This is a genomic window from Paenibacillus camerounensis (assembly GCF_000723885.1).
In the GTDB taxonomy this organism is placed as follows: Bacteria; Bacillota; Bacilli; order Paenibacillales; family Paenibacillaceae; genus Paenibacillus_AQ; species Paenibacillus_AQ camerounensis.
In genome coordinates this window covers 1-57,671 of sequence record NZ_CCDG010000061.1, presented here as the reverse complement: position 1 = coordinate 57,671, position 57,671 = coordinate 1, and the positions used below count along the sequence as shown (strand labels likewise).

The following is a 57,671-nucleotide window of genomic DNA, read 5'->3' as shown; positions in this document are numbered from 1 at the left end:
GGGTAGATATATTGCAGGCTGCCGGGGAGCTGGAAAAATACATCAACAGCGACAAGGTGCGCATTTTTCCAAAAACGATTGTAACGGAGCGGCCTGACCGTGTGGTCTTTAATCTGGCAGAGGGAAAAATTGCCGTCATGCTGGATACAACAGGCTTCGCCATCGTGCTGCCGGTAATCTTTAATGATTTCTTTGTGGCGATGGACGATAAAATTCAGCTGCCCTTCGTCGGCCGCTTTCTGAAGCTGCTGCGTATTCTGGGCGTAGCCATGACGCTGTGGCTGCCGGCACTGTATGTGGCCTTCACCTCCTACAATCCGGAGATTGTGCGTGTGCAAATTGCACTGCTGATTGCCGGCAGCCGGGCTACCGTGCCCTATCCCTCCTTTGTAGAGGTGCTGATCATGCTGGTCATGATGGAATTTCTGACGGAGGCGAGCCTGCGGCTGCCGCGGGCCATCGGGCCGACGGCAACGACGGTCGGCGGCCTCATTCTGGGCCAGGCGGCAACAGCGGCAGGACTGGTCGGCAATATTATGATTATTCTCGTATCCGTTGTAGCTATCTCTAATTTTATGATTCCGCTTAATATGATGAGCTTTTCGATCCGTGTCCTAAAATATCTGTTTGTTATAGCCGCCGCAGCAGTTGGGCTGGTCGGTGTCGTAGTTTGCCTGGTCGGGTTCACCATGTATCTATGCAGCCAGCGCAGCTTCGGCCAGCCGTATTTCAAAATGTTCGCTTTGGACAGACTGGGATCATCCGGCACGCAGAAGGGCGGCAGAAGCTGATGAATCAGAGCCGTTACGTGTATTGGATGTTTTTGATGAACAGCCTGCTGAATATATTGAATTTTGTCCCGCGGGAGCTGCTGGATGCCCGTTTCAGGGGGGCGCAGACATCGATCCTGGTTGCTGCTGTTCTCGGAACCGCCTTTCTGTCCGTCTTCACTATTCTGATTGCAAAGTTTCCCGGCAAAAGTATTCAGGATATTCTCGAAACCGCTCTGCCGAAAGGGCTGATTATTCCGCTTATCATTATGTTTGCCTCCCTCTGGTGTGTTGCCGGGCTGATCACGATCCTGTCATTCGTGGATATAACAATGCGTTTTGTCAGTCCGGATACCGGCCCGGGGATTGTGATTATCAGCTTTCTTGTCCTTGTATGCTTCTGTGCGCGCATGGATTCCCTATCCGTACTGTACGGAATGGAGATGCTGCTGGCCATCATCCTGCCGCTCATTCTGTACGCGATTATCAAAGCGCTGGTTAATCCGGATTTCAGCTGGGATTCCGTGCTGCAGATCATGACTTATTCTGCTCATGCACCCGATCTGAAAAGCATTGCTGCCGCCACCTTCTCGTTCAGCGGCTATTTCAATCTGGCTATCTTTAACCGGGTGCTGCCCAAGATGAAAATGAAGCATAGCTGGGTCTATGCCGTTAACGGGCTGGCTGTACTGCTGCTGACCTTTTATGTGCCTATAGGTTATTTCGGGACGATCGGTGTGGAGAAGCATGTCTATACCTGGTTTTCAACAGCAGACAGTATCCGGATCGATACCTTTTTAATAGAACGGATGCTGTTTATTTTTTATTTTGCCTATCTCACGCTTTCTCTGGTCAGCGTAACGGTTCACTGGCATGTCGGCAAGGAGCTGCTTACCGGCCTGTTCCCGCGCAAGCAGGCGAAGAACCGGAGTACAGGCTGGCAGGAGCTGGCTATTCTCGGCATGTTCAGCGGAATAACCCTGATCCTAATGCGGCTTGACCAATACCAGCTCAATGAGTTCGGCGTTGTGTTTCTGTATGCCCGCTGGTTCGGGGAACTGTTAATGATTATGCTGCTGTGTTATTGCTATGCGGTGGCTTACAGGAGGCGGAATCCGTGAGAAAGCTGCTGCTTTACATAGGCGTTGTACTGTTGTGTCTTACAACAGGCTGCGAATACAAGGATATTGACCGGCGGATCTTTGTGGTTGCTATCGGTATTGACTCCGGCGAAGCAGAGGATTTCAAGGTCAGCCTGAAGCTGGCCATCCCGCAGGGGGAAGTAACGAAGATCGATGAGAAGATGCAGATTATTACGGAAGAATCAAATAGCATTTCTGAAGCGCTGCGCCTGATGAAATCAAGGGTTGAGAAGGAGCTGGACTATGTGCACTGCAAATCGCTCATCATAGGTGAGGGGCTGGCCGGCCGCGATATCAGGCATGTGCTGGACTGGGCGGTCCGGCGCAGGGATATCCAGCTGATTCTTAACTTTGCCGTCGGGCGTCCGGAAGCGCTGGATGTGCTTAAGGTCAAGCCCCCGTCAGAGCGGATTCCCTCCAATTCGCTGATTATGGCTATGAGCGGGCAGGGAACGGAGTCGCCTTTTATCGCAAGCGTCTATTCCTACCAGCTGATGAGGGATGTTTACGAGCAGGGCAAGGACCCGATATTGCCGGTTATTGAAGCTGAAGGTGAGACCCAGTTCCGGATAGACAAAATAGCCCTCTTGGACAAACAAAAGGTGCAGCTGGTTCTGAATCCGGAGGAATCACGGCTGTTTAATCTGCTGACCCGGCCTGATCTGCGGACCAATTTTCCGGCAAGGGTGGATGACAGTGAATTCCAGTACTATACAGAAAGCAGCAAGTCCGCATACAAAATTATATCGTCCGAACCGGGCGCGCCTGTTGTCCGCTATAAGATCAAGATTAACGGCATTGTGGAGGAGAACAGTACCCAGGAGCTGATTACCCATAATCTGCTGGAGCAAATATCGGATGCCGGCGAGGAGGCGCTGGAACAGTCGGTAGAAGCGCTGCTTGAAAAAATAAAGAAGAAGCGGCTTGATCCCTTCGGGTGGGGGCTGCGTTACGGGACCAGACACTGGAACAACGAAACGGAAGCAGAGGAATGGGCGGCGCTGTTTCCGGTCCTGAAACTAGAGGTTGCTGCTGATGTCAGGATTAAGTACTCAGGGCTGATCAAGTAAAATGGACGGGCGGATTGATTGACGCTGAAGGCAGCAGGATTTATACTTGATCTAAAAATAAGTTAAAGGATGATAAAGATGAGAAACCTGAATTTAACCTCACAGCGGCAAGCCGTTTATGATATCGTCCGTAATTCGCATGACCATCCGACTGCAGCAGAAGTGATGAACCGGCTGGTAGAACAGGGGCATAACCTGGCCTACGGTACGGTCTACAATTCGCTGCGCTATCTTGCTGATAAACAGATGATCCGTGAGCTGAAGCTGGGGGAGGCTGCCAGCAGATATGATGCCAAGATGGATGATCACCAGCATATCCTGTGCGAGGTCTGCGGTGCGGTGGACGAAGTGATGACCCATGTGCCGCAGGAGTGGATGAGCAGCGTTGCTGCCGAGACCGGATATAAAATCTCGCATGCCCATGTCGTGTTTGGCGGCGTGTGCCCGGCATGCAGCAATAAAAAGCTGAATTAGGACCGGGGACACGTATAAACGGCGAATAGAAGCAGGACGGACTAATAGCAATATAATAAAAGACCGCTTTCATTAAGGCGGTCTTTTTTGCTGCGTTTATATAAAAATTATAAGATGTTCTAGTAGAATAACAATAATTACCGCTGAAAAAAAGGGTTTTAAGCAGCGGTATATAATTATATAACATGGACAAGTCACTCATACTTAAGACCTAAACGAAAGAGAGCGTGAACCCCCTTGGGCAAAAAATTCCGCGTTAATATCCGTATGAAGCTTACCCTTACATACCTGCTCGTCCTTCTGGCACCAAGCCTGATTATCGGCTGGCAGACCTACGAATCAGCCAGCGGCAAAGTGGAAGAGCAGCTGGTGACCAGCGCTGCTGAAAGTGTAGATGCGGCCAACGCGATTATCAATGCCAACATAGAGTCCAGAATACACGATATTGAATATTTCGCGGCTCAGCTGACCGCAGATGCAGTCAATGCGGAGGCTGCCGGGACTGCGGCGTCTATTACAGCCCGGCTGAGGGAGTATGCGGCACTGCATCCGGATGTGCTGGATATTTACGTGGGAACCAGCCGGGCAGCGGTACTGCATGCCTCAGAGGCTGAACGGCCCGAGGGCTATGATCCGCGCAAAGAGAATTCCTATGTAAATGCACTGAAGAACGGCGGCGGCACTGTGCTTTCCCCTGCATTTCAGACTGTTAACAATGAGATGGCGATTGCTATTTCGGCTGTGCTGGGGAGCGGTAACGGGGTAGTGGCCCTGGATTTGGATCTGTCGGCTCTGGCTGAGCTTACTGGTATTAAAGTCGGCAAGCAGGGCTACATTTTCATTCTGGACAGCAGCAAGAAATTTCTGGTCCACCCGGTAGAGACAATCGGCCGGGAATCCTCTGAGCCGTTTGTGAAGAGGATGTTTGAGGCAGGGTCCGGCTCCTTTGACTATACCTATAAGGATTCGGACAAAAAAATGACCTTTATGCAAAATGAGCTGACCGGCTGGAGAATCGGCGGAACAATTGATAAGAATGAGGTGTCGGCCGCAACCGCCGATATCCGCCGGACAGCCTTTATAGTCATCGGAGTTTCGGTTGTACTGGCCCTTATTCTGATCTACTTCAACGTACAATCCATTCTGCGGCCGCTCGGCAGACTCCGTAAGGCTACGGCAGTCATTGCGCAGGGGGATTTATCCCAGGATATCGGAGCGTTCCGCCGGGATGAGATCGGCATGCTTGCCGACAATTTCGGGGTAATGGTTGCCAGTCTGCGCGGGATGATTATCAGTGTGCAGGAGATGACGGAAGATGTATCCTCATCTGCCGAGGAGCTGGCTGCCGGGGCGGATCAGACGACTAAGGCGATTGAGCATGTGACTGTAGCCATCCAGGAGGTTGCCGCAGGTACAGAGCGCCAGGTGGACAGCATCGAAAAGGGCACAGAGAGCACCGCGGCAACTGCGCATGAGGTCCAGCATATTTCCGGCTTCATGGAGCAGGTATCGGCGATGATGGACAAGACGTCGCTGTCTGCAGCGGAAGGCAATGAATCGGTCATCAGCGTGGTTGACAAAATCAACGGCATTCATGAAACGGTAGAGGAACTGAGTGGTGTCATTGATTCGCTGAATGTGCGTATGGAGCAGATTCAGGGAATTGCCGGCGTCATTACCGGCATTTCCCGCCAGACCAATCTGCTGGCGCTGAACGCCTCCATTGAGGCCGCACGTGCGGGCGAACAGGGACGCGGCTTTGCAGTGGTTGCTTCAGAGGTGCGCAAGCTTGCTGAAGAGTCTGAGAAATCAGCGCGGATGATTTCGGAGCAGGTCTCTTCAATTAACGGTGAGATGAAGCAGGCTACAGCAACCATGGAGGATGCCAGAAGCCGGGTGTCGGACGGCATTATGGCAGTGGATACCACCGGCCGCTCCTTCTCGCGGATCCGCAGGGCTGTAAAGGGTGCTGCGGAGAAAATCGAAGCGATGAACGGTGCGGTGCATACCCTATCAGCCGAAGCGGCCAGCATGGAGCGGGCGATTGGCGAAATCGGAGGCATCTCGAGGGAGGCGGCGGCCAATACAGAGACGATCTCTGCCGCCGCCCAGGAGCAGCTTGCGGCGGTGGAAGAGATTTCATCCTCGACGGCTAACTTGAGCCATCTGGCTGAGGAGCTGCAGAAGCTGGTCAGCCGCTTCAAGCTGCATGCCTAGGACCGGAGGCTGCTTCGTGCTTTTCTTTTTAGACCCTTTGCAAGTATACTGGTAGACAATAATGCAGGGTTAACGAGGGGGAGCTAAGTTTATGGCAGAGCAGTTAAAAGGAATGACCGTTGCCCTTGCAGGGCCGCGCAAATCGGAGGAAATGGCCAAGCTGGTTGCGAATATGGGCGGTATCCCGCTGCTCCGGCCTGCGCAGGGGACGGTGTTTCTGGATGACGAGGCACTCCGCCAGGGTCTGGACACATGGATCAAGCAGCCGCCCGGCTGGTCGGTTCTTACTACCGGTATGGGTCTGGATGCGCTGTTTAATATGGCGGAGACCATGGGGAACGCCGGACGTTTTCTGGAAATTCTGGGTGCTGCGCCTATTGCGGCACGGGGCTATAAGACGGTCAATGCCCTTAAGAAGCGCGGGCTGGCTCCGGCCGTGCGTGATGATGACGGAAGCACCAGTGGTCTGATCCGCGGGCTGCAGGACCATGACCTGCAGGGAAAGGAAATTGTACTGCAGCTGCACGGTGAATCTGCGCCCCGGCTGACCGCCTGGCTGGAAGGCGCGGGCGCGACGGTCCGGGAGGTGCAGCCCTACCGTCATACTCCCCCTGAGCCGGGCGCACTTGCGCTGCTGCTCGGTGAGATCCTTGAGGCAAAGGTGGATGCTGTAGCCTTCACCAGTGCACCGCAGTTCCGCTTCCTGTCGGAATATGCACGGGAGAACGGGAAGCTTGAGCAGCTGCTGCATGCGTTTGAGCAGGAGGTGCTGGCCGTTTCTGTAGGCAAGATTACCTCCCAGGCGCTGAAGGAGGAAGGTGTGGAGCGGATTGTAATGCCTGAGCATGAGCGGATGGGCAGTATGTTCGTTGAGCTGGGGCGTTATGCGGCTGCCCGCCGCTAGGGCAAGATGTGGCTGCCTTTTCCCGCTCCCGGTGAGCGGGAATTGTTTTTTGAAATATAAGAATTTACATTCCATGATCATGGACATCCAAGGCAGTTTTCCTTAAAATAATAGCAACGTATATGACAAAATCTGCTGCAAGAATCATGAAGGAGGATCCTATGGACAAGAGAAAATGCCTGCTCCTGGGCGACTACACCCATCCCCGTTTTCACCCTCTTCAGGGTGTGGACCAACAAATTGGCGAAATACTGAACGATCTGCTGACCGTTCAGTGTTCAGAGAATAAAAAGCTGCTGCTCGGCGAGCATCTGGCGGGATACGATTTATGCATAGCTTATAACGAGCTGTGGAACGAGACGGTCTCCCCCCAGCAGACTGCGGGTCTGCTCAGTTACGTTAGCGGAGGAGGCGGGCTGATCGTGCTGCATACCGGTATTTCGCTGGCGAAACGGTACGAGCTGGCCGGCCTGATCGGAGCCAGGTTTACGACCCATCCGCCGTACGCTCCGCTGAACTTCAAAGTGCGTGAGCATGATATTACAGAGGGCATTGAAGATTTCCAGCTCGATGAGGAGCCTTACCGCTTTGAGTTCGATCCGTTCACGGAAAAAACAGTGCTGCTGGAATACGAGGCTGACGGAGAGACCTACCCGGCAGCCTGGTGCCACCGCTACGGGCAGGGACGGGTTGTATTCCTGATGCCCGGCCATCATGAGCCGACTTTCCGCCACCCTGCCATCCGCGGGCTGATCCTGCAGGCAGCTACCTGGGCGGCGCGCATTCCAAGATAATCTTATTGTTCTGCTTAACATTTGCCCCTTGCCGCCTGGATTTTGTGAAATAGGCCGTCAAGGGGTATACTTTATCCATAACTGGAATCTTTGGGAGGAAAAAGCTATGAGCGATCTGTTCAAAAAAGCAATCTCACTAGGAGTAGGCCTCACCATTGTCAGCAAAGAAAAGGTTGAAAAGGCAGTAGATGAGCTAGTCAAACGGGGGGAACTGGCTCCCTCGGAATCCAAAGCGCTGGTGGACCGGCTTGTGGAGCGCGGAGAAGAAGAGCGCGGTGCATTCAAAACCACCGTGCAGGAGCAGGTACAGAAGGTGCTAAAGGAACTGAAGGTGCCCGTGCAGAGTGATATTGCAGAACTTGAGGCCCGGATTGCTGTCCTGGAGCGGCGTGTAGCCGAGCTGGAAGGCGGCACCGCTGCAGCCCCTGCCTCAGATTCTGTCTCTGCCGATGATACCCGGGAAGACATTCTGACGGATACGCGTACGGATTAAATGGCAGTAAAAATCAGACATGCCGGACGGTACCGGACCATTGCCATGGCGCTTATGCGTCATGGCTTCGGTTATATGGTGGAGGAGCTGGGCCTCAATCATCTGTTGTCCCTGCCGCGCCGGATGATGACCCATGAGACGCATGCCGCCCTGACGATCGGAGAGCGTATCCGGCGGGTACTCGAGGATCTGGGGCCGACCTTCGTGAAGCTGGGACAGCTTGCCAGCACCCGCTCAGACCTGCTGCCCGAGCCGATTATCGCTGAACTGGTTAAGCTGCAGGACAGCGTACCGCCGTTCCCGGCGGAGACTGCACGCAGCATTGTAGAGCAGGAATTGGACCAGCCGCTGCATGATGTTTTTGAATCCTTTGAGAATACGCCTATCGCCGCGGCTTCGATCGGCCAGGTACACCGGGCTGTGCTGCACGGCGGAGTGAGCGTGGCGGTTAAGATACAGCGTCCGGGTGTTACACGCACGATGCACCGGGATCTTGAGATACTGCAGGACTTAAGCCTTTTGGCTGAGAAAAAGCTGGACTGGGCGAAGCAGTACGGGCTGGCAAGGATGACCGAGGAATTCTCGCGCTCCCTGCTGGCCGAGCTGGACTATGCCCAGGAGGGCCGTAACGCCGAGCGTATCGCCGCTCAGCAGCCGGATCAGGCCAAAGGCAAGGTGGCCATTCCGGCCATTTACTGGGACTTCAGCTCGGCCCGGGTCCTGACCATGGAATACGTCAGCGGTATTACGCTGAACCGCCGGGAGGAGCTGCTTGCGCGCGGGCTGAAGCTTAAGACCGTGGCACAGCAGCTGGTCGAGATGATGCTGGACCAGATTTTTATCCATGGCTTCTTCCATGCCGATCCGCATCCCGGCAATGTGATGCTGCTGGATAACGGCAAGCTGGCGCTGATTGATTTCGGGATGGTCGGACGGCTCAGCGAAGAGATGAAGGATAGCTTGTCTGCGCTCATTATCGCGCTGATGCGCAGAAATACCGATTCGATGGTACGCGCTATTCTGCGATTGGGGGTTATTCCCGAGGATGCCGACCGTGCGGCCCTGCGCGATGATATGGACCGGCTGCGCGAGTCTTATTACGATATTCCGTTCAATCAGGTCAGCATCGGCAAGGCGCTGAATGATCTTTTTGGCATCGCGCGCAAGCACCGGCTGGTCATCCCGCCGGATCTGGCTATGCTCGGCAAGACGATGCTTACCCTGGAGGGCGTAGTGGCCAATTTGGACCCGTCGTTCAGTATTGTGCAGATGGCTGAGCCGTTCGGCAGGCAGCTGCTCAAGCAGCGGTTCAGCGGCAGCCGGGTGCAGCGCAAGCTGCTCGGCGGAATAGCCGACCTGGCCGAAAGCCTGGTGGAGCTGCCGTCGCAGGCCCGCCAGCTGTCGGCGCTGATCAGCAGCGGCAAGCTGAAGGTTGAGGTCGGCCTGCCGGAGCTGAAGAACCTGGAGCACAAGTTCAGCCGGGTGGGCAACCGCCTGTCGTTCAGCATTGTGCTGCTGGCCTTCAGCATTATTATGGCCGGCCTGATCATCGGCACCTCCCTGCGCGGCGCTCCGTCGCTGCTGTGGGATTTTCCGACCGTTGAGATCGGCTCGGTTATTGCGCTGCTGATGGTGATCTGGCTGCTGCTGTCGATCTTTAAGTCGGGGCGGTTCTAGCCGGTACCATTATTATTTTCAAGCTATTTACACAAAGACCCCAAGATCAAGTACAATAAGAAGGATAACTTTCTAAGAATATAAGAATGTATATGTTCTACGCTATAGATCATCCTTATATTTTGCGCAGAAACGGATACCGTCCTGTTCAGGACGGCAAAGCCGTTTCTTCTTGGCTTACTGTTTCCGGATGACTGAGACCGGACAGACTATTGTATAGAGTGTAATGGAACGCAAAAGGAGTGCCGTCATGAATGTCCGGTGGATCGCTGCTGCCCTACAAACCGTACTTTGACCGCACTTTTACAGGGTGAGAGGCGGCAAATGGGACGGAAGAATCCGGGTGGACGGGTTCTTCCGCTTTTGTATGCCTCCTTAATGAGGGAATTGAATCGTACATTACTCCGTAAATGGATGCCTATAAGTTATGTATATTTGTAAATTTAAGAATTTAGTGAGGTGGAGCCATTGTCAGGTTTCAAAGGTTTAGGAGTTTCAGAAGTATTAACCGATCTGTTAAAGGGACAAGGTATCGTCAAGCCGACGCCGGTCCAGGAAGAATCCATTCCGCCGCTGGTGCAGGGACTGGACGTTATTGCCAGAGCAAAGACCGGGACAGGGAAGACGCTGGCTTTTCTGCTGCCGATTATGGACAAGATCCGCGTGGAGGCACCGTATCCGCAGGCGCTGATCCTTGCTCCGACTCGTGAGCTGGCGCTGCAGATCACCGAAGAGGCGCGCAAGCTGGCGCGTCATACCGGCGTGAAGATCCTGGCCGTCTACGGCGGACAGGATGTCGAGAAGCAGCTGCGCAAGCTGGAGGGCGGACGCCACCTGATTATCGGGACTCCGGGACGGCTGCTTGACCATCTGCGCCGTGAAACACTGGACCTCGGCGGCGTCAAAATGCTCGTGCTGGATGAAGCGGACCAGATGCTGCATATGGGCTTCCTGGAGGATGTAGAGACCATTATTACAGCGGTTCCTTACCGCCGCCAGACGATGCTGTTCTCGGCGACGATGCCGGACGCGATCAAGCGCCTGGCTGCGAATTATATGAAAGAGCCGCTGGATATCATTATCAAGAGCGGATCTTCGATTCCGCTGGAGAATATCCGCCAGCAGGTTGTAGAGGTCTCGGACCGTAATAAGGAGGACGCGCTGCAGGCGCTGATCGAGCGGGACCGCCCTTATCTGGCGATTATATTCTGCCGGACCAAGCGCCGGGTGTCGAAGCTGAATGAAGCGCTGCAGGCTGCAGGCTATGAATGCGACGAACTGCACGGCGATCTGTCCCAGGCCAAACGTGAAGCCGTCATGAAGCGGTTCCGCGATGCGAAGCTGCAGCTGCTGGTTGCTACGGACGTTGCCGCCCGCGGTCTTGACGTTGAAGGGGTTACCCATATCTTCAATTATGATCTGCCGCTGGATGCGGATAGCTATATCCACCGGATCGGCCGCACCGGCCGGGCCGGCGGCAAAGGCCTGGCGATTACCCTCGCCTCGCCGCGTGAAGCCAACCTGCTCGATCTGATCGAGCACGGCACCTCCCAGCGGCTGGACCGCCGCCGCTACGAGAAGGATGAATTCGGCGTCGGCGAATTCAGCTCTGTGCAGGGCGGCTCCCCGCGGGGCGGCCGCCGCAGTGCGCCGGAGCCCGCCCGTGCCGGGCGCAGCCAGGGACGCAGCGGCGGAGCGCCGCGTGCGGAAGCCGGTGCGCGCCAGGGCGGGCGCGCACGCGGTAAAGAGGCAGGCGGCTGGGACGCGCCTGCAGAGAGCCGCGGACGCAGCGAAGCGTCCGCGGGCAAGCGCAGCGCCTATGACGCAGCTGCGCGCAGAGGCGGGGACTCCGCCGGCCGCAGCGCGGCGAAGCCAAGACCGGGCGGCGGCTATGGCAGCTTCGACGCCCGCAGCAATGCGGCGGCTGCGGATTCTGCAGCCGGAGCGAACGCCGCCGGCAAGCGCGGCGGCAGAGGGGCCGCCGGTTCCAAGGGCGGCCCGAGCAGCGGCTACAGCACCAATGTATCCAGAGGTGCGGAAGCCGGGGGCTTCAGCTACGGCGCCTCCAAGGGCGCCGGCTCCGGTGAGGGCTATAACCCGGGCGGGGCTAAGGCCAGCCCGAAACATAGAGCCAATGTGGCGCGCAGCAATGAAGCAGGCGCGTGGAGTGCATCTCCGCCGGCTAAGGGCGGCAGTTCCCGCGGCGGAAGAAGCGCAGGCGGCGCATCCAAGGGTGCCGGCCAGGGCGGCAAAGGCAGCTATGGCAGCTACGGTACCGGCGGCGCCAAAGGCGGTAAAGGAGGCTCCGGCGCTGGCGGACGGAATAGCGGCGGCGGCTCGCGTGGCGGACGCAACGGCGGTTCAGGCGGCTCACGCGGCGGACGCGGCTCATCCAGATAAAGGCGCTTTAATGTATAGATAAATCCTGTTACCATAGGACGGCCTGCTTAACCGGGGCCGCACCTGTGGTAACATTTTTTTTGGGATTGAATCCGGCCGGCGCGCCGAATCAAAGGCCTTTCTGCCTTTGATTTCGCCCTTGATTTCCGCTCTTGATTCCACTCAAAACCCCGGCTCCCCTGAGGGGAGCTGTCACAATAGCTGCACTACATTATTCCTGTCCATATTGTTCCAGCGGGCACTCATTACATTAAATTTAACTTTTTGAAACATTTTTGACGTAATGCTTGTCTATAATGAAAATTGTAACTAATGTTTCACCGCAGAGCAGCAGGTTAAGCATTGATAAACCAACTTGAGAGGAAGCAGCAGCATATGTCCAGAACCGCCAAAGTCATTATTTTATTTATAGCCGTTATCGCCGTCGGCTGGGGAATCGGCAAATATACATCACCGTCGCCCTCGGCTTCGCAGGAAGAAGGGGCGTCTGCCGGTACCGGCGACGGGGTCCTGGCTCCGCCGGTTGCCGATCCGGAGGCATCCGCTGAGCCATCGGCTGTACCGGTTGCTACTCCGCAGGCCACTGCTGCACCGCAGCAGACAGGCTCCGGTACAGAGGACGAGCCGTCCGCAGCACCAACAGCCAAGCCGGAGCCGACTGAGAAGCCGGCCGCAACGTCCAGACCGGCTGCAACAGCCAAGCCTTCCGGCGGCAGCGGGTCAGAAGGTGCCGAGCTTACCGCCGCAGAGCCGGATAGCGTAACGGTAATGGTCAATAAGCAGTACAAGCTGCCGGACGGATACAAGCCGGCCGATCTGGTGTATCCGGAGGTGCCGTTTCTTTTCTCCGAGAAGATTGAGAAGCGGATGATGCGCAAGACGGCGGCTTCCGCGCTCGAGAAGATGTTTGCAGGCGCGAAGAGTGACGGTATCCATCTTGCCGGCGTGTCCGCCTACCGCTCCGAAAAGACCCAGACCACGCTGTTTAACAACTATGTAAAAAGAGACGGCGAGGACAAGGCCCGCACCTACAGTGCTGTTCCCGGACACAGCGAGCATCAGACAGGCCTGGCGATCGACATCTCAGGCAGTGACGGCAAGTGCGCCGCTGAGAGCTGCTTCGGCGGGACGAAGGAAGCCGAATGGCTGGCCGCCCATGCTGCAGAATACGGCTTTATTATCCGCTACCCTGAAGGCAAGCAGGCGATTACCGGCTATAAATACGAGCCATGGCATGTGCGCTATGTGGGGCAGGAGATTGCCGGAGATATTGCTGAAAGAGGCATTACCCTGGAGGAATATTACGACGCCGTTCCGGTGTCTAACTAGCACGCAGGCGGTCCCGGTAACGGGGCCGTTTTTGTGTTCGCACAGCGGTATAAGGTATGATGACATTGACCCATAGCAGCTGAAAGGATGATGAGCCAATGTCGATCTACAGTTTTGCCGCAGTTACACCTTCGGGTAAGGAAGTGCCGCTTAAGGATTATGAAGGCAAGGTGCTGCTGATAGCCAATACGGCCAGTAAGTGCGGGCTTACCCCGCAGTACGGGGACCTTCAGAAGCTGTATGAGCAATACGGGGATAAAGGGCTGGTAGTGCTTGGTTTTCCCTGCAATCAGTTTGCCGGCCAGGAGCCGGGTACAAGTGAAGAGGCTGAGGAGTTCTGCCAGATTAACTACGGAGTGAAGTTTCCTGTATTCGCCAAAACGGAGGTTAACGGTCCGGATGCCAGCCCGCTGTTCGAATATTTGAAGGATCGGCAGCCGGGAACAGGGGACAGCAGTGACATCCAGTGGAACTTCACCAAATTCCTGGTAGACCGCGGCGGTAATGTAACAGCCCGGGTTGAGCCGAAGGAGTCACCGGAGACGATGAAGGGGCTTATCGAGTCCCTGCTCTAATCAGGCAGCGCTGCTGCGATCCATTATGTTAGTTCAGCCAGCCTTTTCCGCACCGGCAGCAGCCGGCGGCGGGAGGGCTTTTTACATTATTAATCGTATAGGCCGGCGGGCATGCTATGAAAATAATCCTTGACGCTTTTCACGGACAATGTATTCTTTGAAGAGGAAACATCAACGTGCGTTATTACATACAGACATACAGAGCATCTCTCAGGATGGAGTCACCGGCAAGTTGAGCAGGATAATACGGCAGGAGGGTTTTATACAGTTATGAGGTTAATTACAGAGGTAGCAGCGGCAGCGGGAATAGACGGGGAGCATCTGGAACTGTACGGCAAATACAAAAGCAAGCTGGCCCCTTCCCTGTGGGAAGAGGTAAAGCATAAGCCGGACGGCAAGCTGGTGCTGGTTACCGCAGTCAATCCTACCCCGGCCGGAGAGGGCAAGACACTGACGACAATCGGGCTGTCACAGGCGCTGAATGCAGCGGGAGTCCGGGCGGTAGCAGCACTCCGGGAGCCGTCCCTCGGCCCCTGCCTGGGCATGAAGGGCGGAGCAACAGGCGGCGGCAAAGCGCAGATAGTTCCTTCCGACGAGATCAATCTTCATTTTACAGGCGATATTCACGCCGTAACTTCTGCGCATAACCTGTTGTCAGCGATGATTGACAATCATATCTTTCAGGGGAATGCCCTCGGGCTTGATCCGCAGCGTATTGTCTGGAAACGTGTTATGGATATGAATGACCGGAGCCTGCGGAGCATTGTGACCGGGCTGGGTGACGGTAACGGGACTGTGCGGGAGAGCGGATTCCAGATTACGACAGCGTCCGAAATTATGGCCGTACTATGCCTGTGCGATGATCTTGCCGATCTGAAAAAGCGGCTGAGCCGCATGCTGGTCGGTTATGATGTGCTGGGCCAGCCGGTTACAGCCAAGGATATCGGGGCTGTCGAGGCGATGACTGCACTGCTGAAAGAAGCGGTGAAGCCCAATCTTGTGCAGACGCTGGAGGGAACACCGGTCATTATTCACGGGGGGCCTTTTGCTAATATTGCCCATGGCTGCAGCAGTGTAATCGGAACCCGCTATGCGCTCAAGCTGGGCGAAGTGGTGGTTACAGAGGCCGGCTTCGGGGCTGACCTCGGTGCAGAGAAGTTCATGGATATTAAGTGCCGCCAGGCCGGGCTTACCCCGGATGCAGCGGTGCTTGTCGTTACTGTTAAATCGCTGAAATATAACGGCGGTGTACGTAAAGAGGAGCTGTATGAAGGCAACCGCGCCGCCCTGCTGTCAGGACTGGCGAACATGGAGCGCCATATTGAGAATCTGGGTAAATTCGGAGTTCCTGTGCTGGTAGCGCTGAACCACTTTGAGGGCGATGCGCCTGATGAGGTGAATGATGTGCTGGAGGCCTGCCGCCGCCTGGGTGTGCCAGCAGCAATCTCAAAGGTATGGGCTGAGGGGGGAGCCGGCGGCCTGGAGCTGGCAGCGGAGCTGAAAAAGCTGCTGGACCGCGAGCCTTCCGGGACGTTTGCTCCGCTTTATGAGGATCAGCTTGATATTCCGTCGAAGATCAGCACAATCGTTACTGAAATCTACCGCGGTGCCGGAGTATCCTACTCCCCGGCGGCCAAACGCAGCCTGGCTGTTATTGAGAAGCTTGGTCTGCAGCAGCTCCAGGTATGTATGGCCAAAACGCCGTACTCCTTCTCCGACCAGCCGAGGCTGCTGGGTGCGCCGGAAGGCTTCACGATAGGGGTACGGGATATTACCCTGTCACTTGGTGCCGGATTTGCTGTTGTCATTACCGGCAGTATTGTTACCATGCCGGGTCTTCCCGCTAAACCGGCTGCCGAAGGGCTGCTGGTCGATGAAGACGGCGTACTGCACGGCCTGGTATAGGTTCATTTAAATGAAAAAAAATTAATGCTTCTCCCTGAGCCAGGCGGCTTGCCGCTATGGTATCAGGGATTTTTTTGGGGTAAAAATAAACAGGCGCCTATCGCATATACCCGGATTCCTTACACCGCTGCTTCCTGCCGCCGGCAGACATAAACTCCGTCTGCTTGGGGAAAATAACATAACCGGAGCAGCATGCTGCTGCAGGTAACAAATCAGAAGGTAATCCAAATTGTGAACAATGTGAGAAAAATCACAATTATACTTGTAATGTGACAAAAATCACAATATAATCAGTGTATAAAGTGAAATTAATCACATGCGCAAACAAATAATAAATAAATATGCTTGCCAATTTGGAGGAGGAAGAAATCATGAAAGTAGCAGTCATTGGATGTACCCATGCCGGAACCGCCGCAATTGTTAATACCGCACAGCTTTACCCGGACGCCGAGATTACGGTGTACGAGCGCAATGATAACATCTCATTCCTGTCGTGCGGTATTGCCCTATATGTAGGCGGAGTAGTCAAGGACCCGCAAGGCCTGTTCTATTCGTCACCGGAAAAGCTGGCTGAACTCGGTGTCACCACCAAGATGCGCCATGAAGTCATTAAGGTAGATACCGCCGCCAAAACACTGCGTGCCCGCAACCTCGCAACCGGAGAAGAATTTAATGATACCTACGATAAGCTGATTATGACCACCGGCTCCTGGCCGATTATCCCTAAGCTTGAGGGAATGGATCTGGACGGCATCCTGCTCTCCAAGAACTATAACCACTCGAACACCATTATCGAGCGGGCTGAGCAGGTAAAGAGAATTACTGTAGTCGGCGCAGGATACATCGGGGTCGAGCTTGTTGAGGCCTTCCAGATGAACGGCAAGCAGGTAACCCTGATTGACGGTGAGGAGCGCATTCTCAGCAAATACCTGGACGAGGAATTCACAGCTCCGATTCAAAAATCACTTGAGGACCACGGCATTAAGCTGGCTCTTGGTGAAAAGGTAAGCTCCTTTGCCGGAGAGAACGGTAAGGTAACCAAGGTTATTACCAGCAAAGGCGAGCACGAGACGGATCTGGTCATTCTCTGCATCGGCTTCCGCCCGAATACAGAGCTGCTTAAGGGCCAGGTGGATATGCTGCCGAACGGGGCGATTATGGTCAATGATTATATGCAGACCAGCCTGCCGGATGTATTTGCTGCCGGAGACAGCTGTGCGATTCATTACAATCCGACCGGACAGCATGCTTACATTCCTCTTGCGACCAATGCGGTCCGCATGGGTACACTGGTTGCCCGGAATCTGGTTGAGAGCACTATCCCTTATATGGGCACACAGGGAACGTCAGGCATCAAAATTTATGAAGATAATATTGCCGGTACCGGCCTGACTGAAGAAGCGGCCAAGGCAGAAGGTATGGAGGTAGAGAGTGTTATGATTACCGACAACTACCGTCCGGAATTTATGCCGACTGTCGAGGAAGTTCAGCTGAAGGTAGTCTATGCCCGCGGCACACGCCGGATTCTCGGAGCACAGATTATGTCCAAAATGGACCTGACCCAGTCAATCAATACGGTGTCGGTCTGCATCCAGAACCGGATGACGGTAGACCAGCTGGCCTTTATCGACTTCTTCTTCCAGCCGCACTACAACAAGCCGTGGAACTTCCTGAACACTGCCGGCCTGCAGGCTCTTCCCAAGAAGGTAGAACGCAAAGAGCCAGTGAACGTATAAAAAATATTAATGTGATCAGGACCGGAGCCGCTGGGGCTCCGGTTTTTTACTCTGTATACATACCTGCGCATGAACTGTTACTGTGTTTTTTTTAACATTCATCTCATTTGTGCATGTGCTAAATTTGTCATGTCAGTGAAAACTTTCACGAAGCGTTTCTTGTGGTGATATTTATCACGTTAATGTGATTAGGATCACGCTACAATGAGATAAAGGAACAAATTTTAAGTAATTTTCAAAGGAGATAGGAATCATGGCATACAACAAACCGCAACAGATTGCCGAGGTAACGGTAGAGAACGGAATCAAGAAGGCCCATAACCCGCTTGCAGCCGTACTAATTCTCGGTTTTCTGGGAGGGGCATTTATTTCACTCGGATTTTTACTTGATATTCGCGTTATAGCGAATACTCCGGCAGAATGGGGCTCCATCGCTAATTTTATCGGGGCTGCTGTTTTCCCGGTCGGACTGATTTTGGTGCTGCTGGCCGGCGGAGAGCTGCTGACCGGTAATATGATGGCTGTGCCGCTTGCTTTTATAGCGAAGAAGATTTCGTTCTGGGACGTCATTAAGAATCTGGTGCTGATTACGCTCAGCAACCTGGCAGGCGCCCTGTTTGTTGCTTATTTCTTCGGTCATGTGGTCGGTCTGACGGCTGATGGTGTATATCTAGAGAAGCTAGTTAGCATGGCTGAGCATAAGATTGATGTAACTTTCGTACAGGCCTTTGTGTCCGGGATCGGCTGTAACTGGCTGGTAGCCCTTGCGGTATGGCTCTCTTACGGAGCAGATAATTTCAGCGGTAAAATCCTCGGTATCTGGTTCCCGACTATGGCGTTCGTAGCCATCGGCTTCCAGCACGTTGTAGCCAACATGTTCCTGATCCCCGCTGCTATATTTGAGGGACACTTCACCTGGCTTGATTATTTCAATAACTTCGTTCCGGTATGGCTCGGTAATCTTACCGGGGGGGCGGTCTTTGTAGCAGCGGCTTATTATATGACTTACCTGCGCAAAGCGCCGGCGGCAGTTCAACCGGTAGAAGGGGTATCAAGCTCCAGCGTGAAGAAGCATGCCTAGACCGCAATATTAAGATAAGAGAATATAAGAAAGACACTGCTAGTGTGTCCGTCACCTCCTGCTTATTACGCAGACAGGAGAGCGGAACCGCCGGCAGTGTCTTTTTGTATCTGAACCTTATGATTGGAGCAGAAGATAGCACAAAATTCGCCGTGCTGATCCGGCTCGGGGGAACGAAACCGGATATCACGGCGAATAAATAGGGAGTGTTTCATATGCACTATTACCCGGACATACTAAGATCGAATCAGGCTGGTTCGGGTGATTTTCTTTACGCTGGGGTGCAGCCAATATACAATGGACAGATGAGCAGTCTGGTCGAAATAGAACGTGAATTCACCTGAAATCTAAAGGAGGACATCAGCCTTGAAGCATAGCAAAGACGGTATATTTCCGGCGGTATGTCCGCTGGACTGCCCTGATACCTGCGGCCTGCTGCTGCACAAGCAGGATGGCCGGATCGTAAAGGTTGAGGGGAACCCTGCACATCCCGTTACCAAAGGGGCGATCTGCAACAAGGTGCGGAACATGGCCGGCCGGGTGCATCATCCGGAGCGGCTGATGCACCCGCTGCGCCGCACAGGCCCCAAGGGCAGCGGTGCCTTTGAACAGATCAGCTGGGAAGCGGCAATCGCTGAGATTGCCGGACGGTATAAGCAGCTGTCTGCCGAATACGGGCCGGAGAGCATCCTGCCGTATTACTTTTATGGGAATATGGGATTGCTCAGCGTGGGCGGGATGGACCGCCGGTTCTTTAACCGGCTTGGCGCAAGCCGGCTGAACGCTAAAATCTGCAGCGCAGCCGGAACGGCCGGCTGGGTCTATACAATGGGTATGGACGGAGGGGCCAGTCCGGAGGATACGGTGAACGCCGATCTGATTATCGTCTGGGGCGGCAACATTGTGAGCACCAACATGCATCAGGTTGTGTTTGCGGAGCAGGCCCGCAAACGCGGCGCGAAGATTGTTGTCATTGATGTGCACCGCAACCGGACCGCCCAGTGGGGCGACTGGTTCCTGCCGCTGTATCCGGGGACGGATGCTGCACTGGCGCTTGGCCTGATGCACATTCTGTTCCGCGACGGGCTGACGGATGAAGCTTTTCTGCAAAAGTATACTGTAGGACATGAGGAGCTGCGCCAGCAGGCGCTGGGCTATCCGCCGGAGCTGGTGTCAGAGATAACCGGTGTGCCTGCAGCGGACATCGAGCAGCTGGCAAGGCTGTACGGTGAAGCTAAAGTGCCCTATATCCATATCGGCAACGGGCTGCAGCATCATGACAACGGCGGGATGAATGTCCGCAGTATTGCCTGCCTGCCGGCGCTGGTCGGTGCCTGGCTGAAGCCGGGAGGCGGAGCGATTAAGTCCAACGGCGACTACAGCTCTGTTAATTCGCAGGCTCTGGCCCGGCCGGAGCTGCGGAGTAACCCGCAGGCACGCAGCATTAACATGAACCGGATCGGAGAGGTACTGGCGCAGCAGGAGCAGCCGGTTAAGAGCTTGTTCGTCTACGGCACTAATCCGCTGGTTGTGGCGCCGAGTGCCGACAAGGTAAAGGCGGGTTTCGCCCGGGAGGACCTGTTCACGGTCGTGCATGATCTGTTCATGACCGATACGGCGATGTATGCCGATATTGTGCTGCCGGCAACTTCAACCTTTGAAAATACTGACTTGTACTGCTCGTATTGGCATCATTATATACAGCTGCAGGAGCCGTTGCTGGAGCGGCAGGGTGAGTGCAAGAGCAATGTGGAGCTTTTCTCGCTGCTGGGACAGGCTATGGGCTTTGAACCTGAGATCTTCGGCCAGTCTGAGGAGGAGATGATTGCTGAGGCGCTTGATTATCCGGACAATCCGTATTTGAACGGGGTAACGCCGGAGCGGCTGAAGGCCGAGCGGTTCGTCAAGCTGGATATGTCGCCTAAGGCGCATTTTCCGGAGTCGCTGCCGACCCCTTCCGGCCGGATCGAGCTTTACTCTGCAGCCATGGAGGAAGCCGGCCTGCCGCCGCTGCCTGTCTATACACCGCTGAAGGAAGGCTACGACGGAGTACGGCGTCCGGAGCAGGGGGCCGATTATCCGCTGATGTTCATTTCGCCGCCGAACCATAATTTCCTCAATTCAACCTTTGGCAATGTGGAGAAGCATCAGAAGATGGAAAAAGCTCCTGTCCTGCAGATTCATCCTGTGGATGCAGCAGCCCGTGAAATTGCGGATGGTGATGAGATCACTGTGTACAATGGCAGAGGTGTTGTGGAGATTACCGCAATGGTAACGGATAAAATGCTGCCGGGTACCGTAATCAGCCAGGGGCTGTGGTGGGGCGGCAAGGGAAAGAAGCAGCGTGTCAATGTGCTTACACCGGACCGGCTGAGCGATATGGACGGCGGGGCAACCTTTTTCTCGGCTACGGTGGAAGTGAAAAAGCGGGAACACGCCTTGGCTGTAACGGATTCTGTCTAGACCTTAGTTCTACACCCTACTGATGAATGAATATTTCTGCGTTTGGATGACGCGATAAAGCGTTGATGCACGAGCTTGCCCATCACCCTGTTTTGGTAAGATACTGGATGGATTGATCACATATAAGTAACAGGGGATGAAAGACAAGCCATGAAGTTTTTGCAGGACTATCCTAGAGAAATAAAAGTATTTCTGATCGCAAGCCTCGTTAATGCAACCGGCAGTGCACTCATGTGGCCGCTGGTAACGATGTATGTATTCGAGGAGCTTGGACGCAGCATGCAGGAGGCGGGGATCGTTATTGCGATCCAGTCGCTCGGAGGAATTGCCGGACAGCTGCTGGGCGGCTCGCTGTATCATAAGCTGGGGGTTAAACGGCTGATTGTCGGTGCTCTGGCCATGAATGCACTTGCCTTGTTCGCACTGCCTGTATCCAGCTCCAACTGGTATTTGTTCATGGTCGTTATGGGGCTGGTCGGTTTGTTCAATTCTATGGCACAGCCTGCCATTCAGGCTTTTGTCGGCTTCCGGTTCTCGGAGCGGCGCGGTGAGCTGTTCAACATTATTTATGTCGCGAATAATATCGGAGTTGCACTCGGCACGATACTCAGCGGTTTTTTGGCCGATATCTCCTATATGCTGAGCTTTGTAATGAACGGGTTAACTTCAGCTATTTTTGCTGTGTTTTTCTTGATTTATCTGCGGACAATTACCAGTGCGCCGGTGCAAGAGCACATGCCGAACAGAGCACGGACCCGGGAACAGTCAGGCTGGCGGCTGGCCGGCAATGCCCGGCTCTACCTGTACATGTCGCTGGGTACCATGTTTCTGCTAATCGGCAACTCAGTCTGGAATACGGGTGTTTCCCCGTTTATTATTTCGGAAGGCTGGTCCAAAAGTCTCTACAGCTTTCTCTGGACGCTTAACGGTATTCTGATCTTTGCCGCCCAGCCGCTGGTCAGTCTGATCAAACGCTGGTTTGCCGGTACGTCAACCTCACAGATGACAGCTAGCGCCGTATTCTATTTAAGCGGCTATGCGGTTATTCTGCTGATGCCGAGCTATACCGGTATGGTGCTGGCAATGACGCTCGCTACGCTGGGTGAGATGCTGATCTCACCGGCAACTCCGGCCTTTATTGCGGATGCCGCCGGACGTAACGCCCCGTTCTATATGGGACTCAGCGGGGGAATCGGAGCGGCCGGCAGAGTAATCGGCCCGGCCCTGATGGGCGGCCTGTTTGACCGGGGCGGGCTGGCGCCTACAGGCTGGCTTGCCTGCGCAATGGCGGTGCTGGCGGTGGGCTTCTTTATTATCCACGCTTACGCTAACCGCTCCGCCCGTAATCCGGTGCAAAATGCGGTATAATGGATGAAGCCGGCAACCGGCACAGCGGGATATGTAGAGAAAAAGGTAAGGCAAGGGGTGGAGGAGCTATGCAACAAATTAATGAAGGCTCGCTCACGATCCGGCCCTCGGAAATCAGGGATGTCCGTGAGCTTATTCTGCTTGATAATATGATCTGGACGGAAGATACGACACCGGGACCGTTAATGTGGCGTTCCCGGGAGGACTACCTGCTGCATGCGCCGCCGGGCTCACAGCTTGTCGCACTGCACAGCGGAGAGCTGTGCGGCTACGTCGGCTTTGGGTGTCCGAGCGGCATGGAGAGCAACCGGCATGTATGCGAGGTGAACATCGCCGTGTACCCGCAGTTTCAGCGCCAAGGAATCGGCAGACGGCTGATGGGAGCGATCAGGCAGCATGCTGCGGCGAACGGTATACGCAAGCTGCGGCTGCGCGTGCTGTCAAGCAATGAGCCGGCGCTCGCCTTTTACCGCAAATGCGGATTTCAGGAGGAGGGCCGGCTGAAGGAAGAGTTTTACCTGAACGGGCATTATGTTGATGAGGTCTTTATGAGCTGTATGCTGACTGGAGGGAATCAGAATGGAAGTCATTTCGCTTAATGTAGGCAAGCCGGTTACGGTAGATTACCGCGGCAAGCCGCTGGAGACAGGGATTTACAAGCTGCCTGCGGAAGGGCCAGTACGGCTTCACGCTGAAGGCTTCGACGGTGACGGGCAGGCAGATCTCGTAAATCACGGGGGAGTAAACAAGGCAGTCTGTGTCTACCCGATTGAGCATTATACATTTTGGGAGGAGCACCTCGGCAAACAGCTGGCTTACTCCGCCTTTGGGGAGAATATTACGGTGAGCGGGCTGCTTGAGACAGAGGTCTGCATCGGCGATATATACGAGATTGGTACAGCCCTGCTGCAGGTCAGCCAGCCCCGCTTCCCGTGCTTCAAGCTTTCACAGAAGCATGGCGCGAATGACATGCCGGCCAAGGTGCTGTCCACAGGATACAGCGGCTTTTATTTCCGCGTACTGCGTGAAGGCGCGGTTGGTACCGGCGATTCTGTTGTTAAGGTTGAGTCCGGTAAGGGTGACTACACAGTAAGACGGGTGCTCAAGGCAATGGAGGTCGGGCGGAAGGATAAGACCGATCTCAAGGAGCTGGCTGAGATAAGCGCGCTTACCGATGAGATCCGCGATGATTTCCGGAAATGGCTGGAGCGGGAGTAGGCCTGATGCGGGAGAGACTGCGCTCGCAAGAAGCGGCTGCCGGCAGCGGCAAACAAGCCTGGGTGGCTAAGCCCCCAGGCTGTTTGTGTGTGTATGCGGCGGAGCGCGCCTATTGCTGCCCGCTCCCGCGTCAGCCCAGCAGCTTCCACTCACTGCGCAGCAGGCCGTAGACGGCGTGGTTCACATAGCCGTGCGGCAGCTTTTCTGACTGGCGGAGCACACCCTCGAATACGAAGCCAAGCCGTTCCGGAATGGCCCGGCTTGCTTTGTTGCCGGTTGCACAGCGGATCTCAATCCGGTTGAGCTCCATTTCCAGCAGGGCGTAATCAACAAATACCCGGCAGGCGCTGGTCATGTAGCCGTTGCCCTCGTAGCCTTCGCCCAGCCAGTAGCCGATGCCGGCTGAACGGCTCGGCCAGTCGATCGCGTGATAACCGATGACGCCGGCCAGCTCTCCGCGGACCCACAGTCCTGCTGTGAAGCCGCCGTTGTCGCTGCCCTGCTTGGCGGCATTTTTAATGAAGGCGGCGATATGCGCTTCCTCGCTGACACCGTCCACCCAGGGCAGCCACTGACGCAGCCGCAGCCGTGAGCGCTCGACCAGGGCGAACAGCGGACGTGCATGCTCAGGCATTAGCAGCTTCAGCACAAGCTCATCATCAATGACATAGTTAAACATGCGGGTGCCTCCTCTTACGGCACAGGGCCGGTATGCTGCTTAACGCTTTTTCCATTCGAGGGCGTAAATATCCTCTTCCAGTGACTGCATCCGCTGCACAGCCAGGGTCCGGCAGTCGCTGAGCGCCCCGTTATAGATGGCCGGCCCGAGCTCCTTCAGGAAGAATTCCAGCAGATTGTCCGCTGCGAGATGGCCGATCGTCTCGCCGCGTTCCGCTTCGAAATAGCTGCGGATGTTCTCGGTGATCAGATCGCGCTGCTCTTTGGGCAGCTTAATTGGCTTCATGAGATAAGTCCCCCTTTTCATAAAGATAAGAAAGTTATATCATAGTATGCTTTATCCTTATCCTCCCCCAAGAAACAGATACCCTCCTGTTAAGGACGGTGTAGCCATTTTGACTTGGCAGAAAAATATAAAAGCATCATGCTTCCCATGCTACTCTATCGTCCGGAGGGAAGTCAAAGTGCCCCGCAGGGAGTGGCTCCGTTAGCCATTTCATTGATCATTCTCCGGTTAACGGGTATATTAATAGGAAACATGTTCATACAAGGACGCAGTAACATTACAGAACGAGAGGTTGATAGCTGTGGAGAACCGTGGAACCCCCTCCAATTTCATCAAAAATATTATTACCGAAGATTTGAGCTCAGGTAAAGTGCAGGAAGTGGTCACCCGCTTTCCGCCGGAGCCGAACGGTTATTTACATATCGGACATGCCAAGGCGATCTGGATTAACTTTACACTGGCTGATGAATTCGGCGGCAAAACGAACCTGCGCTTTGACGACACCAATCCGCTAAAAGAGGATACCGAATATGTGAACTCCATCAAGGAGGATGTAAAATGGCTTGGTTATGAGTGGGAGGAGCTGCGTTTCGCTTCCGACTATTTCGGCCAAATGTACGAGCGGGCAGAGCTGCTGATCCAAAAAGGCAAGGCTTATGTGGATGACCTGTCTGCCGATCAGATCCGCGAGCTGCGCGGCACGCTGACAGAGCCCGGCAAGAACAGCCCGTACCGTGAACGCAGCAGTGACGAGAGTCTCGACCTGTTCCGCCGTATGCGTGCAGGTGAATTCAAGGACGGCGAAAAGGTGCTGCGCGCCAAAATCGACATGTCCTCACCGAATATTAATCTGCGCGACCCGGTTATCTACCGGATTTCGCACACTCATCACCATAATACAGGCGATACCTGGTGTATTTACCCGATGTATACCTTTGCCCATCCGCTGGAGGATGCTATTGAATCCGTGACCCACTCTCTCTGCTCCCTGGAGTTCGAGGATCAGCGCCCGTTCTACGACTGGGTTATCGCCGAATGCGAGATGCCGGCTGCGCCGCATCAGTATGAATTCGGCCGGCTTAACCTGGCCCAGACGGTAACCAGTAAGCGTAAGCTTAAGCTGCTGGTGGATGAAGGCCATGTTGACGGCTGGGATGATCCGCGTATGCCGACTATCTCCGGACTGCGCCGCCGCGGCTATACGCCGGAAGCGATCCGCAATTTTGTACATGAGACGGGTATCTCCAAAAGCCAGGGGCTCGTGGACCTGCAGATGCTGGAGCATTTTATCCGTGAGGACCTGAAGCTGACCGTACCGCGGACCATGTCAGTGCTGCGCCCGCTGAAGGTAGTTATTACGAATTATCCGGAAGGTCAGACGGAGTATTTTGAGATTGAGAACAATGTGGAGAATCCGGAAATGGGCAACCGCCAGATTCCGTTCTCCCGTGAAATCTACATCGAGCGCGATGACTTCATGGAAGTACCGCCGAACAAATACTTCCGTCTCTTCCCCGGCAATGAGGTGCGCCTGAAGAATGCCTACTTCATCAAATGTAACGATTTCATTAAGGATGAGAACGGCGAAGTGGTGGAACTGCATTGCACCTATGATCCGGAGACAAGAAGCGGCAGCGGCTTTACCGGCCGTAAAGTCAAAGGCACCCTGCACTGGGTCGATGCCGGTCAGGCTGTTCCGGCGGAGTTCCGCCTGTATGAGCCGCTGATTTCGGCTGAAGAAGCTGATGCCGAGGCTGAGGTTGAAGGCCTTGAGCCTTCCGCCGGCAAGCCGGAGCCGACCTTCCTGGATCAGCTGAACCCGAACTCGCTGCAGATCCTGCAGGGCTTCGTGGAGCCGGGCCTGAAGGACAGCGTGCCGCAGGACAAGTTCCAGTTCTTCCGCCACGGTTACTTTAACGTGGACAGCAAATATTCGACCCCTGAACACCTCGTGTTCAACCTGGTCGTTTCGCTGAAAAGCTCATTCCAGCCCGGCAAATAAGGCTGCATAATAAAAGGCTGTCCCTGTCGTCTTGCGATGACGGGGACAGCCTTTTTGCAGTCTGTTTGTTTCCTGCTGGCGGTTGGTGCCGGCAGCTTCGCGGGCCGGCGGCCTGCCACTGAAACGAAGGAAAGGGAAAACTCCCACTAACGAGCTCCATTAACCTAACCCGCTAACTACTACCATAAATCATTGTCCAACATATTATGAATATACTCATATTTACGAATTCGGCTGCCACTTGAGCTCGGCACGCAGGACCAGCGGGAGTTAAATGTAACTATTGATTAACAGCCATGTCCTGCTGTTCAGCGCCCAAAGCTATCCGGGTCCGACTTAATGAGTCTTGAAGTATCCCCGGCTGCTCACTATTCTTGCTTAATGCCCCTTACATTGTCAATTCTCAAAATGCTCCAGATCCTCTTCCCTGTTAGGACGGTAGCCGCCGCGGAAGACGAACAGCGCCATCAGGCCGAAGCCGCAGGTTCCGATGAACGCCAGGAAGGCGCCGGATTGGTACATGCTCTGTGCGCCCAGATTCTGATACAGCCAGCCGCCGAGCACGCCGCCCAGAATGCCGGCGATACCGCTCCAGGCCAGCGTATACAGCGCCTGTCCCGAGGAACGGAACGGAGCGGGAACGAGCAGCATCGTCAGCTGCGTCCCGACATAGAAGAAGCCGCCGAACGTAATGCAGTGCAGGATCTGAATGAGTGCCACCTGCACCGGCGTAGTGGCTTCGGCCATCAGGCCCCAGCGGATGAGGAACAGCGCACTTACGGCAGCCAGTAATGCCAGCAGCACGGAGATTTTGCGTTTCAGGAAGCGGTCGCACAGCACCAGCACACCCATCTCCAGAATGGAGGAGAGGAAGACGGCGAGGCCGATCATTGTTTTGCTGCCGCCAAGCTCGGATATATACAGCGACACGAAGGTGTTGTTCATCGTATTCGGGATGGACACCAGGATGCCGAAGAAAATGAAGCAAAGAAAAAACGGGTTATAAAAAATCTGCCGGAAGCCCTTGAACGGCAGCGGCGCAATCCCGATGGAATGACTTAGCCTCGGCAAGGCAACCAGGGTGAGCATCGCCAGACCGAGCAGGAGAGCGAACAGGTAGGATAATACTGAGACGCCGGCCCACTCAATTACCGGACCTGCCAGGATGGCCGTCAGCGCCCAGCCGAGCGAGCCCCACAGCCGGAAGGAGCTGAACCGGTGGCCGGTATCCTCAATATAGCTGAGGATCATAGTATTACTCTGGGCAAACAGCGGCCCCTGAAAGAAATAGAAAAATAAAATGGAGATATAAATTAATTCATATGTATTGGCCTGGAAGACAAGCTGTGATAATGCCAGTGTCCCGGTCAGCATAACGAGAACAATCCTCCGGATATTCTGAACCTTATCGGTCCAGATGCCCCAGAACGGATTAGCTACTATAGAAACGAGCGCGCCCACAGACATCAGGCATCCGATCTCCAGCTTATTCATGCCGACATCCTGCAGATAGAGCGGAAAGAAGCTGGTGAACAGAACAACCGTACCGTAGACAAAGAAATTAAACCATTTCAGAGAGGCAAAAGATGGCTGCTTATTGTAATTGTACCGCAACATTGGGCACTCCTTTCCCGCCAGATGCCATGCCTTTCCATGAAAGCCCTATCGTTCAAGGCCCCGTATATCACTGTAACATTAGTTGAAAAGGGATACAAACGATGTTTTATCGAATTTAAGCGTAAAAAAGAGTATAATCGGCCGGCCGGGAAGCGCACGCAACGCTTCCGTTTCTTCCATTATGATTATTATGAGCTGGCGGTCCGCTGTTGCCGCGCTCTAAAGTCTGATACGATTATCATAAATTGGATAGCTGCAGACATCAAGAGACAGCAGGGTACAGCTGCAGCAGGAGGATAATATGGCACATTATACAGGAATTATACTCACCGGCGGAGCTTCGCGCCGGATGGGCACAGATAAAGCGCTGCTGGAGCTTGGCGGCAGACCGGTAATCACCCGGCTGGCGGACGAGCTGTCGCAGCTTGCCGAAAGCACGGTCATTGCCTGCGGTCCCCGGCAGCGCCGGGAGTACAGCAGCCTCGGACTGGCGCAGGTGACCGATATCTACCCGGGCTGCGGGCCGCTGGCCGGACTTCATGCAGCGCTTAGACACACGCAGCATGAGTGGAATCTGGTGACAGCGTGTGATCTGCCGTTTGCCTCGGCAGCGTTTTTGCGTTATATCCTGAGCACGCATGCGGAGGCTCAGACACGTACGGGAAGCTCTCAGCAAGGCAACGGTGCAAATGCCGCAGTGGCTGTATCCGGCGGGGGCCGGGTACAGCCGCTGCTTGGACTTTACCATAGACGTGTTCTTCCGGTACTGGAGGCGGCGCTTCACGAAGGAAACTATAGGTTCATGGACTGCCTGAACAAGCTGGACGTGCTGTACATACCGGAGTCTGGCTTTACACCGGCAACATCAACTGCGCCATCCCCCGTATTCAACATGAACACACCGGAGGATTACGCCGCGGCAAGGGCAATGGTAATGGTAATGTAGGCTGCTGCCAGACAACTTTTCCCGGGCCCCGTTTAATTTCAGTTTAAATTGCAGCAATATGATAAGGACTAAGGCGGAGAACATAAACACAAGACTTAAGATCCAGAAATTTAATCCGCCAAGAAAAGAGGTATTCCCATGACTAAGAATAAACAGCCCCGGAAGGAGCGGCAGGGTGCGGCAATGAAGCCGTTCCTGAAGCTGCTGCATCAGACCAAACCTTCCTACGGGCTTCTTACAGTTGCCGTTCTGCTGAGTATGGTTTCCACCCTGGTAGGGCTTGTCATTCCCATGTTCACCAAAAATCTGGTCGACGGCTTCTCCCTCGCCTCCATCAGCAGGCTGCAGATTGCCGGGATTGCCGGCGCGTTCATCGCCCAGACAATTGCCGGCGGCATCTCGATTTACCTGCTGAATTACGTGGGGCAAAAGACGGTAGCGGCGCTGCGTGACCGGCTGTGGCGTAAATTCCTGGTGCTGCCCGTGTCTTATTTCAACGATAACCGCACCGGCGAAAGCGTCAGCCGGATGACCAATGATACCGGGATTCTCAAGACACTTATATCAGAGCATCTGGCCAGCCTGTTCACCGGCGTCATTTCAATTGTCGGCTCGATTTCGGTTTTGTTGTATCTGAACTGGAAAATGACACTGGTACTGTTCACAGTACTCCCGTTATCTGCGCTTATCCTTGTGCCGCTGGGCCGGCAGATGTACAAAATATCCAAGGGAACACAGGACGAAACCGCTTCTTTTACCGCTACGCTAAGCGGGGTGCTGTCTGAAATCAGGCTGGTGAAGGCTTCCGGGGCGGAGGAAAAGGAATATAAGGCCGGACGGACCGGCATTATGAATCTGCTCTCTTTTGGCATACGTGAAGGTAAAATCAGTGCCATGATCAGTCCGCTCGTCTCCTTCGTATTCATGATGCTGCTGGTGGTGATTATCGGCTACGGGGGGATGCAGGTATCATCAGGCGCGTTAACTGCAGGTGAACTTGTCGCTTTTATCCTCTATCTGATTCAGATTGTTATGCCGCTGACCCAGCTTACGCAATTCTTCACCCAGATCCAGAAAGCCAAGGGCGCTTCGGAACGGATCATTGAAACACTGGCTGCAGAAGAGGAGGTATATGAAGGGGCAGAAGAAGCCATTCAGGCGGCTGCGCCTATTGCACTCCAAAATCTGAGCTTCGGATATAACACAGGCGGGCCGGTGCTGAACAATGTCAGCTTTACGATGCAGCCGGGTCAGGTAACCGCAATTGTCGGTCCGAGCGGCGGCGGCAAAACGACTCTTTTCTCGTTGCTGGAACGCTTCTATCAGCCTGATGAGGGTGAAATTAAGCTGGGCGCTAAGCCGGTATCCACCTTTTCACTGCGCTCCTGGCGGAGGCTGATCGGCTACGTATCACAGGAGAGTCCGCTGCTCGCCGGCACAATTGCCGATAATCTCGGCTACGGGCTGGACCGGGAGGTCACTGAAGCGGAAATGCGGCGTTCGGCAGAGATGGCCTATGCTGACAAGTTCATAGAAGAGCTGCCGGACGGGTATCAGACGGATGTCGGAGAACGTGGTGTGAAGCTGTCCGGCGGACAGCGCCAGCGGATTGCCATTGCCCGGGCGCTGCTGCGTAACCCGCAGATTCTGATGCTGGATGAAGCGACCGCAAGTCTTGACAGCCAGTCGGAAGCAGTCGTCCAGAAGGCGCTGTCTAACCTGATGAAGGGGCGGACGACGATTGTTATTGCGCACCGGCTGGCGACGGTTGTGAACGCGGATCAGATTGTTTTTATGGAAAAAGGCCGGGTAACCGGAAAAGGCTCACATGAAGAGCTGCTGCAGAATCATGAGCTGTACCGGCAGTTTGCCGAGCAGCAGCTGCAGATGAATGTACCGGAGCCGGGGAGCGGCCGGGCAGAGGAAAAGGAGGTGCCTTTTGAATATGGCCAAAATTCTGGTGGCGGACGACGATCCGCACATCCGCGAATTGGTGGAGGTCTTTTTGAAGGCTGAGGGGCTGGATGAGGTGTACAGTGCTTCAGATGGGGTGGAGGCGCTGCGGCTAATGGAGGATATCGGTGCGGATCTGGCGATTATTGATGTGATGATGCCCCGGATGGACGGCTGGGAGCTGTGCCGCGAGCTGCGCAGGAGCTACGATATCCCGATTCTGATGCTGACGGCCAAGGGAGAAACTGCGCAGATTGTTAAAGGATTCGAGCTCGGTACAGATGATTATCTGGTGAAGCCGTTTGAGCCGCCGGTGCTGATTGCCAGGGTAAAAGCACTGCTGAAACGCTACCAGATTTCCGCTGCGCAAAGCGTCACGGTCGGCCGTCTGCGGATGAACCGCAAAACGTATGAGGTCTCCTCGGAGCTCGGCGGGCTGACCCTGCCGCTCAAGGAATTTGAGCTGCTGTTCAAGCTGGCGAGCTATCCCGGACAGACATTGATGCGTGACCGGCTTATTGAGGAGATTTGGGGGTACGACTATGAGGGGAACGAGCGGACACTGGATGTGCACGTAGGGCGGCTGCGTGAGCGGTTTCCCCGGGAACAGTATGCGTTCAACATCCGCACAATCCGCGGGCTGGGCTACCGCCTGGAGGTGGATAACTAGATGGACAGGGGCAGAGCCGGCGATGTTTTAAAAGCGGCAGCGGGAATTATCGTGGTAATTACAGGCTTCTATCTATCCTGGAACGGAGGGTACTTTGGGTTAAAGCTGCTCGAAAAGCGCTTTGGCTGGTCCCTTACGCCATATACATCCCAGCTGCTGACGATGGTGCTGCAGTTCTTCATTCTGTTTCTGCTGGCCGCGGCCTCAGCGCTGGTCGGCCGGCTGAGAGGCGATGAACGAACCTTTTACATTCCGATTATTAGCGCAATGCGGCAAATTGCCCAGGGGAATTTCAAGGTGGAGATTGAAAACAGCCGGCGCTACGGGCAGTTCGGCAGTATTGTAGAGGGGATTAATGAAATGGCCAGCGAGCTCAGCCGGATGGAAACGATGCGCCAGGATTTTATCTCTAATGTGTCGCATGAGATCCAGTCACCGCTGACCTCGATCCGCGGCTTCGCCCGGGCCCTGCGCAGCGAAGGCTTAAGCACGGAGTCGAGGCTGCATTATCTGGATATTATCGAGGCGGAGAGCAGCCGGCTGTCGGGGCTCAGTGACAATCTGCTCAAGCTGTCGGCGCTGGAGGCGGGAAGCTTTCCGTTTGAAGCACAGCCTTACCGGCTGGACAGGCAGCTGCGCGAGATGATCCTGGCTGCCGAGCCGCAGTGGCTGGAGAAGGATATCGAAGTGGAGGCAGACCTTGAAGAGAGCATGGTCGTTGCTGTACAGGATCTGATGAGCCAGGTATGGACCAATCTGCTGCATAACAGCATCAAGTTTACTCCGCCGGGCGGCCGGATCTATGTTCGGCTGCGGCCGGTGGAGCAGGGGGTTGAAATAGAGCTGCGTGACAGCGGGATCGGGATTGCGGAGGAGGAGCTTCCGCGGATTTTTGAACGCTTCTACAAGGTGGATAAAGCACGCAGCGCCAATGGAGGGGGGAGCGGCCTGGGTCTGCCGCTGGTGAAGAAAATAGTCGAGCTGCACGCTGGCACTGTAACGGTAACAAGCCGCCCCGGTGAGGGGACGGCTTTTGTGGTCCGGCTGCCGCAGCGGCCTAGATGAAGCCGCCGTTCACACGCAGAGTTTGTCCGGTAATCCAGGCGGATTGTTCTCCGGCGAGGAAGCTGACAGCGCCGGCGATATCCTCAGGCTCTCCTAAACGGCCGAAGGCATTGGCCTTCTTCAGCCCCTCGAGCTGGGCTTCGGACTTGCCTTCCAGGAACAGTTCGGTTGCAACCGGACCGGGAGCCACGGCATTGATAGTGATCCCCTTTACGCCGAACTCCTTGGCTAGCTGGCGGGTAAACTGCTCGACCGCGCCTTTGGTACCGGCGTAGATGCTGTAAGCCGGGAAAATCTGCCCGTTAACCGAAGTGGAGAAATTAATAATCCTTCCGCCCTGCTCCAGATGAAGAAAAGCCTGCTGGCAGGAGAAATAAGTACCCTTAACATTGATTGCGAACTGTTTATCAAATTGTTCCTCAGTAGCATCCCCGATTAACGAGTTGATCATAATACCGGCATTGTTAACTACAATATCTATTTTGCCGAATAGGTTCTTGGCCTCCAGATACAGCCGGGCAATCTGGTCAGGCTTGCTGACATCCGCCTGGACAGCCGCTGCCCGGCCGCCCTGCTGCTGAATGCGCTGAACAGCCTCTTCGGCCAGCTCAGGACTGCTGGAATAGTTGATAATGACCGCAGCCCCTTGGGCAGCAAGCCTCTCTGCAACATGCCTTCCAATGCCCCGTGAAGCGCCTGTAATGATAGCGACTTTCCCTTGAAGATCCTGAATCATAATCCATTCCTCCTTAGATATGCGGCCTGGCGGCTGCTGTTAGTCCTCTGGCAAGCAGCTCCCAGAGCTGCTTCAAGTCCTGACCGATCAGGCTGCTCTGCCATTCATAAGCATGTGCCGGATGATGAAACCGGGCAGTCGCATAAAACAGTGCCCGGGCAAGTGTTGAGGCACTTTCAGCCTGCGACAGCTGATCAGCTTCCTGTCCTCTGCGTATGATGCTGCTAAGCTGGCCGATAATGCGGGCGATATGTGTCTCAATCAGAGCTGAAGCTTCCTCGGTGACCGAGGCGTACATCTTAAACATCTCTCCATCCTGCTTGGCATGATGCGCTTTAAGCTCGGACAGTCTTGTTATATACTTCCGCAGCTGTTCAAGGGAATCCGATTCTTCAGGCTCCGCTAGTTCAGCCAGTGGAAGAATAATCTGCTCCTCCAGCCATCTTTCAGTTACGGCCTCACGCAAGGCTGCCTTGCTCGGGAAATGCCTGTATAGGGTGCCGTGGCTCACTCCCAGCAGCTTGGCGACATCGGTGACCGAGGTCTTATCCGGACCGAATCTGCGCAGGGTCTGCTCGGCAGCATCCAGTATTTCAGTTTTACTTAAAAAAGACCCGGCTTTGTTCACAGTTGAAGCTCCCTTCTATAGATCAGCTTACTACGAAAACTATCAAATGACAAATATTATTATATGTCATTTGATAGTTGTTTTATTATTTCGGCAAGCTCCGGCAGTCCGCTGAATAACTGCTCAGGCGAAGCAAAGGAGTATGAGAGCCGGAGATGCCGGCTGTCGCCGCGGTCGTACAGATCACCGGTGTTCAGCAGCAGTCTGGCTTGCTGTGCTGCTACGAACAAACGGCGCAGCGGCAGCGGACGGTGCAGCGACAGCCAGATATAGAAGCCGCCGGCCGGAACGCTCCAAGAGGCGAGTCCGCTGAAGTGGGCATCAAGCAGCTGCAGCATCAGTGCGCGCCGTTCGCGCAGCCTGCCGCGCAGCAGGGTAAGATGCTCTTCATGGTAGCCGCCCTCCAGCCAGCGGGCGGCGGCAAGCTGGGACAGGGAGCTTGCACCGTAATCAGTCTGCATCTTGATATCTGCAAGCCGGCGGATGACCGGCTGCGGGCCGACAATCCAGCCGAGGCGCAGACCCGGAGCTGCCGCTTTGGAAAGAGTGCCCAGATGCAGCACTCTGCCTTCACGGTCCAGCGCCTTCAGCGGCTTCGGGGGCGGGGTATCGAGCCACAGCTCCTGATAAGCGCCGTCCTCGAGAATGGGCAGTCCAAGCTCCCCGGACACTGCTGTCAACTCATGCCTGCGTTCTTCGCTCATGACAAGGCCGGTCGGATTGTGGAAGCTGGGAATGGTGTAGAGCATGGCGGCTTTGGTCCGCAAGGCCTCTGCTGCCAGCCGGCTGACCATCATCCCGCCTTGGTCCATCGGCAGGCCGCTGAATCTGATTCCTGCAGACTGAAAGGCATGAATAGAGTACAGGTAGGACGGCTTCTCCAGCAGAATAGTCGAGCTGCGCGGCAGGAGGCCCAGAGCGATCAGCTGCAGGCCCTGAAGAGCACCGGAGGTAATCAGGATGGAGTCTGGCTCTGCCTGAATACCATACTTCAGCAGCTGGCGGCTGACCGCAGTGCGGAGCTGAGCATTGCCGAGCGGCTCCTCATAAGACAGCGGCGGCAGCGTCCGGGCGGCGAGCTCTGCCAGCACACGGGTCATTGCGGCGCCGGGCAGCAGCTCGGGTGCGGGTTCACCGGTGCCCAGGCGAATCAGGCCAGGCTCGTATTCCAGCCGGTTGATAGCTTGTACGGCAGGCAGATTGGGATAGTGCGTGCCTTCCTCCAGATAATCATTCCAGCTGGCGCTGCTGCTGCCGTCAGCAGCGGCAACGCGGGTTCCGCCGCCCCGCCTGCCCTCTATCAGGCCCTGCGAGGCAAGTGTTCCCAGCGCTGTTGCCAAAGTGCTGCGGTTCACACCGAGCCGGCGGCACAGCTCACGCTGCGGGGCCAGTCTCATGCCGGGAGGCCAGGCTCCGCTGCTGATTCTGGCGCTGAAATAGGATGTTATTTGCATGTGGAGCGGCAGCGGCGAGTTAGGGTCGGGCTTCCAGTCCTCCTTCTCCTGAAGGGCTTCAGGAGAAGATTTGACTGCTTGATTGTCTGCGGGATGGCTGGGTTGCAAGAGGCAGGCTCCTTTACTGTCCGGTATGGATTCCGTTCATTCGTGTAGGCCCGGTTATACGGAGTATACCATGTTCCGGCGGCCTTGCTTCATTTGGCCGGGGGGATACCATTGGATTGGATGGTTACCTGCAGAGCAGAAGCGTGTACGATTAGATCTGTTGCCGGCAGCTTAAGGCCGGGGCGCATAAGCTTATTTCCGGGCATATGGGCGGCAGGGAGGCATCCTATTGATGACAGAGGCAATTGTACATGGAATCATCCTGGCTTTTGGGCTTATATTGCCGTTAGGGGTCCAAAATATATTTGTATTCAATCAGGGGGCGCTGCACCCCCGGTTCCGCAATACCCTTCCGGTCGTCGTAACGGCAGCTGTGTGTGATACGCTGCTGATCACAGCTGCGGTTGGCGGAGTATCGCTGCTGCTGCTTACACTGGATTGGCTGACGCCGGTTATCTACGGGGCAGGCGCACTGTTCCTGCTCTACATGGGCCGTCAGATCTGGCTGTCTGCTCCGGCTTCCGCAGAGACAAGGCAGCTCCCGGCCAGAGGGCAGATCGGTTATGCCTTGTCGGTATCGCTCCTGAATCCGCACGCCCTTCTTGATACAATCGGTGTTATTGGTACGGGCTCTCTGGCCTATGAGGGGATGGAGCGCTGGGGATTTGCCGCTGCAACGGCTGCCGTATCCTGGTTGTGGTTTCTGGGTCTGGCAGCAGCCGGAAGAGTACTGGGACGCGCGGATACCTCCGGCAGAGCTGTGCGGCTGCTGAACAAGGGATCGGCATTGCTGATCTGGGCTATGGCTGTTTATATGGCGCTTCAGCTGTGGAGGAGCCTATAGATTTTGCAGAAAAAAACGGGGGGATTCCAGTTAGCCGTTACAGGCATATGGAGTACCCCCGTTAAGATGTTAACCGCCAATCTGTGACATGCGCCGGGCTGTCGGTGTGTGACTCTGCGCTTTTTTCTCCAGCGCCAGCGCCATTTCATGATTATGCGGCTTGTTTCCAAGCGCCCGGCGGAAAAGATCCTGCACGGCTGCCGGGTCCTGCACCAGCGGACGCACATTGTATTCGTCAGCCCAGTACAGGCAGGCTTTGATATGGCCGTCAGCCGTCAGCCTCAGCCGGTTGCAGTTGTCGCAGAAATGCTCGCTGACCGGATGGATCAGCCCGAAGGTTCCCTGTGCTCCGGTAACACGCCGGTTCTGGGAAGGGCCGTTGCCGGAGGGCAGCTCGGCTTCCTCCGTTGTCCAGCCAGCCGCCGTACAGGCGTCGATGACCGTCTCCAGCGGCAGGTAAGCCTGCCGCCAGGAATCACTTGCGCTGCCGATCGGCATATATTCAATAAACCTCACATTAAGCGGACTGTTCAGGGTAAGCGAGATAAAATTTTTAATTTCATCGTCATTAATCCCCTTCATCAGAACGACGTTCAGCTTAATCGGGGAGAGGCCCGCCGCATGGGCGGCTTCGATGCCCTGCAGCACCTTGGCGACATCACCGCCGCGTGTAATCATTGCGAAGCGGTCCTGCTTCAGCGAATCCAGGCTGATGTTCACCCGGGACAGCCCTGCCTGCTTCAGCAGACTGGCCTTGGCCGGGAGCATCAGGCCGTTGGTGGTAAGCGATATATCATCAATGCCGGGGATGGCGGCAATCCTAGCGATAAGCTGCTCGAGATTTTTACGGACCAGCGGTTCACCGCCCGTGAGCCGCACCTTGCGCAGCCCGAGCGGCGCAAGCGCCTCTACTATAGCAGTAATTTCCTCATAGCTCATAATCTCGTCCTGCGGCTGGAATTGCATTCCTTCCGCCGGCATACAATAAATGCAGCGCAGGTTGCAGCGGTCTGTAACCGAAATGCGGAGATAGTCATGTAATCGTCCAAAAGGGTCCGTCAGCGGTTCCATAGGCTCTTCCCTTCTTTATGTGCATTTTAATTTAAATTTTAAAGATTACGGCTGTTCCCGTCAATAAACGGACAACCTAAATAATAGGTGAGCCTAACACAAAGACACAGCCTAAATTTGACAGAAGTACGACAATTTATCCCAATGGTCATAGAATGCTCACCGAAAGCGCTTTACATGTTCGATATAATAAAGGTGCCTAAACAGAAGTCTTAAAATTTGAACTTTTGCGAAAGACACAGCTATGATACCGGAAGCACAGCAGCTGGTCTGCTGCCTCAGAATATGCATCCGGTAAAACCAATAGGGAGGTTTTGCAAAATGACGATACCCACTGTTCCAGCACTTGTTGTACCGGAGGTGTTTAGCCGCTGGCTGGACAGCCGCGGATTAATATATCAAATCTTGGTTGATTTTTACGGCAGAAAGCCGTCTCTGTCTCTTGTCGCCCAGTGGAGAGCGAACCGGCAGATGATGAGCATTGCTGCAGAGATGACGGAAGGCGGACGCGAGCTGAAACGCTATCTTTGGGGGCAGGCCCCGTCTTGTCTTCCGGAGATCTGTGAGAAGGAAAAGACCGAGTATATGCGGCTGTTGAACGACTGTACGGTAAGTCCGTTTGCCGCACGCGAAGCTATCCAGCTCGGCCGGGAGCAGGAATTCTGCAATGAGCTCTCCGAGCTGTATGCTTCAGCAGGCATTGTGTTTAAGAAATGCAGCGGGGAAGCGGATGACCATATCTCGATTGAACTGGAATTCATGGCCGTTATGCATGAACGGATGCTGTTCAACAGCTTCTCTGTGCGCAGCGCAATGGAGCTGCTGGATATTCAGGAACGCTTCCTGGAGGAGCATCTGCTGAAGTGGATACCGCAGTTCTGCAGCCTGCTGAAGGAAGCAACCACCAGCCCGTTATACCTGGGTCTCTGCCATATGCTAGAGGAATTCCTGCCGCAAGATCTGCAGATGCTGCGGGCCTGGAAGGCTTCGCTTGAGAGCAGTGCATCGACGATGGCTTAGGCTGGCGGGAACGCCGCAGATCGGACCGACTCACGCGGGCAATGCCGGTTGAGCTTTCTGTCATTATACAGTTAACGCCGAAAAGGCGCCTTTCCGTTTGAGGAAAGGCGCCTTTTGAACGTTATTCTTTATTTTTTTGAAGCCGGCTTACAGGCTGCTTATTCTTCTATCCGCTTCTTACGGAATTTCATCAGGAATTCATAGACTACCGGCACGACAACAAGTGTCAGCAGGGTGGAGCTGACCAGGCCGCCGATAACGGTCACACCTAGTCCCTTAGAGATGATACCGGCGCTGTTCTCAAGTCCGGTGACCAGCGGAAGCAGGGCACCTATGGTGGCGAGCGCAGTCATTAGAATCGGACGGAGACGGGTGCCGCCGGCCTCAAGCAGTGCCTGACGGGTAGTCATTCCCTCATTCTCCTTATGGATAACCCGGTCGATCAATACAATCGCGTTGGTTACGACGATCCCGATCAGCATCAGCGCGCCCATCAGCGCGGAGACATTCAGTGTCTCCCCGGCCAGCAGCAGGGCAACAAGGGCGCCGATAACGGTGAACGGCAGGGAGAACAGGATCGCGAACGGTGCCAGTCCGCCGCCGAAGGTAACCACAAGCACGAAGTATACAATGGCAACGGCTGCTGCCATGGCGATTCCGAGCTGGCCAAAGGTCTCATTGATCTGCTCGGTTACACCGCCGAACGAGACGGTGACTCCTTCCGGCAGATCCAGCGCATCGACTTTTTCCTTCAGGCTGTTGGAGGCGCTGTTGACGTCGTTGGCGACAATGTCAGCGGTGACCTCGACACTCATTTTACCGTCGATACGGGTAATAGAGTCCGGCGAGGTGCCCTTTTCGATGGTTGCGACCTGGCTAACCGGCACCGTGAAACCAAGCGGCGAGGTGAGCAGGGCGTCTTCCATCTCCTGTATGCTGCTGTATGTTACTGTATCAGCTTCAATGTAGACATTGTAGTTCTTGCCATCCACAGACACCTCAGTCAGCACCGGCCGGGTATTGACCGGACTAAGCTTCATGGCAAGCTGTCCGGCGGTCAGCCCGAGCGAGCTGAGCTTAGCCTGATCGGCAACGATGGTGTACTGCTCATACGATTCAGAAAGGCTGGTATCGCCGTCTTTGAAATTTTGAGCGTCGGCATTTACGATACCGGCAATTTCGTCGGCGACCGGCTTCAATTGCTCCAGCGTGTCACCGAAGATATTGACGGTCAGCGTGCTGCCGCCAAGCCCGCCGCCGGCCATGCCGGACATATCGCCCCACACGCCATCCGGCACTTCAACCGCCAGGTTATCAATCAATGCTTCCTTAACCGTCTCAAATTCAGGGGTATCGCTGTCATAGGTGATATAGAAAAGGCCGGAGTTGTTGGAGCCCATGCCCATAAAACCGCCGCCCCCGATGGAATATTGCAGGTTCGTCACATGCTCCTGGGCGAGAATATATTTCTCGGCCATTAGTCCCTGCTCCTGCACATCCTCAGCCGTCTGTCCGGCTTTCGGCGAGAAGGTCATAATTACACTTTTGTCCTCCTGGGAAGGCATGAAGCTGACGCCAATCGGTTTAATGAGGAACAGGCTGCCTGCAAGCAGCAGTACTGCGGCTCCAAACGTAATCAGTTTATGAGAGAGACACCAGTCCAGAATTCTCTGGTAGCCGGCAGCCATTCTGCCCGGTTTCTCTTCGTGGACTTTCTTCCCCTTCTTGAGGCCGCCCCGGAACAACGAGTGCGCCAGCGCAGGCACCAGGGTGATTGCTACAACCAGTGAAGCGATTAATGAGAAGACCATGGTCAGGGCAAACGGCAGGAACAGCTCGCCGACCATCCCGCTGACAAAAGCAAGCGGCAGGAACACTGCGATCGTAACGATTGTCGAGGACATAATCGGCACGAACATCTCGCTCGTAGCTGCACTGATCAGCTCCCTGCCGCGCAGCCTCTCCCCGGACAGCGACATGCGCCGGTAGATGTTCTCGATAACGACGATGGAGTCATCGACCACCCTGCCGATTGCGACGGTCATTGCGCCAAGCGTCATCATGTTAAGCGTGATATCCATCTGGCGCAGACAGAGCACTGCAATGAGCAGCGACAGCGGAATGGAGATGATGGAAATAATAGTTGACCGGATATTCCGCAGGAACAGCAGAATGATTAAGACGGCGAACAAAGCACCGAACACAGCCTTGGACAGCATCGTATGCACAGAATCCTCAATCGGCTTGCCTTGATCGAGCAATACCGTCAGGTCGAGTGAACCGTACTGCTGTTTAAGCTCCTCTGTCTTATCTTTTACACTGTTTACAACCTCAACCGTATTGGCGTCATTGGCCTTCACAATCTGGATGCCGATGGATTCCTTGCCGTTCGTGCGGGAGATCGATTCCGACTTGCCGGTAATCTCTACAGAGGCAAGCTCTCCCAGCTTCACTGACGGAAGTCCGGCGGGAGCACCTGCGGCACCAGTACCTAATGCATCTGCACCGGAAGCAGCCGCAGCTCCGGCCGAACCGGCGGCCGCTGCAGAAGGAACAAGCGGCACGGCCAGATTCTCAAGATCCTCCACCGTGCTGATATTGCCATCTACTACAACCGCTTTTTGTGACTGCTCCATTTCAAACAGGCCGAGCGGAACACGCAGGGATGAGGCCTGGACAATGCCTTTAACCGTATCTTCGGTCAAGCCGTATTGCTTCAGCTTCTCCTGGTCAAACTTGAGGGAGACTTCCTTTACATACTGGCCTGCAATCGACACGGAGGCGACACCCTCGATATCCTCCAGTGCCGGCCGGATGTCATTCTCGGCAATACGGGTCAGCTCCTCAAGACCGGCTGAGTCGTTGCCGGCCAGACTGAGGGAAATGACCGGCAGCGAGCTCAGGCTGAAGCGGGAAATCTGCGGCTTCCGGGCGTTCTCAGGCAACGTTACTTCATTAAGGGCTTCCCGTACGGCGGCAGTGGCGTTATCCAGATTCGTCCCGTAATCGAACTCAATCTGGATGCTGGAAGCATTCTCAAGCGACGAGGACGTAATGGTCTTGACGCCGTCCACATTGCGCAGCTTCTGCTCCAGCGGCTTGCTGACGTCATTTACTACACCCTCAGGGGCTGCACCGGGATAAATGGTGGTCACGCTTAGGTAAGGGATACTGATATTCGGCAGCGTCTCCTGCTTCATCGTCAGGCCGCTGTAGAGGCCGGCGAATACAATGATGATAGTCAGGAGCCAAACCGCAAATTTGTTTTTGAGTGAAAATTCTATCAGGCTTTTCATAAGTTACGTATCTGCTCCTCTCTCTTGTAGAAATCCGCATGGATTGGGAATGTAAGGCGAAACTAGCTTCTGCAATGTTTCAAGCTCCCCGTGGACAGCAGGATAAGCCTGCAGATTGGCAATCATCCCCCGGATCATGGCTTTGCGCGGCTCCGGCATCAAAAATTCACTTTCCAGAATAGCAAGTGATTCCAGACCGTCGTCTGCTCCAGGGGAACCGGAAGGAGCAGAACTGCTGAGCGTGGCCCGCATCTCTTTAATAAGCTGAAGCGGGCTGCGGCGGCGGCTGTCCTCCTGGCCGCTCATCCAGCTCTCCAGCACGGATTCGGTAATAAGCGGCTCCTGGCGGCCGCCAGACAGGCCGGCTGCAACGATGTCGAGCAGATCGACGAGGTGATCAGCCATGCGGGAGATCGCTACCTGCGATTCCTGGCCGAAGATCAGCCGGATATAGGCGTGGATCATGCCGTCCGCGAACAGGAATAAATCGCCTGTATAAGGCAGGACTGCCGGACCGTAGAGGGTATTCAGCTTGCTCTGGAACCATAACAGCAGCGGCGCATTAACCTTGCGGATCCATTCCGGCACCTCGTCGCCGCTTCTTCCGGAAACCTCCTGAAATTGCCGCTGCAAAAACTCGCGCAGCTCGTATACATGAGTGAGCAGAATTTCCACCTGGTTGCGCAGCTTCTCCCTCGGGCTGCTGCGGCTCTGCTGCTCTTCCCGCTGCAGCGGATCATGAATCATCCGGAAGCAATGCATATAGATGCTGCGTTCCAGCTCCTCTTTAGACTTAAATACAAGGTAGAGGCTGCCCTTGGAAATCCCGCACAGCTCAGCGATTTCCTGCATGGAGGTGGAGGAAGAGCCTTTTACCGCGAACAGCTGCATGGCGGTCTTAATAATCAGTTCCTGTTTGTTTGTGTTTTTATCAGCCAAAAGCAGTATGAGCCCCTTTCTGACTTATTGGTTCTATTTTTGACTCATAGGTCAGAAAGATTATAGTATAGTTTCCCGGTCATTACAAATCGCAATTATTCAGGTAATATATAGATGGGGAAATCAAGCTTTGTAAGGTTGAACAAGAGAGTAGGTTGCCTATGAGAAGAGGGTTGCAGGCACTGGTTATTATCGCTGCCTTGCTGGCATTTTATTATTTCGGCTTTGGTATTTTTGGCAGTACCGCCGGTACGATTATCAGTATTTTCTCTACGCTGACCGTGATTTCGATCGGCCTGGGGATCTTTATGGAGAACCGCAATCCGTCAACAACGATGGCCTGGATTCTGCTGCTGGCGCTGATTCCCGGGCTTGGGCTGGTCTTTTATTTCCTGTTCGGCCAGAACGTATTTAAACGGCGCAAGTATGACAAAAAAGCGCAGCGCGACCTGATGGCCTATGAGCGGATTGAGAACGATGCCCTGCATACATACCAGGACTGGTCTATCTTTGATCCCGCCCGCCAAAAGCTGCTTGGGCTGTCACAGAGGCTGGCCCGGACGCCGGTATCCTTCAGCTCGGAGACGCGGATTCTGACCAACGGGGAAGAAACGTTCGGCACGCTGCTGCTGGAGCTGCGGCAGGCGCAGCATCATATCCATATGGAGTATTATATTTTCCGTGCGGATCATATCGGCACGCGGATTCAGCAGATTCTGATTGAGAAGGCCCGTGCGGGTGTGGCTGTCAGATTCATGTACGATGCCGTAGGCAGCATGCAGCTCTCCAAGGCCTTTCTGAAGGCGTTAACAGATGCAGGGGTAAGAGTGGCGGCATACGGCAATTCCACTTCATTCTTTTCCAGCCGGGTCAACTACCGCAATCACCGCAAAATCGTCGTTATCGACGGGGATGTAGGCTTTATGGGCGGTCTTAATGTCGGGGATGAATACTTAAGCCGCAGCAAAACGTACGGCTTCTGGCGCGATACCCATATGCTGCTGCGGGGCGAGGCGGTACGGACGATGCAGATCATTTTTCTGCAGGACTGGATGCATACAACCGGGGAATCCATATTGGAGCAGGATTACCTCTCGCCGCAGCTGCGGTTTACGAACGGGGACGGGGCTGTGCAGATCATTGCCAGCGGACCGGACAACGAGCGGCGTGCACTGAAGAATATCTTCTTCTCCATGATCACTTCTGCGGAAAAATCAGTGTGGATCGCCAGTCCCTACTTTATTCCGGATGAGGACATTCTGACTGCGCTGCGGGTAGCCGCCATGTCCGGGCTTGATGTCCGCCTCCTGTTCCCGGCCAAGCCGGACAAATGGCTGCCGTTCCTAGCCTCACATTCCTATTTTCCGGCTATGCTGGAGTCGGGTGTGAAGATTTATGAGTATGAAAAGGGCTTCATTCACTCCAAGCTGCTCATCATCGACGGGGAGATTGCCACGATCGGCACGGCGAATATGGATATGCGCAGCTTCCATCTGAATTTCGAGGTCAATGCACTGCTGCTCCAGACCGAGAGCGTAGCCCGTATTGTGGCTGATTTTGAGCGTGATCTGCTGTCAACGCGCCAGATTGTGCATGAGACCTTCATGAACAAGCGGCTGCTTGAGCGGCTGCTCGAATCAGCGGCCCGGCTGATGTCACCGCTGCTCTAAGTGCCGTGCAGGCTTCTTTTGCACCGGATTATTAAGCAAATACAGCAACCGCCGGAAGAAGCGATTCAGGCTTCCCGGCGGTTATTTGGCTCTGTATGGGCCTGCTTAAAAGGTAGTAAACCCCAATCGCGTCTGCATCCGGTAGACGATGTATTTCAGCCAGGTCATCCCGCTCTGATATTCCTCCAGCGGCAGGCTGTAATCAGCCCTCTCATTATTCCACAGCCGGTTGAAGTAACCGGATATGTCCGTATACAGCGGCTGATCCGAAGGTACGCTCACCCACAGATTATTCTCCAGATTATAATCATCCAGATTGCGGGTTGTGAAGTTTGTTGAGCCGCCCAGCACGATAGAAGGGCCGGAGGCTTTGGCAATGAACAGCAGCTTGGAATGATACTGCTCCTTGCCGGTGTTATACCAGCGGATTTCAATTTTTCCGCCGGAGCGCTGGTTGAGGTTCATCGCAACCGGCCGGTTGGGAATACCGATTTTGTCGCGGCCGAAGGCATTCTGATTCGGGTCCAGGAGCAGCCGCACCTCTGCACCGCGCTCTGCTGCCTCAAGCAGCCCGCTGATAACGGCATCATCGGCCAGATAGAACATCCCCATCCAGAGGGTATCGCCAGCCCCGGCGCTGCGGATAGCCTCCAGCGTGTATTTATTGACCTTACCTTCAGTCAGATAACGGATGCCCAGCGGACCTTCTGCAGCCTGTGTAAGCGCCGGCGCCTGTGTCAGCAGCGGGCCGGCGCCGGAAAGATCGGCGGCCGCCTGTTCAGTGCGCACAATATCGGCAATAACCGGACCCTGCACCTCCAGCGCAATATTGGAGTGATAAGCGCTTGGGTCATGCACATTGCCGGAGGAGATGAGCGCACTGTTCTCGCTGACCACCACCTTGCGGTGATTGGCCTTGACATTCAGCAGTTTAAGGTAGGAACGGGCGGTAATATCCGGCCCGCCCGTGGCCATGAGGTTGGGAATCCAGCCGTTGCCGGACTGTCCGAACCATTGGATGAAGGTCCGCCATACTGCGGAGTAGGCAGGTGTAGAATCACGGAGCTTATCCACATCGGTGACTACCACCCGGATGCCGGCGGCTTTCATCTCCTCGAGCAGATGATTCGCTGCGGAGCCATAGTTGGTGTTCACCTCATCGGTAATAAACGCAATATCCATTGCCGGGTATGCAGCTTTGTGGGCAATGAGCTTATCGGTAAGCTCCCGGCTGACCTTGGGGAACTGCTGGTCTTTATGGGTGTAATCATTGAACAGGAACAGATCAATAACGAGAAACTGTCTGGATTCCTCGATAATCTGCAGAATTCTCGGCAGAATCTGCTCCTCCCGTCCCCCGTCTGCACTGCCGTCCTGATAAGTAAGATCATGCCAGAACTGAACGTCAGTAACCTTATACACGGGACTTTCATAGGAAATGCCAGGCGGCAGAGACTTGTGCGTCTGATAGAGCATGACACCGGCCAGCCATACAATAAGCAGCAGGATCACTACGGATAATTTACGGCGGAGCGTCCATCTGGGCCTGGAGGAGGCAGTGGAGGGTCCGCTTATGGAATTACTGAATTGATATAGCCGTTCCGGTGTGCCGGGTTGTCTGCCTGAAGTCATGGAAGGATCCTCCTGAGTCTGCTCGGGGTATTGTAACTACCTATTACCGCCCTGGAAGGACAAGTGAAGCAGCTGTACCCAAAAAGCCTGAACGTATATTTTTTTCCGGAACATGGCAGGAATATTCGCTCCCGCTCACAGCTCCGGCTGTTAGCCGAATCTGATGACATAATACGGGTACGACTGTATAATGAGTGTAAATGTTTTGTATAAGGTTTGAATTATTAAATATTATGTACCAGGTTATGGGAAAGAGAGTGGGGTGCAAGGTGTACTCGATTAAACAGGTCGTCGAAATGCTGGACATACCGTCTGTCACATTGAGAGCCTGGGAGAACAGGTATCAGGCAGTTACACCTGAGCGGACTGAATCCGGCTACAGGCTGTACACCCAGGACAATATTGAAGACCTGCGCTGGCTGAAGGAGCAGACAGAGAAGCAGGGGATCAGTATTTCACATGCGGTCCGGCTGCTGAAGGCCCGTAAGGATAATCCGGCGGCAGAAGGCCCGGCAGGGAACGACGGGACATCCGGGGAAGCCTTTGCGAAGATGAGGCAGCAGATCTATACAGCGCTGCTCGAATTTCAGGGCGAGCGGGCCAATGCGCTGATTGATTTCGGCTTTTCCATGTACGGGTATGAGGCGATGTTCCATCAGGTGCTTGTACCGGTATTGGTCAGGGTTGGCGATGCCTGGGAGGCAGGCACAGCTACAGTGGCGCAGGAGCATTATATGACGCATATGGTCTCCAACCGCTTTTATCAGTTCTTTCATCTGTTCCCGGTGTATGCCCATTTGCCGAAAGTGCTGGCCTTTTGTCCCGAAGGGGAGCATCATCAGGTCGGCCTGCTGCTGTTCTCGCTTTTTTTGCGCAAAAACGGGGTAGAGGTAGTCTATCTGGGTGCCAATACGCCGGAGGCCGGGATTATAGCCATGCTGGAAACGCAAAGCCGGGTCGGGGCGGTCTGCCTGTCGGTTACTGATAAGGAGCTGCGGCCCTACTGTGAAGCGCTGATTGCACGTTTGAAGGCGGTACGGGCGGATATGCGGTTTATCCTGGGAGGCAAAGCCTACGAAGAGGCGGGGGGGCCAGTTCCCGAAGCTGCTGAAGTGATATGGGGTCCTCCCGGACGCTGGCAGGAATGGTTTGATTTTTCATTTACCGGACTAAGAAATTAGCGCTGAAAAAGAGCTTGCAAAAACCCTTCTCAATCACCTGCGGGTGAAGCGGAAGGGTTTTTTGGTGCCGATTTTTATGCCGGGAAAGAGAAATCAGGGCCCTATTTAAGTTTATCCTGTTTTTTCCGGTAAACCCGGTTAGGGGTAGCTGTTTACAGGGGTAGATAAAGTATGTATGATATTTGTATCATAAATGTATAGTTTTTGTATAATGTTTGCGCAGGCAATCCTGTGTGCGCTGTAATGAAAATCATGGAGTAGGGAGTGGGACGGATGGCTGGAACAAGCGCCGCCAAGGTTGCGGTGGTCGGTGCAGGTCCGGGAGGGCTTGCTGCTGCTATGCTCCTGGCTGCTAAGGGCTATGAGGTTGAGGTATATGAGAAGCAGGATACGGTCGGAGGAAGATCTGGAGAGCTGCGGCTGGGTGAATACCATTTTGACCGCGGGGCTACTTTTCTGATGATGCCGCATCTGCTGGAGGAGCTGTTCACGATGGCGGGACGCTCCCTGCACAGTTATGTTTCGATGAAGGAGCTGGACCCGCTGTATTCCCTGCACTTCGGGGAGACCGTATTCCGGCCTTCTACGGATCAGGGGCAGACGGCGGCGGAGATCGAGCGGCTGTTCCCCGGCAACGGTGCCGGCTACCGCCGGTTTATGGCTGAGGAGGACGAGAAGTTCTCCAGAGTGATGCCCCTGCTCCAGCGCCCCTTTCAGTCACCTGCAGATTATTTAAAAAGGGATGTGCTGCACGCGCTGCCCAAGCTGCATGCAACGGATACGGTATATAACCGGCTGTCGAAATATTTTGACGATGAACGGCTGCGTTACGCGTTTACCTTTCAGGCCAAATACCTGGGAATGTCGCCCTGGGAATGTCCCGGAACGTTTACGATTCTGTCCTACCTCGAGCACCGCTATGGCCTGTATCATCCTATCGGCGGCATTAATAAGGTGCTGCAGGCTATGGCAGATGTGATCAAGGAGCTCGGCGGCCGTATTCATACTTCAAGTGCAGTGAAGAGGATCATGGTTAAAAACCATCATGCCTCCGGCCTGCTGCTGGCGGACGGGGAAAAGGTGCAGGCGGATTACGTTGTGCTCGGTGCTGATTTCGGGACGGCAGTGACCCAGCTGTTCGAGCCGGGCCTGCTCAAAAAATATACGCCGGTCAAGATGGCCCGCAAGCGCTATTCGTGCTCGACCGCGATGCTGTATCTCGGAGTGGACGGTGCAGTGGATCTCGGGCACCATTCCGTTCATTTCTCGGGCGACTACCGCCGCAACGTAGACGAAATAACACGGCAAGGTGTCCTGTCGGCTGACCCGTCCATTTATATACACAACCCTTCGGTTATTGACCCTACCCTGGCTCCGGCCGGCAAATCCTCTCTGTATGTACTGATGCCCGTTCCCAATCTGCAGGCCGGTATTGACTGGCGGCAGGAGGGACCGGCTGTCAGGGAGCAGATGATGGAGCGGCTGGAGCACATTCCGCAGCTGGCCGGATTGTCCGGACGGGTGGAGGAGAGTAAGTTCTTCTCGCCGCTGGACTGGCGGGACAGCCTGGGTGTATATAACGGTGCGACCTTTAATCTGGCCCATAATCTCGGCCAGATGATGTACCTCCGGCCGCATAATACGTTCCAGGAGGTGTCCGGCATCTGGCTTGTAGGGGGCGGTACGCATCCGGGCAGCGGGCTGCCGACGATATTTGAGTCGGCGAAGATCAGTGCACGCCTGCTTGAGGAGCATGACCGCGCTGCCCGCAGCCGGTCCGTTGCCGTAGCAGGTGCAGCGGGCAGCGGGGTGCCGCTGTGAGCCGCGTAGCTATTGTCGGCGGCGGCATCGGCGGGCTGACTGCGGCGCTGCTGCTGAGCAGACAGGGGCAGGAGGTCGTGATTTATGAGCGTGCCGACCGGGTGGGCGGCCGGGTCGCTTTTGAAGAGGAGGGGCCGTACCGGATTGACCAGGGGCCGACCATTGTACTGCTGCCGGAGATGCTGAACGGCATTCTCGAGGAAGGCGGGCTTCCGCCCGGCAGCCTTGAGCTGCTGCGCTGCGATCCGCTCTGCCGGATTCACTTCCGGAGCGGGCGTGTGCTGACCAAGGTAGCAGGCCTGGAAGAGCAGGCCGCGGAGATTGAACGTGAATTCCCCGGAGAGGGCAGCGGCTTCCTCCGGTTTATGGATGATATGGCCGGACTGTTCCCTCGGGGCAAGGCCTCCTTCCTGGAGCAGCCGTTCCCCCGGTGGCGTGAATTCTTCAGCCCGGCGAATCTGCGGCTGATGAGCCGTCTGCGTGCCTACCGAAGCCTCCGGTCGGCGGTAGGCAGCTATTTCCGCAGCGAGGAGCTGCGGGACGCCTTTTCCCTGCAGAGCCTGTACATCGGCGGCGCCCCGTTCCGCACCCCGGGCATATACACGATGCTGCCGTATGCGGAGAGCGCCTTCGGCATCTGGATGCTGAAGGGCGGTTATGGACAGCTGCCGCGTATCCTCTCCCGTGAGCTGCTGAGCCGCGGAGTTGAGATTCACACCGGTACAGAGGTAGAGAGCCTGCATGTTGAAGACGGGCGGTGCACCGGTATCGTTGCCGGTGGTGTCCGGCATTCGTATGATGCCGTGCTGTACAATGGCGAATTTCCACTGCTGGAGCAGCTGCTGCCGGCAGAGCTGTTCGCCGGAGCTGCGCCTGTGAAGCGTAACTCAGTTAAGGGCACGCTCAAGCGCAGCAGGTATCAGCCCTCCTCAGGCTGTGTGCTGATCTATGCCGGGACGGACAGACGCTGGCCGGAAGCAGAGACCCATCAGTTCTTCCTGCCGGACAGCCTGAATGATAACTTGCGTGAATTATTTGACCGCGGCAGAATTTCACAGCTGCCCTCCTATTACGTGTTTAATCCGGCAGCTGTGGATGACAGCGCTGCACCTCCCGGAGAAAGCGTGCTGTACTTCCTGATTCCTGTTCCGGCTGATCCGGAGCTGGATTGGGATACCCTGGCCGGTTCTCTGGCCGAACGTGTATTGGAGGATGCGGAGCAGAGAGGGTTTCCGGGTCTGAAGTCCAGTCTTGTATGGAAAAAGCTCCGTACGCCGGCGGATGCGCACAAGGAAGGCCTCTACGGTGGCGGGAGCTTCGGTATTGCCCCGGTGCTGAGCCAGCTAGGCGTCTTCCGGCCTCAGCCTAAGCCGTATCCGATCAAAGGCCTATATGCCGCAGGCGCCTCTGTCCATCCCGGCGGAGGTGTGCCGATTGTTATGCAGGGTGCACGGATGGCTGTCCATGAACTCATGAAGGAGATGAATTGATGATTAACGAGAGCATTATGCGCGAGTGTGAGGAATTGATGAAGAAGGGCTCGACCTCCTTTCATAAGGCTTTTGCCGGACTGCCGAGTCCGCGCCGTGAAGCTGTACATGTGATTTATGCCTTCTGCCGGATTATTGACGACAGTGTGGATGAGCCGGAGAAGTCGCCGTATACCATTCATGAGCTGCGCCGGCTTTTCATACGGCTTGAGGAAGCGGAAGGGCACTTTATCTGGCCGGCACTCCGCTGGCTGTTCGCCAGCTTCCCGGGCCTTACGCGGGAACCGTTCCTGCTGCAGATGCAAGGACAGCTGGGGGATCTGACGTTCACTCATTATGAGACTATGGCGGAGCTGGAAGACTATTGTTACCTTGTGGCCGGTACTGTCGGTGAGATGCTGCTGCCGGTATTGCGCGAAGATTCGGATGAAGATGTACAGGCGGCCGGCATTTCGCTGGGCATCGGTATGCAGATTGTCAATATTATCCGTGATGTCGGAGAGGATCTGCGCCGGGGCAGGCGTTATGTGCCCCTTGAGCTTATGCAGAAATACGGTTACAGCCAGGAGGAGCTGGAATCGGGTCTTGTCGACCAGCGTTTCGTGAACATCATCGAAGACCTCCGACGGGAAGCGCTGGGCTGGTTCGAGAAGGGGCTTGCCCATATAGAGACTTATCCGCCGGAGAGCGGCCTCGCAGTCGAACTGGCGGCAGCATTCTATGCAGCTATTCTGGAATCGGTGGCTGAAGCCGGGTACGATGTTTTCCGCAACAGGGCGTATGTCAGCGATGAAGCCAAGCTGCGGATGCTGGGCCATACAGCGGCACGTTATGCATCCAGACTGGCTGCGGTGCTGTAGATGATCAGGACTGTATTCTGGCTCTGGTATAGTATTGGCGCTCTGCTGCTGATTTTTTTCAGTGTTCCGCAGGGGCTGCAGTTTTCAAACGGTCTATTTCTGGTCTTTTATGCAGTGTATGCTGGTGAACTAATTATCAAGGGACATGTACAGACCTATATGGCCGACCAGTCAGTCATTTTTCCGCGTCAGCTGAAGCCGTTCCCTTTTCTGCTATCCGCTGCGCTGATCTGGACCTGCGGAATGGGGGTAGAATGGCTCGGCGTTCATACCGGGCACCTGTTCGGCAGCTACAGTTATTCCGATATTCTCGGGCCGCTGGTGTACGGTGTGCCGGTCACGCTGGGATTTGCCTGGATCGCCGTTGTCGGCAATGCCGTCCTGCTGAGCCGGGACTTCGGGCAGTCAGGCTGGCGACTTCTGCTGCTGCGGGCGGCACAGGTCGGCTTCTGGACCGTCCTGCTGGATCTGGTGCTTGACCCCGTGGCACATGCACGGGGGTTCTGGACCTGGGGGGACGGGGGCGGCTTTTACGGAGTGCCCTGGAGCAATTTTGCCGGCTGGCTGATTGCGGGCTCGCTGCTGTCCTTCTTCGTGCCCGCAGTCCGGATATCACCCAAGACTGTCCGGCTCGGCACCCGGCTCTATCAGGCTGTTCTAATGATGTTCGGTCTTGTCGGCCTCCGAGAGGGACTGCCTCTTTGTATAATAATTGCCGGTATAGGGGCTGTACTCGCGGAAGGGAGTCTGCGCTATGCTCGAAGCGGCCAAATCGTCAAGCTTTGATGCCCTGTTCTACAGATACAATTCCTTGTATCTGCTGCGCAGGCATTTCCGTGCCATCGGAATATCAGGTGATCTGCAGCCGGCGTCAGCCGGAGACAGGCCGGTACTCTACATTATGAACCACAGCTCCTGGTGGGACGGACTGCTGGCATATCATGCGGCAAAATTGCTAACCCGGCGCCGGCAGTATTTCATGATGGAGGAAGCCCAGCTGCGCAAATTTCAGTTTTTCCGCCGCTTGGGCGCTTATTCAATCAACCGCAGCGAGCCTGCCGATGTCAGGGCCTCCCTGCGCTATACTGCAAGGCTCCTTAGTGAAGGTGGCAGTGTGTGGATGTATCCTGAAGGCGAGCTTCTGCCGCTTGAGCACCGTCCGCTGGAGCTCAAGGAAGGGGCAGCCGTTGTACTCCGCCTGTGTCCCGATACTGCAGTAGTCCCGGTAACCCTGTATCACGGGCTGTTTTTCCATCCCAAGCCGGAGGCGACGCTTGTGGCCGGCCCGCCTCAGATCCATCCATGGAAAGCTATGGACAGACACAGCGTTACGGCGCTGCTGGCCTCCTGCCTGCGGGAGCAGCTGGATGGCCACCGCCGGCTGATTCTTGAGCACCAGGGGCATATGCCGGCCGGCTTCGAGCCGCTGATGAAGACAGGCGGCTCGGTTCATGAAAGATATGATGCCTGGCGGAGGGGGGGCCGATGATTGCTGTTCTGCAAGGCATAACCGCAGTGATCCTGCTGCAGCTGGCTTTTGCCGTATGGAATGCTTCAAGGCTTCCGGTGCTAGGGGCACAGTACAGAGAGGGGCCGGCAGGGCCTGAGAGTGAACAGCAAAGGCAGGAAGCGGCAGGTGCAGCGGATACAAAATACCGGCTGGAGTCCGCAGCTTCACAGGCCCCCGCCATTTCCGTGCTGATTCCGGCGCGCGATGAAGCGGCGAACATAACCGCCTGCCTGAACTCTGTGCTTGCCTGCAGCACGGCTGGACGCCCGGTCGAGATTATCGTACTGGATGACCGTTCTTCCGATGGCACTGCAGCGCTTGCCGCAGCGGCCGGAGGCGCACGGACACAAGTACTTGCAGGTGCCGCTCTGCCGGAAGGCTGGGCAGGCAAATGCCATGCCTGCGCCCAGCTGGCGGAGGCCGCCGCCGGAGAGTGGCTGCTGTTCCTGGATGCAGACATCCGGCTGCAGCCACAGGCGCTGAGCGCGGCATTAGCCGCAGCCGGGCTTCAGGGCAGCGGATTGATTACCGGATTTCCCAGGCAGCTGACCGGCTCCTGGCTGGAGCGCCTCGCTGTTCCGCTGATGATGTTCACGATTATCTGCCATCTGCCGGTCCCGCTGGTCCGCCGTTCAAGGGACCCGCGGTTTGTGGCCGCCCACGGCGGATTCATGCTGATTCACAGGGACTCCTATCAGCGCTGCGGAGGGCACAGCGGCATCCGTAATCAGCTGGTGGATGATATGGCGCTGGCCAGAGCAGTCAAGCTTGCCGGTGAGCCGGTAACCTTGGCAGATATTACAGAACATACAGAAATGCGGATGTATCACAATGCCGGAGAGGTCTGGAGGGGCTACCGCAAAAATATATATGCCGGCCTTGGACGCAAGCCGCTGCTGCTGCTCGGGGTCCTGCTGTTCTATTCCCTGCTGTACGTTTTTCCGGTAATTGCTGCGCTTTGGAATATAGTTACCGGGCTGACACCGGCGCTGCTCTGGGCGGGCGCGGCCATCGCGGCCGGAGCCGCTGTCAAAAGAACGGCCGATGCCGCCGGCCGGCAGCCCTTCTGGCACTGCATGCTGCTGCCGGCGGCAATTGTAAGCCTGATTGCTATTGCAGCTGCATCGTGGCGCGGAGGTGTATCCGGCCAGGGCTATATATGGAAAGGGAGGCGTTACCGTTGAATAAGCAGGCGGTTATAATCGGGGCCGGCTTCGGCAGCCTGTCCTGTGCAGTTACGCTGGCTGCAAAGGGCTGGAAGATAACTGTACTGGAAAGGCAGGCTTACCCCGGCGGTAAGCTGCAGCGGGTTAAAGAGCAGGGGTATACCTTTGACAGGGGGCCCAGTACAATAACCATGCCGCATGTATTCCGTTCGCTGTATGAGCTTGCCGGGGCTGAGATGGAGGACTATGCCGAGCTGTATGAGCTGGAGCCGAGAACAAGGAATGTTTTTGCAGACGGCCATACGGTTGATCTGTCCAAGGATACACCGTTTATGCTTGAGCAGATAGCCGCCTATTCTTCACAGGATGCCGGGCGCTATACGGAATTTATGGCTGAAGCTGAGCTGCTCTACCGGTTAAGCGAAAAGCAGTTTCTGAACCGGCTGCTGCTCTCGTGGAAGGATAAGCTGTCTTTGCCGCTTGTGCGCGATCTGCTGCGGGTAAGGCCGTTTCTTACACTGCAGTCGCTGCTTCAGCGTTATTTCAGGCATCCTAATACACTGGCTATGCTGGGCCGTTATGCCACTTATGTCGGCTCGTCCCCTTACCGGTCTCCGGCGATATTTGCCATGCTGGGGCATGTGGAGGCGCGACTTGGGGTATATGGGGTTAAGGGCGGTACATATAAGCTGGTGGAAGGGCTGGCGGCGCTGGCCCGGCAGCTTGGCGTAGAGATTGTTACCGATACAGAGGTTACCGGCATCTCTGCTGTCCGCGGTAAAGTGGAAGGAGTAGAGACTTCACGGGGCTTCTACCCTGCAAGAACCGTAATTGCCGGCGGAGATGTGCTGAGCGTCAGCCGCATGCTGCTGCCGGAATCCGCACGCCGGGCAATGAGCGACCGCAGAATTGCACGCTATGAGCCGTCATTGTCGGGTCTTGTGACACTTGCCGGTGTGAGGCGGAAATATGAGCAGCTGTTGCATCATACGGTGTTTTTTCCGGAGCAGTATGAGCCTGAGTTCACTGACATATTTGCCAAAAGACGCCCGCCGCAAAATCCGGCAGTGTATGTCTGTCACTCCGGCTGCTCTGAGCCCGGCATGGCTCCTGAGGACGGCAGCAATTTGTTCATTCTGGCCAATGCACCTTATCTTGACCGTGCCTGCGACTGGAACAGTGAGGCGGAGGCATACGGGCGCCGGGTGACGGACACGCTGGAGAACTTCGGCATCGCAGGGCTGGATCAGGCGGAGGTCCTTCAGCGCTATACGCCGCAGCATCTTGCCGATGATACTCTCGCCCACCGGGGGGCTATCTACGGCATATCCTCCAATTCCGTCCGCCAGACCTTCTTCCGTCCGGCCAACCGATCCAGGGATATTCAGGGGTTATGGTATGTGGGCGGAACCACCCATCCCGGAGGAGGAACACCGGTCGTATCCCTGTCGGGGAGGCTTGTAGGTGAGCATATTGCAGGCGGAAGCTAGGAGAGGCCGGCCTTTCTGTTATTTGCGGGGCGGCGGTGCTATAATGAAGCGTGCTTGGCAAGAGATGCCGGCTGCTCCGGCATTTGGCGGTTACGGATTTACAAAATGAGAAGGCAGAGGAGGAGACAGCATGGAGCAATTGCCGATACACACTACAACATCCTTAGCGGCTCAAGCGGACGGGGACCCGCTTCTGCCGGGCAGCGCAGGGGAGAAGTCCCTGCTGCCTTCCTCCACAACAGGCGAGCGTAAGCTGGAGCATGTGCGGCTCTGTCTGAATGAGGCGGTGGGAGGCAGCGGCATAACTACCGGCCTGGAAGAATACCGCTTCCTTCACAATGCGCTGCCTGAGCTGAATTTCGATGATATTTCACTGCAGACGTCCTTTTTGGGACGCCAGCTGCGGACCCCGCTGCTTATCAGCTCGATGACCGGCGGCAGCAAGGCGACCGGTGCGATCAATGACCGGCTGGCTGAAGCTGCAGAGCGGCGCGGCTGGGCGCTTGGTGTCGGCTCGGTACGGGCGGCGGTGGAGCGGGCGGAGCTGGCCGAGACCTTCCGGGTACGGGAGCGGGCTCCGGGAATTCCCGTCATCGCCAATATCGGCGCCGTCCAGCTGTCCTACGGCTTCGGCGTGGAGGAATGCCGCCGTGCTGTAGACATTGCAGGTGCGGACTGGCTTGTGCTGCATCTGAACGGGCTGCAGGAGGTCTTCCAGCCGGAAGGCAATACCGGCTTTGCTTCTCTGCTTGCAGCGATCGAGAAGGTCTGCCGGGCGCTGCCGGTGCCGGTGGGCATCAAGGAGGTCGGCTGGGGGATTGACGGGGGGACGGCGCTCAGGCTGTATAATGCCGGCGCTGCCTTTATCGACGTCGCTGGTGCCGGCGGCACCTCATGGAGCCAGGTGGAGAAATTCCGCAGCACCGATCCGGTGCGCCGGGCAGCGGCGGAAGCCTTCGCCGACTGGGGCATTCCGACGGCTGAATGCATCCGCGGGGTACGGGCGGCCGCGCCGCACGGTGCGCTGATCGGCAGCGGCGGCCTCAGGCACGGCGTCGATGCGGCTAAGGCGATAGCGCTCGGTGCCGACCTCGCCGGCTTCGGCCGGAATCTGCTCGGCCCGGCAGTGGAATCCGAGGAAGCGCTCGACCGGGCGCTGGCCCAGGCGGAGCTGGAGCTGCGGATCGCGATGTTCGGCATTGGCGCGCCCGATCTGTCTGCGCTGCGCGGCACCTCCCGGCTGCTCCGGCGGCAACAATAACAGAAGTATAAAGGAAGTGCTGAATGATGATTAAGCTGGTCCGGATGGACGAGCCTGCCTTTCAATTTTTTTTGCAGCAGGCAACCCGCGATTATGCGGAGGATAAAGTAAGAATCGGCGCATGGGATCAGGAGACGGCGATGAAGCTGTCGCAGGAGGAAATGACCCGTTTTCTGCCGCAGGGCCTTTATACGGAAGGGGCCTATCTGTATTCCGTCGTTGAGGAAGAAACAGGCACCCAGGCCGGCTATATCTGGTTCAATGTAAACCGTGGCCGCCAGGGTAAGGAAGCCTTTATTTATGATTTCTACATCTTCGAGCCGTATCAGCGTAACGGGTATGGCAGCAGAGCGCTGGCTCTGCTGGATGACGAGGCGCGTTCCATGGGCGTCACGCAGATCGGCCTGCATGTGTTCGGCGATAATGAACGGGCCCTCAAGCTGTATCAAAAAATGGGATACGGGATTACCGATATTTCGATGTCTAAGAAGCTGTAGCAATTAAATACCACAACAGTATGAAAGACTCCGCCGGGGTCTTTTTTGCTGCACAGGAAATTATACAATGCAAAAAAATGTGGATAACTCCGATGAAAAATAAAGGAGGGGTGGACGTGAAGAATCAGGAGACATGGAAGAAACGACCTGATACCAACCCCCAC

At 55.5% G+C, this 57,671-nt stretch carries 47 protein-coding genes (1 of these 47 running past the window's edge); 37 read left to right on the top strand and 10 right to left on the bottom strand.

Annotation, left to right across the window (positions count from 1 at the left end):
• From BN3772_RS22650 to BN3772_RS22560, 19 genes are all read left to right on the top strand, one after another.
• Nucleotides 1-791, top strand: the 3' portion of a protein-coding gene (locus BN3772_RS22650; RefSeq protein WP_042202429.1) for a spore germination protein. 577 nt of this gene lie to the left of the window's left edge; 791 of the gene's 1,368 nt are visible here — the last part of the coding sequence; the start codon falls outside the window, past its left edge; the stop codon is at nucleotides 789-791.
• The gene (locus BN3772_RS22645; RefSeq protein WP_042202428.1) at nucleotides 791-1,891 is read left to right on the top strand and encodes a GerAB/ArcD/ProY family transporter; all 1,101 of its coding nucleotides are present in this window, start codon (nucleotides 791-793) and stop codon (nucleotides 1,889-1,891) included. Before BN3772_RS22650 ends, BN3772_RS22645 begins: the two co-directional genes overlap by 1 nt.
• The gene (locus tag BN3772_RS22640) at nucleotides 1,888-2,982 is read left to right on the top strand and encodes a Ger(x)C family spore germination protein (protein WP_042202426.1); all 1,095 of its coding nucleotides are present in this window, start codon (nucleotides 1,888-1,890) and stop codon (nucleotides 2,980-2,982) included. Before BN3772_RS22645 ends, BN3772_RS22640 begins: the two co-directional genes overlap by 4 nt.
• Before the next feature lie 78 nt (nucleotides 2,983-3,060).
• Nucleotides 3,061-3,456 carry a Fur family transcriptional regulator gene (locus tag BN3772_RS22635; protein ID WP_042202424.1) on the top strand — a complete coding sequence of 132 codons (396 nt, stop codon included), beginning with the start codon at nucleotides 3,061-3,063 and terminating at the stop codon, nucleotides 3,454-3,456.
• 237 nt (nucleotides 3,457-3,693) lie between these two features.
• Complete coding sequence (locus BN3772_RS22630; protein ID WP_042202423.1) at nucleotides 3,694-5,673, top strand: methyl-accepting chemotaxis protein; 1,980 nt, start codon at nucleotides 3,694-3,696, stop codon at nucleotides 5,671-5,673.
• Nucleotides 5,674-5,764: 91 nt separating this feature from the next.
• Nucleotides 5,765-6,577 (top strand): uroporphyrinogen-III synthase, encoded by an 813-nt coding sequence (locus tag BN3772_RS22625; RefSeq protein WP_042202422.1) that lies wholly within the window; start codon nucleotides 5,765-5,767, stop codon nucleotides 6,575-6,577.
• A 161-nt stretch (nucleotides 6,578-6,738) separates the two neighbouring features.
• Nucleotides 6,739-7,371: a ThuA domain-containing protein gene (locus BN3772_RS22620; protein WP_042202421.1), complete on the top strand. Its 633-nt coding sequence runs from the start codon at nucleotides 6,739-6,741 to the stop codon at nucleotides 7,369-7,371.
• A gap of 106 nt (nucleotides 7,372-7,477) precedes the next feature.
• Nucleotides 7,478-7,864 carry a phasin family protein gene (locus BN3772_RS22615; protein ID WP_042202419.1) on the top strand — a complete coding sequence of 129 codons (387 nt, stop codon included), beginning with the start codon at nucleotides 7,478-7,480 and terminating at the stop codon, nucleotides 7,862-7,864.
• Nucleotides 7,865-9,541 (top strand): ABC1 kinase family protein, encoded by a 1,677-nt coding sequence (locus tag BN3772_RS22610; protein WP_042202417.1) that lies wholly within the window; start codon nucleotides 7,865-7,867, stop codon nucleotides 9,539-9,541.
• Between the two features lie 459 nt (nucleotides 9,542-10,000).
• Nucleotides 10,001-11,941 carry a DEAD/DEAH box helicase gene (locus BN3772_RS22605; RefSeq protein WP_042202415.1) on the top strand — a complete coding sequence of 647 codons (1,941 nt, stop codon included), beginning with the start codon at nucleotides 10,001-10,003 and terminating at the stop codon, nucleotides 11,939-11,941.
• Between the two features lie 342 nt (nucleotides 11,942-12,283).
• Nucleotides 12,284-13,270 (top strand): M15 family metallopeptidase, encoded by a 987-nt coding sequence (locus BN3772_RS22600; RefSeq protein ID WP_244444815.1) that lies wholly within the window; start codon nucleotides 12,284-12,286, stop codon nucleotides 13,268-13,270.
• A gap of 98 nt (nucleotides 13,271-13,368) precedes the next feature.
• Entirely contained in the window at nucleotides 13,369-13,845 is a 477-nt protein-coding gene (locus BN3772_RS22595) for a glutathione peroxidase (RefSeq protein WP_042202414.1), read from the top strand.
• Nucleotides 13,846-14,115: 270 nt separating this feature from the next.
• Nucleotides 14,116-15,750 (top strand): formate--tetrahydrofolate ligase, encoded by a 1,635-nt coding sequence (locus tag BN3772_RS22590; protein ID WP_042202412.1) that lies wholly within the window; start codon nucleotides 14,116-14,118, stop codon nucleotides 15,748-15,750.
• Nucleotides 15,751-16,121: 371 nt separating this feature from the next.
• Nucleotides 16,122-17,486, top strand: coding sequence for an FAD-dependent oxidoreductase (locus tag BN3772_RS22585; protein ID WP_042202410.1), 1,365 nt, complete (start codon nucleotides 16,122-16,124; stop codon nucleotides 17,484-17,486).
• A 253-nt stretch (nucleotides 17,487-17,739) separates the two neighbouring features.
• Entirely contained in the window at nucleotides 17,740-18,567 is an 828-nt protein-coding gene (locus BN3772_RS22580; RefSeq protein ID WP_042202408.1) for a formate/nitrite transporter family protein, read from the top strand.
• Nucleotides 18,568-18,933: 366 nt separating this feature from the next.
• Complete coding sequence (locus tag BN3772_RS22575) at nucleotides 18,934-21,030, top strand: molybdopterin-containing oxidoreductase family protein (protein WP_042202406.1); 2,097 nt, start codon at nucleotides 18,934-18,936, stop codon at nucleotides 21,028-21,030.
• A gap of 150 nt (nucleotides 21,031-21,180) precedes the next feature.
• The gene (locus tag BN3772_RS22570; RefSeq protein WP_042202405.1) at nucleotides 21,181-22,398 is read left to right on the top strand and encodes an MFS transporter; all 1,218 of its coding nucleotides are present in this window, start codon (nucleotides 21,181-21,183) and stop codon (nucleotides 22,396-22,398) included.
• Nucleotides 22,399-22,466: 68 nt separating this feature from the next.
• Nucleotides 22,467-22,997, top strand: a complete 531-nt coding sequence (locus BN3772_RS22565) for a GNAT family N-acetyltransferase (RefSeq protein WP_042202404.1) — start codon at nucleotides 22,467-22,469, stop codon at nucleotides 22,995-22,997.
• Complete coding sequence (locus BN3772_RS22560; protein WP_052380647.1) at nucleotides 22,978-23,616, top strand: MOSC domain-containing protein; 639 nt, start codon at nucleotides 22,978-22,980, stop codon at nucleotides 23,614-23,616. The genes BN3772_RS22565 and BN3772_RS22560 overlap by 20 nt, the downstream gene beginning before the upstream one ends.
• A 130-nt stretch (nucleotides 23,617-23,746) precedes the next feature.
• Here the strand turns inward: BN3772_RS22560 and BN3772_RS22555 are convergent, their stop codons facing one another.
• The gene (locus tag BN3772_RS22555) at nucleotides 23,747-24,295 is read right to left on the bottom strand and encodes a GNAT family N-acetyltransferase (protein WP_042181389.1); all 549 of its coding nucleotides are present in this window, start codon (nucleotides 24,293-24,295) and stop codon (nucleotides 23,747-23,749) included.
• A gap of 39 nt (nucleotides 24,296-24,334) precedes the next feature.
• Complete coding sequence (locus BN3772_RS22550; RefSeq protein ID WP_039877681.1) at nucleotides 24,335-24,580, bottom strand: DUF2164 domain-containing protein; 246 nt, start codon at nucleotides 24,578-24,580, stop codon at nucleotides 24,335-24,337.
• Nucleotides 24,581-24,881: 301 nt separating this feature from the next.
• On the opposite strand from BN3772_RS22550, the gene BN3772_RS22545 reads away from it, so the two are divergent.
• A complete protein-coding gene (locus BN3772_RS22545; protein WP_042202400.1) occupies nucleotides 24,882-26,582 on the top strand; it encodes a glutamine--tRNA ligase/YqeY domain fusion protein in 1,701 nt (566 codons plus the stop codon).
• Between the two features lie 396 nt (nucleotides 26,583-26,978).
• On the opposite strand, the gene BN3772_RS22540 is transcribed toward BN3772_RS22545, so the two are convergent.
• Nucleotides 26,979-28,199, bottom strand: coding sequence for an MFS transporter (locus BN3772_RS22540; protein WP_042202398.1), 1,221 nt, complete (start codon nucleotides 28,197-28,199; stop codon nucleotides 26,979-26,981).
• A gap of 301 nt (nucleotides 28,200-28,500) precedes the next feature.
• Between BN3772_RS22540 and mobA the strand changes: the two genes are divergently transcribed.
• From mobA to BN3772_RS22515, 4 genes are all read left to right on the top strand, one after another.
• Nucleotides 28,501-29,145 carry a molybdenum cofactor guanylyltransferase gene (gene mobA, locus BN3772_RS22530; RefSeq protein WP_042202395.1) on the top strand — a complete coding sequence of 215 codons (645 nt, stop codon included), beginning with the start codon at nucleotides 28,501-28,503 and terminating at the stop codon, nucleotides 29,143-29,145.
• Between the two features lie 138 nt (nucleotides 29,146-29,283).
• Nucleotides 29,284-31,161: an ABC transporter ATP-binding protein gene (locus BN3772_RS22525; protein WP_042202393.1), complete on the top strand. Its 1,878-nt coding sequence runs from the start codon at nucleotides 29,284-29,286 to the stop codon at nucleotides 31,159-31,161.
• The gene (locus BN3772_RS22520; RefSeq protein ID WP_042202392.1) at nucleotides 31,091-31,768 is read left to right on the top strand and encodes a response regulator transcription factor; all 678 of its coding nucleotides are present in this window, start codon (nucleotides 31,091-31,093) and stop codon (nucleotides 31,766-31,768) included. Before BN3772_RS22525 ends, BN3772_RS22520 begins: the two co-directional genes overlap by 71 nt.
• On the top strand, nucleotides 31,769-32,833 hold the full coding sequence (locus BN3772_RS22515) for a sensor histidine kinase (protein WP_042202391.1): 1,065 nt from the start codon (nucleotides 31,769-31,771) through the stop codon (nucleotides 32,831-32,833). It begins immediately after the preceding gene.
• Here BN3772_RS22515 and BN3772_RS22510 read toward each other — a convergent pair.
• Genes BN3772_RS22510 through BN3772_RS22500 form a run of 3 tightly spaced genes read right to left on the bottom strand, consistent with a single transcriptional unit; the run spans nucleotide 32,826 to nucleotide 35,759 of the window.
• Nucleotides 32,826-33,569: an SDR family oxidoreductase gene (locus tag BN3772_RS22510; protein WP_086074712.1), complete on the bottom strand. Its 744-nt coding sequence runs from the start codon at nucleotides 33,567-33,569 to the stop codon at nucleotides 32,826-32,828. The two genes, BN3772_RS22515 and BN3772_RS22510, sit on opposite strands and share 8 nt — an antisense overlap.
• 13 nt (nucleotides 33,570-33,582) lie before the next feature.
• On the bottom strand, nucleotides 33,583-34,197 hold the full coding sequence (locus BN3772_RS22505; RefSeq protein ID WP_042202388.1) for a TetR/AcrR family transcriptional regulator: 615 nt from the start codon (nucleotides 34,195-34,197) through the stop codon (nucleotides 33,583-33,585).
• A gap of 59 nt (nucleotides 34,198-34,256) precedes the next feature.
• Nucleotides 34,257-35,759 carry an aminotransferase-like domain-containing protein gene (locus tag BN3772_RS22500; protein ID WP_341872589.1) on the bottom strand — a complete coding sequence of 501 codons (1,503 nt, stop codon included), beginning with the start codon at nucleotides 35,757-35,759 and terminating at the stop codon, nucleotides 34,257-34,259.
• 232 nt (nucleotides 35,760-35,991) lie between these two features.
• Here BN3772_RS22500 and BN3772_RS22495 point away from each other — a divergent pair, with 232 nt between their 5' ends.
• The gene (locus BN3772_RS22495) at nucleotides 35,992-36,603 is read left to right on the top strand and encodes a LysE/ArgO family amino acid transporter (RefSeq protein ID WP_042202387.1); all 612 of its coding nucleotides are present in this window, start codon (nucleotides 35,992-35,994) and stop codon (nucleotides 36,601-36,603) included.
• 69 nt (nucleotides 36,604-36,672) lie between these two features.
• On the opposite strand, the gene moaA is transcribed toward BN3772_RS22495, so the two are convergent.
• Nucleotides 36,673-37,674: a GTP 3',8-cyclase MoaA gene (moaA, locus tag BN3772_RS22490; protein WP_042202385.1), complete on the bottom strand. Its 1,002-nt coding sequence runs from the start codon at nucleotides 37,672-37,674 to the stop codon at nucleotides 36,673-36,675.
• A gap of 321 nt (nucleotides 37,675-37,995) precedes the next feature.
• On the opposite strand from moaA, the gene BN3772_RS22485 reads away from it, so the two are divergent.
• Complete coding sequence (locus tag BN3772_RS22485) at nucleotides 37,996-38,694, top strand: TorD/DmsD family molecular chaperone (RefSeq protein ID WP_042202384.1); 699 nt, start codon at nucleotides 37,996-37,998, stop codon at nucleotides 38,692-38,694.
• Nucleotides 38,695-38,852: 158 nt separating this feature from the next.
• Here BN3772_RS22485 and BN3772_RS22480 read toward each other — a convergent pair whose 3' ends face one another.
• Nucleotides 38,853-41,990 carry an efflux RND transporter permease subunit gene (locus BN3772_RS22480; protein ID WP_042202382.1) on the bottom strand — a complete coding sequence of 1,046 codons (3,138 nt, stop codon included), beginning with the start codon at nucleotides 41,988-41,990 and terminating at the stop codon, nucleotides 38,853-38,855.
• A 3-nt stretch (nucleotides 41,991-41,993) separates the two neighbouring features.
• Nucleotides 41,994-42,929, bottom strand: a complete 936-nt coding sequence (locus BN3772_RS22475) for a TetR/AcrR family transcriptional regulator (RefSeq protein ID WP_042202380.1) — start codon at nucleotides 42,927-42,929, stop codon at nucleotides 41,994-41,996.
• 161 nt (nucleotides 42,930-43,090) lie between these two features.
• Here BN3772_RS22475 and cls point away from each other — a divergent pair, with 161 nt between their 5' ends.
• Nucleotides 43,091-44,599 (top strand): cardiolipin synthase, encoded by a 1,509-nt coding sequence (gene cls / locus BN3772_RS22470; RefSeq protein WP_042202379.1) that lies wholly within the window; start codon nucleotides 43,091-43,093, stop codon nucleotides 44,597-44,599.
• Nucleotides 44,600-44,704: 105 nt separating this feature from the next.
• On the opposite strand, the gene BN3772_RS22465 is transcribed toward cls, so the two are convergent.
• A complete protein-coding gene (locus BN3772_RS22465; RefSeq protein WP_086074711.1) occupies nucleotides 44,705-46,231 on the bottom strand; it encodes a phospholipase D family protein in 1,527 nt (508 codons plus the stop codon).
• Nucleotides 46,232-46,500: 269 nt separating this feature from the next.
• Here BN3772_RS22465 and BN3772_RS22460 point away from each other — a divergent pair, with 269 nt between their 5' ends.
• From BN3772_RS22460 to BN3772_RS22415, 10 genes are all read left to right on the top strand, one after another.
• Entirely contained in the window at nucleotides 46,501-47,412 is a 912-nt protein-coding gene (locus BN3772_RS22460) for a MerR family transcriptional regulator (RefSeq protein WP_052380646.1), read from the top strand.
• A 273-nt stretch (nucleotides 47,413-47,685) separates the two neighbouring features.
• The gene (locus BN3772_RS22455; RefSeq protein WP_042202378.1) at nucleotides 47,686-49,233 is read left to right on the top strand and encodes a phytoene desaturase family protein; all 1,548 of its coding nucleotides are present in this window, start codon (nucleotides 47,686-47,688) and stop codon (nucleotides 49,231-49,233) included.
• The gene (locus BN3772_RS22450; protein WP_042202377.1) at nucleotides 49,230-50,723 is read left to right on the top strand and encodes a phytoene desaturase family protein; all 1,494 of its coding nucleotides are present in this window, start codon (nucleotides 49,230-49,232) and stop codon (nucleotides 50,721-50,723) included. Before BN3772_RS22455 ends, BN3772_RS22450 begins: the two co-directional genes overlap by 4 nt.
• A complete protein-coding gene (locus BN3772_RS22445; protein ID WP_042202376.1) occupies nucleotides 50,723-51,583 on the top strand; it encodes a phytoene/squalene synthase family protein in 861 nt (286 codons plus the stop codon). Before BN3772_RS22450 ends, BN3772_RS22445 begins: the two co-directional genes overlap by 1 nt.
• Nucleotides 51,584-52,369, top strand: coding sequence for a carotenoid biosynthesis protein (locus tag BN3772_RS22440; RefSeq protein WP_042202371.1), 786 nt, complete (start codon nucleotides 51,584-51,586; stop codon nucleotides 52,367-52,369).
• On the top strand, nucleotides 52,338-53,072 hold the full coding sequence (locus BN3772_RS22435; protein WP_042202369.1) for a lysophospholipid acyltransferase family protein: 735 nt from the start codon (nucleotides 52,338-52,340) through the stop codon (nucleotides 53,070-53,072). Before BN3772_RS22440 ends, BN3772_RS22435 begins: the two co-directional genes overlap by 32 nt.
• A complete protein-coding gene (locus BN3772_RS22430) occupies nucleotides 53,069-54,277 on the top strand; it encodes a glycosyltransferase family 2 protein (protein ID WP_042202368.1) in 1,209 nt (402 codons plus the stop codon). The genes BN3772_RS22435 and BN3772_RS22430 overlap by 4 nt, the downstream gene beginning before the upstream one ends.
• Nucleotides 54,253-55,749 carry a phytoene desaturase family protein gene (locus BN3772_RS22425; RefSeq protein ID WP_042202367.1) on the top strand — a complete coding sequence of 499 codons (1,497 nt, stop codon included), beginning with the start codon at nucleotides 54,253-54,255 and terminating at the stop codon, nucleotides 55,747-55,749. Before BN3772_RS22430 ends, BN3772_RS22425 begins: the two co-directional genes overlap by 25 nt.
• Before the next feature lie 130 nt (nucleotides 55,750-55,879).
• A complete protein-coding gene (gene fni, locus BN3772_RS22420) occupies nucleotides 55,880-57,010 on the top strand; it encodes a type 2 isopentenyl-diphosphate Delta-isomerase (protein WP_086074710.1) in 1,131 nt (376 codons plus the stop codon).
• A gap of 23 nt (nucleotides 57,011-57,033) precedes the next feature.
• Nucleotides 57,034-57,507 carry a GNAT family N-acetyltransferase gene (locus tag BN3772_RS22415; RefSeq protein WP_042202366.1) on the top strand — a complete coding sequence of 158 codons (474 nt, stop codon included), beginning with the start codon at nucleotides 57,034-57,036 and terminating at the stop codon, nucleotides 57,505-57,507.
• Nucleotides 57,508-57,671: the final 164 nt, after the last annotated feature.

What these genes read in the sequence shown, in the direction of transcription:
- BN3772_RS22645 (WP_042202428.1), top strand. Translation starts at nt 791, where the DNA reads ATGAATCAGAGCCGTTACGTGTATTGGATGTTTTTGATGAACAGCCTG.
- BN3772_RS22635 (WP_042202424.1), top strand. Translation starts at nt 3,061, where the DNA reads ATGAGAAACCTGAATTTAACCTCACAGCGGCAAGCCGTTTATGATATC.
- BN3772_RS22625 (WP_042202422.1), top strand. Translation starts at nt 5,765, where the DNA reads ATGGCAGAGCAGTTAAAAGGAATGACCGTTGCCCTTGCAGGGCCGCGC.
- BN3772_RS22620 (WP_042202421.1), top strand. Translation starts at nt 6,739, where the DNA reads ATGGACAAGAGAAAATGCCTGCTCCTGGGCGACTACACCCATCCCCGT.
- BN3772_RS22615 (WP_042202419.1), top strand. Translation starts at nt 7,478, where the DNA reads ATGAGCGATCTGTTCAAAAAAGCAATCTCACTAGGAGTAGGCCTCACC.
- BN3772_RS22610 (WP_042202417.1), top strand. Translation starts at nt 7,865, where the DNA reads ATGGCAGTAAAAATCAGACATGCCGGACGGTACCGGACCATTGCCATG.
- BN3772_RS22595 (WP_042202414.1), top strand. Translation starts at nt 13,369, where the DNA reads ATGTCGATCTACAGTTTTGCCGCAGTTACACCTTCGGGTAAGGAAGTG.
- BN3772_RS22590 (WP_042202412.1), top strand. Translation starts at nt 14,116, where the DNA reads ATGAGGTTAATTACAGAGGTAGCAGCGGCAGCGGGAATAGACGGGGAG.
- BN3772_RS22585 (WP_042202410.1), top strand. Translation starts at nt 16,122, where the DNA reads ATGAAAGTAGCAGTCATTGGATGTACCCATGCCGGAACCGCCGCAATT.
- BN3772_RS22580 (WP_042202408.1), top strand. Translation starts at nt 17,740, where the DNA reads ATGGCATACAACAAACCGCAACAGATTGCCGAGGTAACGGTAGAGAAC.
- BN3772_RS22570 (WP_042202405.1), top strand. Translation starts at nt 21,181, where the DNA reads ATGAAGTTTTTGCAGGACTATCCTAGAGAAATAAAAGTATTTCTGATC.
- BN3772_RS22565 (WP_042202404.1), top strand. Translation starts at nt 22,467, where the DNA reads ATGCAACAAATTAATGAAGGCTCGCTCACGATCCGGCCCTCGGAAATC.
- BN3772_RS22560 (WP_052380647.1), top strand. Translation starts at nt 22,978, where the DNA reads ATGGAAGTCATTTCGCTTAATGTAGGCAAGCCGGTTACGGTAGATTAC.
- BN3772_RS22555 (WP_042181389.1), bottom strand. Translation starts at nt 24,295, where the DNA reads ATGTTTAACTATGTCATTGATGATGAGCTTGTGCTGAAGCTGCTAATG.
- BN3772_RS22550 (WP_039877681.1), bottom strand. Translation starts at nt 24,580, where the DNA reads ATGAAGCCAATTAAGCTGCCCAAAGAGCAGCGCGATCTGATCACCGAG.
- BN3772_RS22540 (WP_042202398.1), bottom strand. Translation starts at nt 28,199, where the DNA reads ATGTTGCGGTACAATTACAATAAGCAGCCATCTTTTGCCTCTCTGAAA.
- mobA (WP_042202395.1), top strand. Translation starts at nt 28,501, where the DNA reads ATGGCACATTATACAGGAATTATACTCACCGGCGGAGCTTCGCGCCGG.
- BN3772_RS22525 (WP_042202393.1), top strand. Translation starts at nt 29,284, where the DNA reads ATGACTAAGAATAAACAGCCCCGGAAGGAGCGGCAGGGTGCGGCAATG.
- BN3772_RS22520 (WP_042202392.1), top strand. Translation starts at nt 31,091, where the DNA reads ATGGCCAAAATTCTGGTGGCGGACGACGATCCGCACATCCGCGAATTG.
- BN3772_RS22515 (WP_042202391.1), top strand. Translation starts at nt 31,769, where the DNA reads ATGGACAGGGGCAGAGCCGGCGATGTTTTAAAAGCGGCAGCGGGAATT.
- BN3772_RS22510 (WP_086074712.1), bottom strand. Translation starts at nt 33,569, where the DNA reads ATGATTCAGGATCTTCAAGGGAAAGTCGCTATCATTACAGGCGCTTCA.
- BN3772_RS22495 (WP_042202387.1), top strand. Translation starts at nt 35,992, where the DNA reads ATGACAGAGGCAATTGTACATGGAATCATCCTGGCTTTTGGGCTTATA.
- moaA (WP_042202385.1), bottom strand. Translation starts at nt 37,674, where the DNA reads ATGGAACCGCTGACGGACCCTTTTGGACGATTACATGACTATCTCCGC.
- BN3772_RS22485 (WP_042202384.1), top strand. Translation starts at nt 37,996, where the DNA reads ATGACGATACCCACTGTTCCAGCACTTGTTGTACCGGAGGTGTTTAGC.
- BN3772_RS22480 (WP_042202382.1), bottom strand. Translation starts at nt 41,990, where the DNA reads ATGAAAAGCCTGATAGAATTTTCACTCAAAAACAAATTTGCGGTTTGG.
- cls (WP_042202379.1), top strand. Translation starts at nt 43,091, where the DNA reads ATGAGAAGAGGGTTGCAGGCACTGGTTATTATCGCTGCCTTGCTGGCA.
- BN3772_RS22465 (WP_086074711.1), bottom strand. Translation starts at nt 46,231, where the DNA reads ATGACTTCAGGCAGACAACCCGGCACACCGGAACGGCTATATCAATTC.
- BN3772_RS22455 (WP_042202378.1), top strand. Translation starts at nt 47,686, where the DNA reads ATGGCTGGAACAAGCGCCGCCAAGGTTGCGGTGGTCGGTGCAGGTCCG.
- BN3772_RS22445 (WP_042202376.1), top strand. Translation starts at nt 50,723, where the DNA reads ATGATTAACGAGAGCATTATGCGCGAGTGTGAGGAATTGATGAAGAAG.
- BN3772_RS22440 (WP_042202371.1), top strand. Translation starts at nt 51,584, where the DNA reads ATGATCAGGACTGTATTCTGGCTCTGGTATAGTATTGGCGCTCTGCTG.
- BN3772_RS22435 (WP_042202369.1), top strand. Translation starts at nt 52,338, where the DNA reads ATGCTCGAAGCGGCCAAATCGTCAAGCTTTGATGCCCTGTTCTACAGA.
- BN3772_RS22430 (WP_042202368.1), top strand. Translation starts at nt 53,069, where the DNA reads ATGATTGCTGTTCTGCAAGGCATAACCGCAGTGATCCTGCTGCAGCTG.
- BN3772_RS22425 (WP_042202367.1), top strand. Translation starts at nt 54,253, where the DNA reads ATGGAAAGGGAGGCGTTACCGTTGAATAAGCAGGCGGTTATAATCGGG.
- fni (WP_086074710.1), top strand. Translation starts at nt 55,880, where the DNA reads ATGGAGCAATTGCCGATACACACTACAACATCCTTAGCGGCTCAAGCG.
- BN3772_RS22415 (WP_042202366.1), top strand. Translation starts at nt 57,034, where the DNA reads ATGATGATTAAGCTGGTCCGGATGGACGAGCCTGCCTTTCAATTTTTT.